Source organism: Bradyrhizobium sp. IC3195, assembly GCF_020193585.1.
GTDB lineage: Bacteria > Pseudomonadota > Alphaproteobacteria > Rhizobiales > Xanthobacteraceae > Bradyrhizobium > Bradyrhizobium yuanmingense.
This window is the reverse complement of sequence record NZ_JADYVG010000003.1, coordinates 7,501-62,960: the sequence shown is the minus strand read 5'-3', so window position 1 is coordinate 62,960 and position 55,460 is coordinate 7,501. Positions and strand designations below refer to the sequence as shown.

Sequence of the window (55,460 nt, the reverse complement as noted above, 5' to 3'; positions counted from 1 at the left end):
GCAAGGGCGGCCCGCTGCATGTCAACCGGCTGCGCTCGGACAATCCGATCCATGACGTCTTCCATCAGGCCGCGCGCGAGGCGCAGTTCCGCATCCGCGAGGACTTCAATGCCGAGGACCATGAAGGGCTCGGCAGCTACCAGGTGACCCAGCGGGGCGGCGAGCGCTGGAGCGCGGCGCGGGCTTATGTGGCTCCTCATCTCGGCAAGCGGCCGAATCTGCGGGTCGAGACGGGAGCGCAGGCAACGAAGATCCTGTTCGAAGCAGGGCGCGCCGTCGGCATCGAATATGTGCAGGGCGGGCAGACAAGGCAGCTGCGCGCCCGCGGCGAGGTGATCCTCGCCGCCGGCGCCTTCCAGTCGCCGCAGCTATTGATGCTGTCGGGCATTGGCGATGGCGATGCGCTTGCCGCCCACGGCATCGACGTCGTGCATCACCTGCCGGGCGTCGGGCGCAATCTGCAGGACCATCCGGACTTCGTGTTCGTCTACGCCTCCGACTATCCGCACTTCGTTCACGCCTCGATCAGTCGGTTGCCATCCCTGCTGCGCGGTATCCAGCGATATCGCCGCGAGCGGCGCGGCGTGATGACCACCAATTTCGCCGAATGCGGCGGCTTCCTGAAAACCCGGCCTGATCTCGACGTACCTGATATCCAGCTCCACTTCGTCATCGCGATGCTCGACGACCACGGCCGCAAGAAGCACAAGGAGGCGGGCTTCTCATGCCATTTCTGTCTGCTCAGGCCGAAGAGCCGCGGCAGCATTTGGCTGAAAAGCGCCGATCCGCTCGCAGCGCCGATGATCGACCCGAACTTTCTGGGCGAGGCGGAGGATCTCGAGGCGATGGTCGCCGGCTTCAAGACGACGCGGCGACTGATGGAGACGCCTGCGATGCGGGCGCTACAGAAGAAGGACATGTTCACATCCGACGTGAGAACGGATGACGACATCCGCGCCATTCTGCGCGCGCGTGTCGACACCGTCTATCACCCCGTCGGCACCTGCAAGATGGGCACGGACGCGATGGCCGTGGTCGATCCGGCGTTGACGGTGCATGGCGTCGGAGGATTGCGCGTGGTCGACGCCTCGATCATGCCGACGCTGATCGGCGGCAACACCAATGCGCCGACCATCATGATCGGGGAGAAGGCGGCGGATATGATCCGGGGGGAGATGCGGGCGAGTTAGGCGACGGTTTCGCGTCATATGCCGCTGTCGTCCCGGACAAGCGTAAGCGCCGATCCGGGACGACAGTTGGGCTCAACTCAGCAAGAACCCGCCGTCTACGGTCACGACGCTGCCCGTCATGTAGCGCGACGCATTCGACGCCAGCAGCAGAATCGCGCCGTCGAGATCGGACTCGGCGCCGACGCGGCGTTGCGGGATGCGCTTGGCGAGGCGCTCGCCTGCCGGCGTCGACCAGAAGGCGTGGTTCATCTCGGTATCGATATAGCCGGGCGCAAGCGCGTTGATGCGGATGTTCTGGCCAGCGAGCTCGAGCGCCATCGCTTTCGTCGCCTGGAAGATGCCGGCCTTGGAGATCGCGTAAGGCGAGAGCGCCTTCAAGACGCCAGTGCCGAGCACGGAGGCGATGTTGACGATGTTGCCCGGCTGCTTGCGCGCGATCATGCGCCGCGCCACTTCGGTTGCGAGGAAATAGGCGCCTTTGAGATTGGCACCAATGACGGCGTCCCAATCCGCCTCGGTCTGCTCGGTCGCGAGCTTCTCGATGGCGATGCCGGCATTGTTGATCAGCACGGTGACGGGGCCGAGCGCGGCCTCAGCGGCATCGACCGCCTTGGCGATCGAGGCAGTGTCGGTGACGTCGAGCGCGACCGCCGCGGCGCGGCCGCCCTTGCCGCGGATCTCCTCTTCCAGGCCCTTCAATTTGTCGGTCTGCCGCGCAGCGAGCGCCACGGCCGCACCATGCGCCGCCAGCACCCGGGCAAATTGCCGGCCGAGCCCCTGGCTCGCACCCGTGACGAGGATGGTTTCTTTACTGACGTCGAATAGGTCTGACATGACGCGTTCCTTGGACGGTTCCTTTAAGCTTTGGAGCCACCAATACAGACGATTTTAGCGATCTGAAACCGGAATGATCGGCTCGGCGTTCATTCGTTCCGTCGAGGCAGGGCTTTCGCGCATGAACAGTTTCGATCTCGCCGTCTATGCCGCGCTGGCAGTCGCGGTCGGCTTGGGGTTCAGGACCGGGCTGCTACGCAGCGCCATGACCATCCTCGCCTATCTGCTCGCCGCCCCGATCGCGGTGGCGCTGATGCCGCTGATCGCACCGCAGATCGCCGGCAATCCGAACTCGCCGCTGCTGCAGAACTGGATCTGGTTCTTCGCCATCTTCGTGGTCGTCGGCATGCTGTTCGGCCATATCGGCCGCATCGCGCTGAACGACACGATCGGCGAGGCCGGCATCGGCGACCGGCTCGGCGGCGCGACGCTCGGCGCCGTCAGGGTCGGCCTCGTCGCCACTACCTTGGTGCTGGTGTTTGATCAGATCGTGCCGACGAACCGCCAGCCGCCCTTCCTCGCCGGCTCGCATCTGCGGCCGCTGTTCTCGACCGCGGGCCAGATGGGCTTCAAGTCGCTGCCGCCGGAGGCTGCCGCCGCAATCGACCGCCTCAAGCAGGAGCGGCGGATCTAGTCCAGATCATGCCCGCGCATTTGCATCGCCGCAGCGCACGCCATGCATTTTGGTGCGGGCCGATCCCTTATCAGCGGCATCACAGTTGGCTAATGTAGCCGCCGTCCAAAACCTGCCTGACATTTACGGGAGTGAAACAGTGGATCTTGGGATCAAAGGTCGCCGCGCCATCGTCTGTGCATCCAGCAAGGGCCTCGGGCGCGCCTGCGCCTTCTCGCTGGCGGAGGCCGGCGTTGACGTCACGCTGACCGCGCGCGGCGCTGATGCGCTGAAGAAGACCGCCGACGAGATCCGCAAGGCCTATCCCGACGTGACAGTCACCGAGATCGTCGGCGACATCACGACGCCGGCGGGCCGCGAGGCGGTGCTGAAGGCCTGCCCCGAGCCCGACATCCTGATCAACAATGCCGGCGGCCCGCCGCCCGGCGATTTCCGCAACTGGACCCGCGACGACTGGATCAAGGCGATCGACGCCAACATGCTGACCCCGATCGAGCTGATCAAGGCGACGGTCGACGGCATGATGGCACGCAAGTTCGGCCGCATCGTCAACATCACTTCGGCCGCGGTGAAGGCGCCGATCGACATTCTCGGCCTCTCCAATGGCGCGCGCGCCGGCCTCACCGGCTTCATCGCCGGCCTGTCGCGCAAGACGGTGATCAACAACGTCACCATCAACGGCTTGCTGCCGGGCCCGTTCGAGACCGATCGCCTGACCAGCACCGCGAAGGGCGAAGCCGACAAGCGCGGTGTCACACCGCAGCAGATCCTGGCCGAGCGCGCCAAGCTCAACCCCGCGGGGCGCTTCGGTCAGCCCGACGAATTCGGCTATGCCTGCGCCTTCCTGTGCGGCGCCAAGGCCGGCTTCATCACCGGACAGAACATTCTGCTGGATGGTGGTGCGTTCCCGGGGACGCTGTAGTCGCGTTTGCAGATGTACTCCCTCGCCCCGTTCTTACGGGGAGAGGGTTGGGGTGAGGGGCTCTCTCCGCAAAGCACGGTGACAGTCGGACTCGCGGAGACTCCCCCTCACCCGGCGCTTCGCGCCCACCTCTCCCCGCAAGCGGGGCGAGGTAAAATCATCACCGCTGCTTGGTCGGCTCGTCCTCATCCTGCTGGCTCGGAGCGGAGGAATCGGCGGTGGTGCGCTCATCGGTCCAGTCGATGCCGAATTCGTCGAGCCCGTTCGCGAGCAGATCGCCCAGCATGGGCTCGCCGAGCAGATAGTGCACCGTTTCGCGGCGTGGGCTGCCATATTCACGGCGCGCCTCCGACGCGCGGGCGCGCAGATCGTCCCAGTCATCGATCGTGCCATCGCCGCGTCCGAGCCAGGTCAGCGCGACGAGATCGAGCTGCTCGTCCTCGTTCAAGGCGATCATGAAGCTTCCGAGCTCCTGGACGACAGGATCGGAGCCATCGTCGTCGAGGACGTCCATCATATCGTCGTCGGCCGCGTTCGAGCCGGAGTCCGGATCAGAAGCCCCCTCCTTGACGTCGAATTCGCGCGCCTTCTCGATGATAAAGGCGACCTTTTCCGCGGAAATCGCAAGCTCTGGCATGGCGTCCTCTTCGGCTAGCATCCAGTTCCCCGCGATAACGCCACATCACCTCAGATGATCCATTGCGCCCGATGGCAGAAAACGTGCATGTTCCAGCGCAAGAGCAAGAAAATGGGAGGCGGCGGATGCAGTGGAAGGTCGGCAAGGTCAGGATCACGAAATTCGTCGAAATGGAGACGGTCGGCTCGACCCGCTTCATCCTGCCGGCAGCCACCCATGACGAGATCCAGAAGCTGCCCTGGCTGATCCCGCATTTCGCCACCGACGAAGGCCGGCTGAAAATGTCGATCCACTCGCTGGTGGTGGAGACGCCGACGCGCCGGATCGTGGTGGACACCGGCCTCGGCAACGACAAGCAAGGCCGCGGCGTCCCCACCTGGAACAACCGCAGCACGCCGTTCTTGGAGACCATGACCGCGGCGGGGTTTCCGCCTGACAGCATCGACGCCGTGCTGTGCACGCATCTTCACGTCGACCATGTCGGCTGGAATACGCGGCTGGTTGACGGCCGATGGGTGCCGACGTTCCCGAAGGCGCGCTATGTTTTCGGCAGGACCGAATATGATCATTGGCGTGATTACACGGCCGAGCCGGACAAGGTCGCGGTGTTCAACGACTCCGTGAAGCCAGTGGTCGATGCCGGCCAGGCCGATCTGGTTCCGAGTGACCATCGGCTTTGCGAGGAGATCGAAATGATCCCAACTCCCGGTCACAGCCCGGGGCACATGAGCGTCCTGATCGAGTCCGACGGCGAGCAGGCGCTTCTGACCGGCGACGTTGCCCATCATCCCTGCCAGATGGCCCATCTCGACTGGTGCTCGACTGTGGATACTGATCCCGCGCGTTCGGCGGCAAGCCGGCATGCGGTGTTCTCGCGCTTTGCCGACACACCCACACTGGTGATCGGCGGTCATTATTCCGCCGGACATATCAAGCGAGACGGCGACGCATTCAGGTTCGTGGCGCTGGGGTGATGCCCGTTTTGGGCGGTTGAATTTCCCGCCGCCCTGTTCCATGAAGCAGTTAACCGATCGGTCCATTCCCAGGGAGAAACGAGAATGAAGCTTGTTCGTTATGGCGAGAAGGGTGCGGAAAAGCCCGGCCTGATCGACAGATCCGGCCAGTTGCGCGACCTGTCGGCGCATCTGAAGGACCTCACCGGCGAGGCCTATTCGCCTGAATCCCTGAAGAAGCTGGCCGCGCTCGATCCCGCCTCGCTGCCCGCCGTCTCCGGCAAGCCCCGGTTCGGCGCCCCCGTCACCGGTATCTCGAAATTCGTCGCGATCGGCCTCAACTATTCCGACCATGCCAAGGAGACCGGCGCCGAGATTCCGAGCGAGCCGATCATCTTCATGAAGGCCAATACCTCGCTGTCGGGCCCGAATGATCCCGTCGAGAAGCCGCGCGGCTCGACCAAGCTCGACTGGGAGGTCGAGATCGCCGCCATCATCGGCACCCGCGCCAAATACGTCTCGGAAGCCGACGCGCTGAACCACGTCGCCGGCTATTGCGTCTGCAACGACGTCTCCGAGCGCGCTTTCCAGATCGAGCGCCTGGGCCAGTGGACCAAGGGCAAGTCGCACGACACGTTCGGCCCGCTCGGGCCGTGGCTCGCCACCAAGGACGAGATCAAGGACGTGCAGAACCTGTCGATGTGGCTCGACGTCAACGGCCAGCGCCGCCAGACCGGCTCGACCAAGACCATGATCTTCTCGATGGCCAAGTGCATCTCCTATGTCTCGCAGTTCATGACGCTCCTGCCCGGCGACGTCATCACAACGGGCACCCCGCCCGGCGTTGGCCTCGGCATGAAGCCGCCGACCTTCCTCAATGTCGGCGACGTCGTCACGCTCGGCATCGAGGGCCTCGGCGAGCAGCGCCAGGAGATCGTGGCGGCGTAAGCCGCACGCATCATACACCGTCGTCATGCCCGGGCTTGACCCGGGCATCCACGTCTCACAGTCTGACTACGCGGCAAGGCGTGGATGGCCGGGTCAAGCCCGGCCATGACGAGGAGACACCGTTCGCACAAGATCGATTGCAGGGAATCCTCATGAAGCTCACCTTCTCCCCCGCCTCGCCCTTTGCCCGCAAGGTGCGCATCGCTGCGATCGAGCTCGGGCTGATCGACAAGATCGAGCTCGTGCCCGCGAGCGTCACGCCGGGCACCGCCAACGAGGATTATTCGAAGATCACGCCGCTGAAGAAGCTGCCGGTGCTGATCACCAATGACGACGACGTGATCCTGGATTCCTATGTCATCGTCGAATATCTCAACGAGATCGCCGGCGGCAGCCTGATCCCGGATTACGGCCCGCGGCGCTGGAAAGCCAAGACCAATCACTCGCTGATCAACGGCATGCTCGATTCCATGCTGCTGTGCCGCTACGAGAAGATGGTGCGGCCGCAGGGCCTGCAATGGCAGGCTTGGTCGGACGACCACTGGAACAGGGGCTGGACCGGCATGGCGCGCTTCGAGAACATGCCTGACGTGCTGAACGGCCCGTTCGACATCTCGCAGATCGGCCTCGTTTGCGTGCTCGGCTATGCCGACTTCCGCTTCGCCGATTGCGGCTGGCGCAAGGCCTATCCGAAGCTCGACGCCTTCCACCAGAAGATGCTGGAGCGGCCCTCGGTGAAGATCTCGGTGCCGCCACCTGCATAGAGTTCAGGAGTTCTCATGAGCCTCAGATTCTCGGTCGGCGATCTCACCATCCATCGCGTCATCGAGCAGGAGACCTCGTTCGTCCCGGCGCTTGAGATGCTGCCGGGGCTGACGGCCGAGGTGCTGGCCGAGAACCGGGCGTGGATGCGCGAGGCGAAGGCGCTGGACGAAGAGGACGTGCTGCTGCTGTGCTTCCAGTCCTACGTGGTGAAGACGCCGCACCACACCATCCTGGTCGACAGCTGCATCGGCAACGACAAGCCGCGGCCGCGGCCGAAATGGAACATGAAGACCGACGACACCTATTTGCGCGGCCTCGGCGCCGCGGGGTTTTCGGTCGACGACATCGACTTTGTGATGTGCACGCATCTGCATGTCGACCATGTCGGCTGGAATACGCGGTTGGAGAACGGCCGCTGGGTGCCGACCTTCCCCAAGGCGCGCTATTTGTTCGCCAAGCAGGAATTCGATCACTGGTCCGCGCAGAACGAGAAGACGGAGATCCCGCCCTTCGTCGACAGCGTGTTGCCGGTGGTCGAGGCCAACAGGCACGAGCTCGTCGGCAACGACCACGAGATCGGCGACCACGTCCGCATCCTGCCGACACCTGGCCATACGCCGGGCCATATCGCCATCACGATGGGCCGCGGCAAGGACGATGCGGTGTTCTCGGGCGATCTCATCCACTCACCGCTGCAGACGCTCTATCCGGAGCTGTCAATCAAGTTCGACGTCGATTCGGCCGAAGCCGCGAAAACGCGCCGCAGCTTCCTGGAACGCTATTGCGACACCGACACGCTGTGCTGCACCGCGCATTTCCCCTCGCCGTCGGTCGGGAAGATCAGGCGCAAGGGCAACGCGTTCGAATGTGTGGCGGTTTAGTCTGGCTGTCGTAGGGTGGGTTAGCTCTGCGGCTGCGCGAAGCGCAGACGCCGAGCGTAACCCACCACTTCTGCCTCCGCGGAGAATAAAGACGTGGGTTACGCCGCGCGGCTTGCGCTTCGCGCAATCCCCGGGGCTAACCCACCCTACGATACTGCCCGTGTGGAGAATACGATGACCGCGCTCCCCGACATCCCCCTGCCCGCCGGCATCCGCTCGCGTCACGTCGAGGGCATCAACGGCTTGCGGATGCATGTGCTGGAGGCCGGATTCGAGACCAAAGGACGGCCTTGCATCCTGCTGCTACACGGCTTTCCCGAGCTCGCCTTCTCCTGGCGCAAGGTGATGCCGGCGCTCAGCGCGGCCGGCTACCACGTGATCGCACCGGACCAGCGCGGCTACGGGCGCACCACGGGATGGACCGCGGAGTACGATGGCCCTCTCGCGCCGTTCTCGCTCCTCAATCTCGTGCGCGATGCGCTCGGCCTGGTGTCGGCGTTCGGCTACAGGCAGGTCGACGTGGTCGGGCATGATTTCGGAAGCCCGGTCGCGGCCTGGTGCGCCTTGATCCGGCCCGACGTGTTTCGTTCGGTGACGATGATGAGCGCGCCGTTCGGCGGTCCACCGGCGCTGCCGTTCGGCACGGTCGACAATCCGGCAAAGCCCGCGGTGGAAGACCCGGTGCATCGCGAGCTCGCCGCGCTGCCGCGGCCACGCAAGCACTATCAATGGTATTATTCGACACGGGAAGCCAATGCCCACATGCAGCAGGCACCGCAGGGCGTGCATGATTTCCTGCGCGCCTATTATCATCACAAGAGCGCGGACTGGATCGACAACAAGCCCTATCCGCTGCAAGCATGGTCGGCGCAGGAGCTGGCGAAGCTGCCGACCTATTACGTGATGGACTTGCATGAGACCATGGCCGAGACGGTCGCGAAGGAAATGCCCTCGCCGGCCGCGATCGCCGCGAACCAATGGCTGCCGGATAGCGACCTTGCCTATTACAGCGCCGAATACAGCCGCACCGGATTTCAGGGCGGGCTGCAATGGTACCGCTACGGCACGTCGGGCACACTCAACAACGAGATGCAGCTGTTTGCCGGCCGCAGCATCGATGTGCCCTCCTGCTTCATCTCGGGCAAGCAGGATTGGGGCACCTATCAACGGGCCGGCGCTTTCGAGACAATGCAGCGCAGCGCGTGCACGAAGATGCTCGGCTGCCATCTCGTCGACGGCGCAGGCCATTGGGTCCAGCAGGAGCAGCCGGCCGCGGTGAGCAGGTTGCTGCTCGACTTCCTCGCCAAGGCGGGCGTGGCCTGATTTGACCGGGAACCACAATCTCCATCAAACAGCCGTTGCGAGATTCGGCCAGACTGCGCATCATCTTCGAGCAATCAGAGCGGGAGAAGCGCCGTGGCCGGATCGGAATGGAGTTTCAGGAGTGCGGTCGAATTGTCGGCCGCGTTGCGCGCGAAGAAGGTCTCGGCGGTCGAGCTGACGCATGACGCGATGGCGCGTATCGAACGGCACGACGGCAGGATCAACGCGGTGTGCGTGCGCGATTTCGATCGCGCGCTCGTTGCGGCGCGCGAGGCGGATGCGGCGCTGGCGCGCGGCGAGCACAAGCCGCTGCTCGGCCTGCCCACGACGATCAAGGAATCCTTCAACATCGCAGGCCTGCCGACGACCTGGGGATTCGTGCCGCAGAAGGGCTTCAAGCCCGTGGAAGACGCGCTGGCGGTGACCCGCATCAAGCAGGCCGGCGGCGTGATCCTCGGCAAGACCAACGTGCCGGTCGGCCTCGGCGACTGGCAGAGCTACAACGACATCTACGGCACCACCAACAACCCCTACGATCTCGGCCGCACGCCGGGCGGTTCGTCCGGGGGATCGGCGGCAGCCCTCGCCGCAGGCTATTGCGCGCTCGCCACCGGCTCGGACATCGGTGGCTCCCTGCGTGTGCCGGCATTTCATTGCGGCGTGTTCGCGCACAAGCCGACCCTCAATCTCTGCGCGGCGCGCGGCGAGACCCCGCCGCCGTTTCCAGCCATTCCGCGCGAGGGCGACCTCGCCGTCATCGGGCCGATGGCGCGCAATGCGGCGGATCTGTCCTTGCTGCTCGACGTCATGGCGGGGCCCGATCCGCTCGATTCCGGTATCGCCTACAAGCTCGATTTGCCGGCCGCGCGGCATCAATCGCTGCGGGATTTTCGTGTGTTGGTGATCGACAGCCATCCCCTGCTGCCGAGCGACCGGGATGTCGGGGGCGCGATCGACAAGCTCGCAGCCGATCTTGCGAAGGCCGGCGTCACCGTCGCACGCGAGAGCGCGCTGCTCCCGGACTTCGCGGAGACGTCGCGGCTTTACATGCGCATGCTGCTGGGCTTCCTCGGCGCGTTCCTACCTCCCGACGAGCTGGCGGATGCGCAGGCGCGGGCAAGTCAGCTCTCGCCGGAGGACACGAGCCTCGGCGCGGAGCGGCTGCGCGGCATCACCGCGAGCCACCGCGCCTGGGTGCTCGATGCGGGTAGCCGCGCCGTCCTGCGCGCGCAATGGCGGGCGTTGTTCGGGAGCTTCGACGCGGTGATCTGCCCGATCATGCCGACGCCGGCCTTTCCGCACGATCATTCGCCGGAACAACGCCTGCGAACGATCAGCATCGACGGCAAGGATTACCCCTATTCCGACCAGCTCGCCTGGCCGGGCATCGCAACGCTTCCGGGCCTGCCGGCGACGGCCGTTCCGCTCGACCTGTCGAAGGACGGTCTGCCTGTCGGTGTGCAGATCGTCGGTCCCTTCCTCGAGGACAGGACGCCGCTCAAGCTCGCCGAGCTGATCGAGCGCGAGTTCGGCGGCTTCGTGCCGCCGAAGATGTTCGATGATTGATGGTTCGAAGTCCTGTAGCCCGGATGGAGCGAAGCGAAATCCGGGATAGCCGATCCGCGACAAAGATCCCGGATTGCGCTTCGCTCCATCCGGGCTACGAACTGTCATGCCCGGCTTGACCGGGCGATGACACCGTAACGGCCGCTAGCTATCGAACACAATCACGCTGCGCAGCGTCTTGCCCGCTTTCATGTTGGCAAAACCCTCGTTGATCTCGGAGAGCTTCAGCTTGGCCGAGATCCAGTCTTCCAGATGCAGCCGGCCGCGCAAATAGAAGTCGACCAGGCGCGGCATGTCGACCCGAAAGTGGTTCGAGCCCATCGAGGAGCCCTGGATCTTGCGCTCGCGCAGAAAGTCGAAGCCGTGCAGCTCGATCTTCTGCCCGAACGGGATCATGCCGACGATGGTGGCAGTGCCGCCGGAGGCGAGCATCGCAAAAGCCTGCTCGGCCGTCTCCTTGCGGCCGAGCACCTCGAAGGAATGATGCACGCCGCCATTGGTGAGGTCGCGGACCTGCTTCACGACATCGCTGTCGGCCGGGTTGATGATGTCGGTCGCGCCAAGCTTGGTCGCGAGCTGGAGTTTTGCGGGATTGGTATCGATGGCGATGATACGGCCGGCGCCGGCGATCTGCGCGCCGTTGATCGCGGCCATGCCGACGCCGCCGCAGCCGATCACCGCCACGGTCTCGCCGGCCGTCACCTTCGCCGTGTTCACCACCGCGCCATAGCCGGTGATGACACCGCAGCCGATCAGCGCGGCGAGATCGAGCGGCATGTCCTTGCGGATCTTCACAATGGCATTCTCGTGCACCAGCATCTGCTCGGCGAAGGAGGAGAGATTGAGGAACTGGTGCAGCTTCTCCGGCTTCGACCATTGCATCCGGTTGGAGACGCCCGGCAGCATCTTCACGGTCGCGTCGGTGCAGAGCACGGTGCGGCCGGTCGTGCAATTGTCGCAGGTGCCGCAGAAGACGGAGAGACATGTGACGACATGGTCGCCGGGCTTCACATAGGTGACATCGGAGCCGACCTGCTCGACCACGCCGGCGGATTCGTGTCCGAGCACTGCCGGCAGCGGATGCGGATAGAGCCCTTCCATGAAATGCAGGTCGGAGTGGCAGAGGCCGGCGACGGCGGTGCGGATCAGCACCTCGCGCGGTCCCGGCTTCGGCAGGCTGATGTCCTCGATGACGAGCGGCTGGTTGACTTCATAGAGGACGGCGGCCTTCATCGAACACTCCCTATCGCGTTTTTTGTTTGATCGCAGCGCGCAGCCTACGCTGCCAGAACCAGTTCGCCAACCTCGCTCATGCCGGCTCCGCGATCGCCGAGCAGCAGTTCGGCCATCTTCGCCTGCGCGGCATTTTCCGTGAGCCGGAACGGATCGCTCGGCGTCACGCGGTGGTCGATCACGAGGCGCGACAGCAGCAGCCGGCGTGCATCGCCGCGCATCTCGTGAATGCGGTGTGCTTCCCAGGCGAGCGCCACCGCGCTGGCGACGTGATAGAGCGCGCTGGTGGCGCGGCGCGCATCGGCTTCGTTCTCGGACTTGGCCGCAACTTCGCGTGCGAAGTCGACGGCGCGGTCGGTGAGGCCACGCAGATGATCGCGCCAAGCCTGCGGCACCGAGGCGCTGTCGCCGAGCCGGGCGTGCAGATCGGCTGCGAGCGCGGATTCCGCGCCGTGGCGGCCGACTGCCCGCCGCAGCGCATCGATCGCGACGATGTTACCGGTGCCTTCCCAGACCGAGCCGAGATGCGCATCGCGCAACAGGCGGGCGGTGGCGAATTCCTCGATATAGCCGATGCCGCCGCGCATCTCGAGCGCATCGCCGCAAACCTTGCGCGCATCGCGCGTGGCGCGGAACTTCAGCGTCGGCGTGAGAATGCGCAGCAGCGCCGCGGCATCCTGGCTGCCGGCCTCGGCACGGTCGAGGGCATCAGCAGTGAGGAAGCTCATCGACAGGCCCTGCTCCACCGGCAGCATGATCTTCAGCATTTGTCGCCGCCCCAGCGGCAGATCGATAATGCGCTGGCCGAACACCACGCGGTTGGTCGCCACCGTCATCGCGTCATGATAAGCGCGGCGCATCAGCGCGGTGGACTTGACGCCGTTGGAGAGCCGCGAGGAGTTCACCATCTCGGCCATCTGCACGAAACCGCGGTCGAGCTTGCCGACAGCGTAGGCGATCGCGCCTTCAAGCTTGATCTCGCCAGAGGCCATCGAGCGGGTGCCGAGCTTGTCCTTGAGGCGCACGATCCGGTAGTGGTTCTGCGAACCGTCGTCGAGGAAGCGCGGCATCAAAAACAGGCCGACGCCGCGCGTACCGGGGCCGGCGCCTTCAGGGCGCGCCAACAGCATCACGACCTTGGCGTCGGCATTCGAGCAGAACCATTTCTCGCCATAGAGGCGCCAATGGTCGCCTTCCTGCACGGCTCGCGTGGTCAGCGTGCCGACATCGGAGCCGCCTTCCTTCTCGGTCATGAACTGGCCGCCCTGGGTCAGCTTGCTCATGTCGGTCGAGGTCAGGCCATCCAGATATTTCGCCTTGAGCGCCTCGCTGCCGAAATTCGCCAAGAGCTTGGCGCAGCCATCGGTGACGTTGATCGGGCAGCCCATGCCGAATTCGGTCTGGTTGAACAGGAAGGTGAAGGCGTGCTTGGCCACAACAGGGTATTTGTCCGACCAGCCCATGATGCCTTTGCGGATTGAAAGCGCGTGGATGCCGAACTCGCCGAACGCGGCGTTCTCCAGCTCGCGATAGGCCGGATGATATTCGATCCATTGCACGTCGCGGCCGAACTTGTCGCGCTGGTGCAGGATGGGCGTGTGCCGGTCGGCGAGCCGCGCGCATTCGTCGAGATGGCCGCCGGCGAGCTCACCGAGCCGGTCGAGATGCGGCTCGATGTGTCGGAACAGATTCTCCGGCAGATGGATGCGGAGCAGGTCCGTGAGCGCGGGATCGGCGCGGTAGAAATTCATGCCCGACGTATCGGGCGCCAGCAGGCCGGAGGGTGCGGCCGCGATATCTTTTGGCTGCGCTTTAACCGGTCCGGGCATGATCGTCCTCTTCGTTTCCGTCCGACGGCAATTCTTTGCGCTTGCCGCTTTGGATGATGTCGATCATGCTCCAGTCGCGGACAGCGATAAAGCCGCAAAATGTCAGGGCGGCATGATCGCCGCGAGGGAGCAACTCGCCCTGCGGAATTGTGATCGCGCCGGCTGGTTGTCTGCGCGGACCATGCATAGATCAGCGGCTCCTACCTCCGAGAGATCACGCCATGGAACACCCGAAGTACAAGATCGCCCTCATCGTCGGTGCCGGCGAAGGCCTCAGCGCATCGCTGGCGCGCCTGCTAGCGGCGCAGGGCATCCGCATCGCGCTCGCCGCACGCAAGATCGAGAAGCTTGGCGCGCTCTGCACTGAGACCGGGGCCAAGGCCTATGCCTGCAACGCCACCGAGCCCGACGAGGTGGAGCGGCTGTTCGGTCTGGTCGAGCGCGAGATCGGCACGCCCGACCTCGTCGTCTACAACGCCTCCGGCCGCACGCGCGGGCCGTTCGTCGATCTCGTGCCCGCCGACGTCGCGCAGGCGATTGCGGTCAGCGCCTATGGCGGCTTCCTGGTGGCGCAGCAGGCCGCCAAGCGCATGCTGCCGAACCAGCACGGCGCAATCCTGTTCACCGGCGCCTCCGCCAGCGTCAAGGGCTATGCGCAGTCCGCTCCCTTCGCGATGGGCAAGTTCGCGCTGCGGGGCCTTGCCCAGAGCATGGCGCGCGAACTCTCGCCGCAGGGCATCCATGTCGCGCATTTCGTCATCGACGGCGGCATCAGGAGCGCCGCGCGGACGGATCCGGCGGACAAGCCGGACTCGATGCTCGATCCCGACGCAATCGCACAGAGCTATTGGAACGTGCTGCAGCAGCCGCGCAGCGCCTGGAGCTGGGAGCTGGAGCTGCGGCCCTGGGTGGAGAGGTTTTGAGCGCAAGCTAACAACAATACCCGTCATTGCGAAGAGCGAAGCGACGAAGCAATCCAGACTGTCTCCGCCGAAAGATTCTGGATTGCTTCGCTTCGCTCGCAATGACGAAGGAAGTGAGAAACCATGACCACGGAAACCACCATCGATACCGGCACCAATGAGCTCCTCTGCACGATCCGCGATCGCGTCGCTGTGATCACGCTGAACCGGCCGGAGGCGCGCAATTCGCTGTCGGACGCGCTGACGCCGGCGCTGCGCACGATGATCCGGAGCTGCGGCGAGAATCCCGATGTCGGCGCACTGCTGCTGACCGGCGCGGGCGAAGCCTTCTGCGCCGGCGGCAACGTCAAGGGCATGGGTGCGCATCGCGACAAGGCCAAGCTCGACATGTCCTTTGACGACAAGGTCGCCGACCTGCAGGAGCGGCAGCGGCTGCTCACCGGCGCGCTGGTGTCTGTGCGCAAGCCGACGATCGCTGCGCTGCCCGGCCCCGCGGTCGGCGCCGGGCTCGCCATCGCCATGGCCTGCGACATCCGCATCGCCGCGCAATCCGCCTTCGTCGCCACCGGCTATGCCCGCATCGCGCTGTCCGGCGACTACGGCATTGCCTGGCTGCTCACCCGCCTCGTCGGCACCGCGCGGGCGCGCGAATTGATGTTCACCGGCGACCGCGTCGATGCCGCGCGCGGCGAGGCGATCGGCCTCGTCAACCGCGTCGTGCCCGACGACAAACTGCAGACCGAGGCCTTCGCACTGGCCAAATCGCTCGCCGAAGGCCCGCGCCTCGCGCTGCGCTACATGAAGGACAATCTCGACGAGGCCCTGCTGTTCGACTTCGAAACCGCGCGCGACCACGAGGCCGAAAGGCTGGTCCGCCTCACCACGACCGCCGACCACAAGGAGGCCGTGCAGGCCTTCATCGACAAGCGCAAGGCGGTGTTCACGGGGAAGTAGCTCCGACACAAGCGCCGTCATTCCGGGGCGATGCGCAGCATCGAACCCGGAATCCATTGGGGCGCAAAACGCGCGGTGAAATGGATTCCGGGTTCGCGCTACGCGCGCCCCGGAATGACGAGGGGAGATAGAGCGCGAAAAAACGCCCGGCTCTGGCTTGGCCAGGCCGGGCTGCAGTCATGTCAGGCCGAGGCTGAGGGGCTGTCGGCCTGACGGGAAAGGGCGGCGAGCCGCCAGCTCGCACAGGGAATGTCTTTCGGAGCGAGGTTGATCTCCTTGTCGAAGCGCACCAGCTTCCAATCGTCCGGATGATTGACGAACGTGAAGCCGGATTTGCGCGCGAGCGAGACCATGGTCTCGTTCGAGCGCAGCGTGTCGCCGAAGATGTGCTCGGCGCCGAGCGCGGCCGCGCGGCATTCCAGGTTCTTCATGAGCGCGGTAGCGATGCCGTGGCCCTGCCAGCGGTCATCGACCGAGAGGCCGAACTCGAGGGTCGCGGTCTCGGCATGGAAGGCATAGCGCGCTTCGGCGACGATGGTCTCGAAGCCGTCGACCATCATGGTCGCCACGATTGTGAAGCGATCGCGCTCGCCGACCTCGAGGAAATCGTGCAGCAGGCCTTTCGGCAATTCGCTGATCGCGCCGAAGAAGCGGTTGTAGCGGGAGCGGGTCGAGAGCGAGCGGAAATAGTGCTGCAGCTCATCGGTGTCGCGCGGCTCGACGAAGCGGACATTGAGCCGCTCACCGTGCCTTGTGCGCAGCACGTCCGAATATTGCTTGAGGTCTTCGAGGCGAAGCGAGCTCATGACACATGCCCAGCGGAAAAGGGACCGCCGGCGCCCCTGTGCTCAGGCGGCGCCGGCCTGGCGGCCTGTCAGGCCCGCCAGAAGGGTTTGTCGGCCTCGTAGGCAATGTCGGACCAGGACAGCCCGACGTCCTGGAGATCGCGGGCGGTCCAGTGGGTCAGCTCGCGCCGGGTCCGGTAGCGCTCGTGCCAGACGTGGAGGACCTCGCCGATCTGGTAGAGGACGCCCTGTGCATGATGATTTGTCATCGAATTGTCGGTCAATGTAGACATTTTCAGCTCCTGGAGCTAAGTTGACCGCTAATATCTGCCTTCTGCTGCGCCGCGACAAACGACAATTTGTACCTTTTCGCATGAAATAACGTCATGCATCCTGCTGCCAAATGACTGCCAGATTGCCCTCCCTGAACGGATTGCGGGCGTTCGAGGCCGCCGCGCGCCATCTCAGCTTCACGCTCGCAGCCAGCGAGCTGAACGTGACCCAGACCGCGATCAGCCATCAGATCCGCAGGCTGGAGGAGGAGCTCGGCATCCGCCTGTTCATCCGGCAGAACCGCGCGCTGGCGCTGACGCCGGAGGCGCGCGACTATTTGCCGGGCGTCCGCGCCGCCTTCAACGATTTGCGCCTCGCCACGGACCGTCTCCTGCGCAAGGACGACGACAAGGTGCTGACCGTGTCGACGCTGGCCTCGCTCGCCGCCAAATGGCTGCTGCCGCGGCTGACCGATTTCCAGGAGCAGCACCCCGGCATCGATGTGCGCATCACCACCTCGACCAGCCTCGTCGACTTCCAGCGCGACAATGTCGATGCCGCGATCCGCTATGGTCGCGGCCAATGGCCGGGCCTGCGCGCCGACTGGCTGATGGCGGACGAGCTGTTTCCGGTGTGCAGCCCGTCGCTGCTGCGCGGCGACAAGCCGCTGCGCCGCCCCGAGGATCTGCGCAACCATCCGCTGCTGCACACGTCGAGCACCAACAGCGACGACTGGCGGCTGTGGCTGACCGCGGCGGGCCTGCCGGCCGATATCGCAAGACACCCCGGCATCACCTTCGACATGATCTTCATGACCATCCAGGCGGCGATCGACGGCATCGGCGTGGCGATGGGACGGACCTCCTACGTGCAGGACGACATCGCCAAAGGTCGGCTCGTGGTCCCCTTCAAGATCGCGCTGCCGGCGGACGCCGGCTTTTACCTGGTCGCGCCGGAGGGCCATCGCGAGGCCCCAAAGCTGGCTGCGTTCCGGCAATGGGTGCTCGCGGCGGCGCAGAATAAGGCGTGAAAATGCAGCGGCTTCCTCTTCGCGCGCTGCGGCGCCGGTTGCGGGGCATTGACCGCCTGTCTTCACCGCTCCCCGCTTGCGGGGAGAGGTCGAATTCGATCGCAGATCGAATTCGGGTGAGGGGGTACAGGTATCTCGACGACCGCTCGTGTTGAGAGAGGCCCCTCACCCCAACCCTCTCCCCGTAAGAACGGTGCGAGGGAGCGCACCGCCGGTGCGGCTTAGATTTCGACCACCACGTAGTCGCTCTCGACTTTCACCGGGATGGTCTCGGCGACATAGGGCCCCTTCACCACGCTGGCGCCCGGCTCGACATGGGCGGGATAGGCCTTCACGCGGAAACGGCGGGGGTCGCAATAGGATTGGCCGGTGCGGATGTCGAACTCCCAGCCGTGCCAGGGGCAGCGGATAATCTCACCTAACTTGGTGTATTCGATCTCGCCGGGATTGCTCGACTGTGCGAGACCGATCAGCGGGCCCTCACACAGCGCCGCACCCTGATGCGGGCAGCGGTTCATCAGGCCGAAATATTCGCCCTTGATGTTGAAGACTGCGATCGGCCGCCCGTCGATCTCCAGGAATTTTCGCGTGCCGGGCGGAAGCTCGTCGACCGCGGCAATCACATGCCGCGCCATGCTATGTTTTCCGCATGATCTGACCGAAAAACCGCTTCACGCTTTTTCGGATCATGCGGCTATCCCGTACAGCTTCTTTGCATTGCCGAGATAGAACGCCTCGCGATTGTCCTCGCTGACCCCCGCCGGCAGCACGCGCGACGGCTCGTCATAGTCCCAATGCGGATAATCGGTGGCGAACAAGAGACGGTCCCAGCCGATCCATTTGATGACATCGAACAGATCCTCGCGCCTTTCAGGATCTTCCATCGGCTGCGTCGTCCACCACACCTGCTCGCGGATATATTCCGACGGCGGCCGTTTTACATGCGGCACCTCGCTCCTGAGCCGCTGCCAGGCCTTGTCCAGCCGCCACGCCAGTGACGGCGCCCAGCCGAAGCCGGCCTCGATCATCACCATCTTCAATTTCGGGAAGCGCTCGAACACGCCCTCCAAAACCAGGCTCGCAAGCGCCGATTGCTGGCACTGCGAATGCCCGACCATCTCCTCGATGTAATAGGACGGCCAGCCTGAGGGTGTGATCGGATTGCCGCCGAAGCCGAAGGCGTGCACGCCGACGGGAAGGCCGGCTTCTTCCGCGGCCTGATAGATCGGCCAATAGCGACGCTGGCCGAGCGGCTCGACATTGCGGCTGAGCAGCAGCACCTGCACGAAATTCTTGTCCCCGGCGCGCTCGCGGATCTCGGCCGCAGCCGACAGCCCATCCTCATTGCCCACGACGATGGAGGCCTTCAGCCGCTTGTCCTTGCTGGTCCATTTGTCGATCTGCCAATCGTTGATCGCCGAGCACAGAGCGGCTGAGAGCTCGTGATTGCGGATGCCCTGCCCGGTGTTGAGTGGATTGAGCACGCCCAGCTGCACGTTGTTGGGATCGAGCAATTGCTTCTGCATGAAGGCGAGCGAGGAGCCCTGCGGGCCGCCTTCCGGCGGATAGGCATCGCGGCGCGAGGCGTTGGGCTGGGCCTTCGGATAGGGCGGGCCTTCCATCATGCCCTGATAGGCATGGACGCCGTAGACTTCGAGGTGATGCTGCCAGCGTTTGGCGAGGTAGGGGTAGAGCTCGGTGTGGGTCGTACGCGCCGGATGGATGTCGCAGTCCGCGATTGCGGTTTTGACGTTCAGTGGGGAAGCGGCTTCTTGGTTCTCGCGGAACTGGATATTCATCGCCTTGCCTCCTTTGGCAGCGGGCTCATTTCAGGCGGGGATAGGTTGCATGCGGATTGTCGATCATGATCTTGCGCACGAGATCGGGGGACAGACCTTCGGGCAGCGCGTCCTGGCCGTCGAACTGCCAGTGCGGATAGTCCGTGGAGAATAGGACCAATTCGTCGGACTGCATATGATCAAACAGGCGAATTAATGTCTGAGGTTCCGGCGGCGCATCAAATGGCTGTAACGAGAAACGGATGTTGCTGCGCACAATCTCCAGCGGCGCGCGATCGACCCACGGCGTCTCCATCCGTACCCCGCGCCAGAACTTGTGCAGGCGCCACAGATAGGGCGCGATCCAGGACACGCCGGACTCCAGCATCACCATTTTCAGCCGCGGATATTTGGCGAACACGCCCTCGACGATCAGGCTGGTGAGCTGGGTCTGGAACGCCTGGGCCTGCCCAACATAGTCCTCGATGTGATAGGACCCCCAACCCACGGCGGTCGGCGGATTGTGATAGGCGGACCCGGCGTGGATGCCGACCGGGAGTTCCAGACGTTCCGCGGCCTCGTAGATCGGCCACAGCGCGCGCTTGCCGAGCGGCGTATCGCCCATGACCAGCATCAGCACCTGCACGAAGCGCTCGTCCGGTGCACAGCGCTCGATCTCGGCAACGGCTTTCTCGACGCTTTGCGTGGGGATCACGATCGAGCCGCGCAGCCGCGAGTCGCGATCGAGCCATTCCTTTGCCAGCCAATCGTTCAGCGCGCGGCAGAAGGCGGCCTGCATGTCTTCCGAAAACACCATCTGAACGCCGTAGAGCGGGTTGCAGATCGCATGCTTGAGCTGGAAGGGATCGAGCACGTGACGCTGCATGTCCGCCAGACTCTCGCCGGGCTTGCCGGTCTCGGGGCGCCAGTCCGGCCGCGCGGTAATCGGCGAGTTCTGCGGATAGGATTGCGAGATAAGGTCGACCATGCCGCGCGTCGTGACCTGATCGCGCCAATAATCGTTCAGGTACGGCAGCAGGCTGGTCAGATGCGGCACGGCCGGATGCACGTCGCAGTCGATGCCGCCGGCGATCAGGGACGCCATCACGTCTCCCTTCTCACGTTTCCTCGCATGTCTCTTCTTGTCCCCGCCATTCAAGCAGGCCTGCCCGCCGCCCGCAACTCGGCCAAGCGTCCTGTCATATGCTAGGAAGGCTGAGCTCGGTTGCGAAGGAATGAGGGGTTACGACATGAAAGAGCTCGTCGGCATTGCGGAACAGGTCGCCGCCAAACTGATCGCGCGCAAACAGACCATTGCGGTTGCCGAATCCTCCGCCGGCGGCCTGATCGCGGCCAGCCTGCTCGCGGTGCCCGGCGCATCCGCCTATTTCCTCGGCGGCGCGGTGGTCTATACGCGCGATGGCAGGCGAGTGCTGATGGATATTTCGGACGAAGGAATGAAGGGCTTTCGGTCCTCGTCAGAGCCCTACGCGCAATTGCTGGCCGAGCAGATGCGAACGCGCTTCGACAGCGACTGGGGCCTGTCCGAGACCGGCGCCGCCGGCCCCACCGGCAACCGCTACGGCGATTCGGCGGGCCATAGCTGCATGGCGGTTGCAGGGCCCGCGTCAGGGGTGATGACGCTGGAGACGGGGAGCAATGACCGGTTCGGCAACATGCAGATGTTCGCAGCGGCGGCGCTGCGGTTGCTGCTGAGGAAGCTGGAGGGGTGAGAAAGAGGAGCGACAGCTACCGTCCTAAATGCCGCATGAAAATCCGCACCACATAGCCCGGGAATCGCGGTGCCTCGTCGTAGAGATCCGACGCGATCCGCTCGATGGTCTCGCGCAGCGACAGGAATTGCGCCTGACGTGCGCTGCTTTCGGTGCCCTGCATGCCCGCGAGCTCGTCCATCGCGGCGTCGCTGATCTGGCACTGCACGACCTCGCCGTCGTTCAACATGGTGAAGCGAAAGGCCAGCCGTTCCAGATCATGGCCAATGATCTTGTGGCGCATGAGCGGCATCAAGTCGTCCCGGTCGAGCCCCGCGTCGGACAATGCTGAAAATCGCTGCGCTTGTCAGCAGCAAAGTGCGGCTTCGGCCCTACTGGAACGCCACTTCGGCAAAGCTGCGGAGCTTGCGCGAATGCAGCCGTTCCGATTCCTGCTGCTTGAGCCGCTCCAGCGCCTTCAGGCCGATCTCGAGGTGCTGGCCGACGCGGCGGCGGTAGAATTCGCTGGCCATGCCCGCGAGCTTGATCTCGCCATGCAGCGGCTTGTCGGAGACACACAGCAGCGTGCCGTAGGGAACGCGGAAGCGGTAGCCATTGGCGGCGATGGCGGCCGATTCCATGTCGAGCGCGACCGCGCGCGATTGCGACAGCCGGCGGATCACCTCAGGCCCGGAAATTTCCCAATTGCGGTTGTCGACGCTCGCGACCGTGCCGGTGCGCATCAGGCGCTTGAGCTCGAAGCCTTCAAGCCCGGTGACGTCCTCGACCGCCTCCTCGAGCGCGACCTGCATCTCGGCCAGCGCCGGGATCGGCACCCACAGCGGCAGCTCGCGATCGAGCACGTGATCCTCGCGCACATAGCCGTGCGCGAGCACGTAATCGCCGAGCCGCTGCGTGTTGCGCAGGCCGGCGCAATGGCCGAGCATCAGCCAGGCATGCGGCCGCAGCACCGCGACGTGGTCGGTGACGTTGCGTGCATTGGACGGACCGGTGCCGATGTTGATCAACGTGATGCCGCGATAGCCAGGTGCGACCAGATGGAAGGCCGGCATCTGCGGTGCGCGAGCCGGCGCGGTGCCGCTGATCGCGCCGCCGCTGTTCGTGATCACGTTGCCGGGCGCGACGAAAGCTTCGAGCCCGGCTTCGCCGGACTGCAGCCGCTGCTGGCACGCTTGCGCGAAGGCATCGACATAGAACTGGTAGTTGGTGAAGATCACGAAGTTCTGGAAATATTCGGGATCGGTGCCGGTGTAGTGATAAAGCCGGCGCAACGAGTAATCCACGCGGGCGGCGCGGAACAGGGACAGCGGCTCCGGCGTATCAGGCTGGAGCTCGAAAGTGCCGTCGGCGATCGAATCGTCCATGGTCGCGAGAACGGGCACGTCGAACGCATCGCGCAGCGAGCGTGTCACGGGCGAATTCTCGCTGGTGGTGATCGCGGCTTCGATATTGATGTCGCGCCGATAGGCGAAGTGGATCGGGATCGGCTCGGCGGACTCGCCGATCTCGACGGGCACGCCGTGGTTCTGGATCAAGAGGCCGATCTGCTCGGTGAAATAGCTGCGGAACAGATCCGGCCGCGTCACGCTGGTTTCATGCACGCCGGGTCCGGCGACGAAGCCGTAAGCAAGGCGCGAATCCAGCCGCGCATGCGTCGCGGTGGTGAGACGGACGAAGGGATAGTAGGCGCGAACCCGCGTCGTGATCGCTTCCCCGCCGACATAGGCTTCGAACCGGTCGCGCAGGAATTTCGTGTTGCGCTCGTAGATTTCCTCGAGGCGGGCAACGGCGAGGGACGCGTCGGAGAAGGATGCGGTGGGGATGGAGGGTGGAGATTGCATGGTTCGACCGCCGGGTGATTGGGCCTGAGTCGAACTATAGCAAAGAAGGCGGTGTTGTAGGGTGGGTTAGCGCAGCGTAACCCACCACTTCCGCATCCTCGGTTAGAGAAGCGGTGGGTTACGGCTTCGCCTAACCCACCCTACGAGACCACGACGCGCTGTCGTGCGTCACTTCTCGCGGAAGGCGCGCATCAGCTGGTCGTGAAGCGGCTTCATCAAATAGGACAGCATCGTGCGGTCGCCGGTCTGGACGAAGGCTTCCACCGGCATGCCGGGGATCATCTTGACGTCGCCGAGCCTGGCGATCTCTTCCGGCGGCATCGAGACGCGGATGGTGTAGTAGCCTTGGCCGGTGCGCTGGTCGGTGGTGACGTCGGGCGAGACGCGGCTGACGACGCCGTTGAGCTCGGGCGTGGTGCGCTGGTTGAACGCGGACAGGCGCAGCAGCGTCTTCTGGCCGATCTGGAGCTTGTCGATGTCGACCGGATTGACCTTGGCCTCGACCTGGAGATCATCGGTCTGCGGAACGATCAGCATCAAGGTATCGCCGGCCGTGACGACGCCGCCGATCGTGTGCACCGTCGATTGCAGCACCATGCCATCCTGCGGCGCGCGGATGTCGACGCGGCGGAGCTGGTCTTCGGCCGCGACCTTGCGCTCGATCAGCTCGCCGATCTTGTCGTTGGTTTCGCGCAGGTCCTTGGAGACCTCGCTGACCACGTCCTTGTCGATCTGGATGATCTGGAGCTCGGTCTCGGTGATCTTGCCCTTGGCCTGGGCGCGCGCGGCGATGTACTGCGCGCGCTCGCCGTTGAGGCGGGCCGAGTCGCGCTCGAGCTGGGTCAGGCGCGAGATCTGCACAAGACGCTTCTCGTAGAGCTCACGCACGCCGGTGAGCTCGTTCAGCACCAGCGCGATCTCCTGGTCCTTGGCTTTTTCCTGGGCGCTGAGACCGGCGATCTCCTCGTTGAGCTGCGTGATGCGTTCGCGGAGCTGCGCCTTCTGCCCGGTGCGGCCATTGACGCGGACCTCGAACAGCTTGGTCTCGGCCGCAAGCAGCGCCTTGACGTCGGGATCGCCCGCCCGCTCGATGAGGCCTTGCGGGAACTCGATTCGGTCGAGGCCGCGCTGCTCGGCCTGCAATCGCGCCGCACGCACCTGCGCCGCATCGAGGTTCTTGGTGACGATGGCAAGATTGGCCTTGGTGACGGTGTCATCGAGCCGCACCACGATGTCGCCGGACTTGACCAGGTCGCCGTCGCGGGCGCGCACCTCGCCGACCACGCCGCCGGTCGGATGCTGCACCTTCTTGACGTTGGATTCGACCACGATCTGGCCCGGCGCAATCAGCGCGCCCGAGATCAGGACGGTCGAGGCCCAGCCACCGAGGCCGACGACCAGGACCACCACGATGGCGAGGCCGAGCATCAGGTGGAACCTGATGGAGTCGCGTACGGTCTTCGCGGCCGCCTTGGGGCCGCCGATGGCCATCGTGCTCATGGCTTCGTGCTCATGGTTTGGCCACTCCGCCCTCGCTGACGATCTTGATCGGCGCTGGCGGCGTCACGCGCGGCTGCAGCACCTGGGCGAGCACCTGCTCCTTCGGTCCAAAGGCCTGCATGCGACCGTCGCGCAGCACCAGGATCTGGTCGACCGCCTCGACGCCGATCGGGCGGTGCGCCACCACGACGACGATGGCACCGCGCTCGCGCGCCGACCGGACGGCGCGGGTCAGCGCCTCGTCGCCTTCGGTGTCGAGATTGGAATTGGGCTCGTCGAGCACGATCAGGAAGGGGTTGCCGTAGAGCGCGCGCGCCAGCGCCACGCGCTGGGCCTGACCTGCGGAAAGCGCGGCGCCCTGCTCGCCGACTTGGGTGTTGTAGCCCTCGCGCATCTTGATGATCATCTCGTGCACGCCGGCCTCCTTGGCCGCGGCGATGATCGCCTCGGAGGTGGCCTCGGGATCGAACCGGCTGATGTTCTGCGCGATGGTGCCGCCGAACAATTCGACGTCCTGCGGCAGATAGCCGATATGGCGGCCGAGCGCGTCGCTCGTCCATTGATCGAGCGCCGCGCCGTCGAGCCGCACCTTGCCGCGCACCGGCTGCCAGACCCCGACCAGCGCGCGGATCAGCGACGACTTGCCGGAACCGCTCGGGCCGATCACGCCAAGGCCGTTGCCGGCGGCGAGCGCGAAGGTGACATCCTGCACCACGAGACGCTGATCGCCGGGCGGCACCATGGCGACGCCTTCGACCGAGAGCCGGCTGGTCGGCGCCTGCAGCTGGGTCGGCATCGCCTGCGCCGGCATCTGCTCCAACAGGCGCGTCAGACGCTGCCAGCTCTGGCGCGCCGCGACGAAGGATTTCCAATGCGCGATGGCGAGATCGACCGGCGCGAGCGCGCGGGCGGACAGGATCGAGCCGGCGATGATGATGCCGGCCGTCGCCTCCTGGTGGATGACGAGATAGGCGCCGACCGCGAGCACGGCCGATTGCAGCATCATCCGCAGCACCTTTGCGACCGCGCCGAGACCACCGGCGACGTCGCTCGCCCGCTGATTGCCGGCGAGGTATTTTTCGTTGGCCTCGCTCCAGCGCTGGTTCATCCGGCCGGCCATCCCCATCGACACCATCACTTCGGCGTTGCGGCGGCTGGCCTGGGCGAGATCGTTGCGCTGGGCGGCGAGGCCCATCGCCTCCTTCGCCGGCTGGCGGGACATGAACTCGGTCACCAGCGTCAGCCCGACCAGGATGATGGCGCCGACCAGCGCGGTGACGCCGATCAGGACATGGAAGGCGAAGCAGATGGCGAGATAGAGCGGCAGCCAGGGCAGGTCGAAGAATGCGCTCGGGCCCATGCTGCCGAGGAAGGAGCGGACATTGTCGAGATCGCGCAGCGGCTGCAGGCCCTCGTTGCGGCTGCCGACCAGCAGCGGCAGGCGCACGATGGTATCGAACACGCGCTTGTTGAGGGCCTCGTCGAGCGCGGTGCCGATCCGCCCCAGGATGCGGTTGCGGATCATGTCCAGCACGCCCTGCGCCATGTAGAGGAAGCTGGCGAGGATGATCAGGCCGACCAGGGTGGGGATGCTGCGGCTCGGCAGCACCCGGTCATAGACCTCCAGCATGAAGATCGACCCGGTCAGATAGAGCAGGTTGATCATGCAGCTCATCAGGCCGACGCCGATGAAGGCCGTGCGACAAGCGCGCAAGGCGTCACCGAGCTCCGAACGGCGGACGCCAGGGATGGCTGCCATCAGTCTGATCTCTTTCGGCTAACGGGCAAAGCCCTGATTTCAAAGGCGATTCAAGGAGTACTCGCCTTGGATTAACATCTGTTTTCCGGCCGTCCAACGCGGTCGAATTTAATCCGAGGCCTCATGGGCCACATCTACCCCCGACAGCCTTCCGCGCAAGTCCGGAATTCCACAGGCTTGCGGCTTTTTCTTGCAGGCTTTCAGCCGCTTCCGCGAAAAGTGCGGCTCAAGTTCCGCTCAGCCGAATGCGGGGGCTAGAGCCGGCCCCCGCCGCGCACCAGGCGCACCACCAGCAGCAGGATGACCGCGCCGATGGCGGAATAAACGATCTGGGAGATCAAGCCGGTGCCGAGGCGGATGCCGAGCTTTGGAAACAGCAGGCTCGCCACCAGCGCACCGCAGATGCCGATCACGATGTCGCCGATCAGGCCGAACCCGGCGCCCCGCACGATCTTGCCGGCGAGCCAGCCGGCGACGAGACCGACGAACAGGATGACGAGCAGGCCTTCGTTGGAAATGTACATCCGTGAGGTCCCTCTCCGTGAAAGGCGCCATGGAACGGGAACCGGAATGAACGGGGTGTGAATGCTGGAAAGGCTCGCACAGCCCGGTTCAACTCATCCGAACTATGACAGCACGGTGGCCGGCTCCGCCAGGACGCATCTGGCGGCCCGACCCGGCCCGACCGCGACATTCCCGGGCAATTGCTCCAGGCAGCGCGGCTCGGCGAGCTTGCAGCGGGGAGCGAAGGAGCAATTGTGCGGCTTCTCGGCCAGCGACGGCGGCGTGCCGGGGATGGTCTCCAGCCGCTGGCCCCGCTTGGCACCGTGGATGGTGGAGGCGAGCAGGCCCTTGGCATAGGGATGCACCGGCGAGCGGACGATGTCGCGCAAGGTCCCCTGCTCCACGATCTGACCGGCATACATCACCGCGACGCGGTCGCAGATCTCGATCGCAACGCCGATGTCGTGGGTGACGAAGATGACGGACATGCCGAACTCGCGCTGCAGCTCCCGCAGCAAGAGCAGAATCTGGATCTGCACGGTGGCATCGAGCGCCGTCGTCGGTTCGTCCGCCAGCAGGATTTTTGGCCGGCAGGCCAGCGCCAGCGCAATCATCGCGCGCTGGCGCATGCCGCCGGACATTTCGTGCGGATAGGCATCCAGCCGGCGCTTGGCCGAGGGAATGCGCACGACCTCGAGCATCTCCAGCGCCCGTGCGCGCCCTTCCGCAAAGCTCTTGCCTTCGTGGCGCACCACGCTTTCGGCGATCTGCGCGCCGATCGTGTAGACCGGATCGAGCGCAAGCGCCGGCTCCTGGAAGATCATCGAGACGGTCTGGCCGCGGAACGACGACAGCTGCTCGTCGTTCATGGCCAGCACGTCCTGTCCCATGACGTTGACCGTGCCCGAAATTTGCGTGCGCTTCTTCGGCAACAGCCGCATCAAGGCACGCAGCGTCACGCTCTTGCCCGAACCGGATTCGCCGAGCAGGCCCAGCACCTCGCTATTGCCGAGCGAGAGACTGAGATCGTTCACGGCATAGACCGTGCGCTCGCCGGTGAAGCGGATGTTGAGGCCTGAGATCTCGACGAGGTTTGTCATGACGGCAGCTTCGGCAATCGGTCGTGATAGTCGGTGACGCGCTGGTACGCGGCGCCAATGGTCAGCAGGGTGGCTTCGTCGAAGGAGCGGCCGATCAGCTGCATGCCGACCGGCAGGCCGGTCGTGGTGAAGCCCGAAGGAATGGTCAGTGACGGCAAGCCCAGGAAATTCACCGGGCGGGTGAACAGCGTCAGCCGCTGCAACAGCGCCGGCGCGTTCGGGCCGCCGCCGACGTCGCTCTCCTCGATCGTCGGCGCCGGCACCGGGGACGCCGGCGCGATCACCGCATCGACGCCTGCCGTCGCGGCATTGTGGGCCGCGAGCGCCGGCCCGCGCCAACGCATCGCTTCGAGATAGGTGATGGCAGGAACGGCGAGGCCGTTCTGAAGCCGCATCAAGACCTGCGGGCCATAGTCCTGCGGACGCTCGATCATCCAGCGCTTGTGGAAGGCGGCAGCTTCCGCGGCGAGCACGAGTTGGCTGGCCGAGGACAATTGCCGCTGGTCCGGCAGCTCGACCTTGACGATGTCGGCGCCGTCGCGCTTGAGCACCGCGATGGTCTCGTCCAGCACGCGCGCGACCTCGCTGTCGAGATCGTCGACATAGAACGAGGCGGGCACGCCGATCTTGAGACCCCTCAGCGAAGCCTTGGTGGCTGCGACGTAGTCCGCGAGCGGCTCGTGGCTGCAGGTCGAATCGGCGGGATCGGGCCCGGCCATCAGCGCCAGCAAGAGCGCGCAATCCTCGGCGGTGCGGGCCAGCGGGCCGACGGTATCGAGCGATTGCGACAGCGGCATTGCGCCGGCGCGGCTGACGCGGCCCACCGTGGTCTTGAGTCCCGTGACGCCGCAGAAATGCGCGGGCATGCGGATCGAGCCGCCGGTGTCGGAGCCGAGCGCCGCATAGGTCAGGCGCGCGGCCACCGCCGAGCCGGAGCCGGACGAGGAGCCGCCGGTGATATGGGCGACGTTCCAGGGATTGCGCACCGGACCGTAATGAGCGTTGTGCCCGGTCGGGCCATAGGCGAATTCGGCGAGATGCAGCGTGCCGAGCCGGACCTGGCCGGCGTCCTTGAGCCGCTGCAAGGCGGTGGACGTCGTGGTCGCGACGAAATCGCGGCGGATCAGCGAGCCGCAGGTCGTGACGTGGCCGGCATCGTAATACATGTCCTTGTGCGCAAGCGGCACGCCATGCAGGGGACCGCGGACATTGCCCTTGGCGAGCTCGGCATCGGCGGCATCCGCCGCTTTCAATGCAGCCTCGGCCTCGATCGACATGAAGGCATTGAGGTGGGGCTGCCACTGCGCGATGCGCTGCAGCAGCGCCCGCGTCGCCTCGTGCGAGGACACCTGCTTCATCGCGATCGCGCGCGCGACCTCGGTGAGCGTCATCAAGGCGGGCTCGCGGCTCATTTCGACACCTTCTGCGTCTGCGCGAGCCCGTAAGTTGCGGGCTCCAGATCGAACGGCAGCGTACCCGCGATGGCAGCGAAGCCCTCGAAGGCGGGGCCGATGGCGCTGGAGATGCGGGTTGCGATCTCGTCGTCCACGGGCACGCCGGCGATATGCGCGATCGGCTTGATCTCTTTCGGTGTCGGTCTCGTCATGCGGTTTCTCCCCTGGGGGCGCGGCTGTGGCCTGAACCCGGTATCGCCATGTAGCACGCGGCCTCGTGGCCCATATTATCCAGCGCGGTGAGCTTTGGTGTCGCATTTGCGCAGAGCGGCTCCGCAAACGGGCAGCGGGTGTGGAAACGGCAGCCGGAGGGCGGATCGATCGGATTGGGCGGGTCGCCCGTGATCGGCGGCGTCTCGGTGCGCCTGTCGGGATCGGAGGACGGCATCGCGGCGAGCAGCGCACGGGTGTAGGGATGCGCCGGGCTGTCCCAGACCTGGTCGACCGGGCCGAGCTCGACGACTTCGCCAAGATACATCACCAGCACGCGGTCCGAGATGTAGCGCACCACGTTGAGGTCGTGGCTGATGAAGAGATAGGTGAGGCCGAATTCGCGCTTGAGATCGGCGAGCAGGTTGAGCACCTGCGCCTCGACGGATTTGTCGAGCGCCGAGACGGCTTCGTCCAGGATCACCAGCCGCGGCGACAGCGCCAGCGCACGGGCGATGTTGACGCGCTGGCGCTGGCCGCCGGAGATCTCGTGCGGATAGCGGTTGGCGAAGTTTTCCGGGCGCAGGCCGACCTTGCCGAGCAGCTCTCGCGCCAGGTTGCGCGCCGCGCCATCGGCCATGCCATGGACCTTTGGACCGAAGGCGACGGATTCCTCGATCGTCAGGCGCGGGTTGAGCGAGGCGTAGGAATCCTGGAACACCATCTGCATGCCGCGGCGCAGCTCGCGCAAGCTCAGCGACTGGCCGACAGTCATGCCGTCATAGATGATGTCGCCGTCATCGCGCGGCATCAGGTGCATCAGGAGCCGCGCGGTGGTGGACTTGCCGCAGCCGGACTCGCCGACGATGCCGACCGTCTCGCCCTTGGCGACAGAGAAGGAGACATTGTCGACGGCACGCACCGTGCGCTTGGCGGCGAACAGGCCGCCGCGCACCGGGAAATGCTTGGTCAGGCCGTTGACCTGCAGCAGCGGCTGCGCGAGCCCACCGCGGTCCTCGACCGGCTCCAGCATTTCGACGGAGGTGTTGATTTCGCTCATGGCCTAGTTCCTGATGTCCATGGCGCTACGCAGGCCGTCCGAGAGCAGATTGAAGCAGATCGAGACCGCGAAGATCATCGCGCCCGGCAAGGCTGCGACCCAGGGATTGACGTAGATCGCGGTGCGCAGCGTGTTCAGCATCAGGCCCCATTCCGGCTCCGGCGGCTTGGTGCCGAGGCCGAGGAAGGACAGACCGGCCGCCAGGATCATCGAGACCGAGATCAGACTGGTGGCATAGACGAAGATCGCGCCGAGCACGTTGCCGAGGATGTGGACGCGCATGATGGTGAAAGCGCCCGCGCCGGAGGCACGGGCGGCCTCGACGAAGTCCATGTTGCGCACGCCGGTGGTGACGCTCTCGGCGACGCGGGTGATCTGCGGCACGAACACGATGGTCAGCGCCACGATGGAGTTGAGGATGCCGGCGCCGAGCGCGCCGGAGATCGCGATCGCCAGCAGCACCGACGGGAAGGCGTAGAACACGTCCACCGTGCGCATGATCGCGGTGTTGAGCTTGCCGCCGACATAGCCGGCAATGATGCCGAGCGAGGTACCGATGCAGAAGGCCAGGATCACGGGCAGGATGCCGATGACCAGCGACAGGCGCCCGCCATAGATCAGCCGGGCCAGCATGTCGCGGCCGAGCTCGTCGGTGCCGAGCGGATAGCCTGTGGTGCCGATGTGGCGGAGGCGGCGGATCATCGAACCCTTGTAGGGGTCTTCGAGACCGAGCCACGGCGCGAGGATCGCGGACAGGAAGATCAGCAGCAGCACCAGAGCGCAGGCCATGCTGACCTTGTCGCGCATGATGCGGCGGCCGACGGTCGCCCAATAACCGCGCGCCTTGGTGGCGGGCGCGGCCTGCAGCGCGGCATCGCTGGCGGTGGCGGACAACGGAAGCTCGCTCATCGGCTAGCCCCGCTTGATGCGCGGGTCGATCGCGGCTTGGGCGATGTCGACCAGGAGATTGAGGAAGACGAAGAACAGCGCCAGGATCAGGATCGTGCCCTGCAGCAGCGGCAGGTCACGCTGGAAGATCGCCGAGTTGAGCAGGAAGCCCGAGCCAGGCCAGGAGAACACGGTCTCGATCAGGATCGAGCCGCCGAGCATGTAGCCGAGCTGAAGCCCCATCACCGCGAGCGCGGTGGGCGCGGCATTCTTGATGACGTGGCGGAACACGCCGGTTTCGCGCAGGCCCTTTGCACGCAAAGCCTCGACGAAGTCCTGCGAGAGAATGTCGCCAGTGAGCGCGCGGACCGTGCGGGTGACGATGCCCATCGGGATCACCGACGTCGTGATCGCGGGCAGCACGAGATATTTGAGGTGCGCCCAATCCCAGGCCCAGGAGTTGGAGCCGCTGGGGCCGGCGCCGACCGCCGGCAGCCAGTTCAGCTGGACCGAGAAAATGATGACGAGCAGCATGCCGAGCCAGTAATGCGGCACCGAGACGCCGGCGATGGCAAAGGAGGTCGCGACCTTGTCGATCCAGGTCTCGCGGAAATAGCCGGCGATCAGGCCAAGCAGGACGCCCATGGTGAAGCCGATGATGGCGGCGGCAATCGCGAGCGTGACGGTGTTGCCGACCGCGCGCATGACCTCGGCCAGCACCGGACGCCCCGTCGCGATGGAATTGCCGAGATCGCCATGAAGGGCACGCAGCAGCCACAGGCCGAACTGCACCGGCAGCGGCCGGTCGAAGCCATAGGCGGCGCGCAGCTGCGCGGCGAGCTCCTGCGACGCATCGGCCGGCAGCACGGCGACCAGCGGATCGCCCGGCGTGATGTGCACGAGCAGGAAGCACACCAGCGCCACGCTGATGACGATCGGGACGACGTAGACAATGCGTCTGGCGGTATAGGCGAGCACTGGTCTTCTTTCTTCCTTCTCCCCTTGCGGGAGAAGGTGGCGCGCAAGCGCCGGATGAGGGGTTCGGTCCGCGGTTACAGCATTATCAAATTGGAGGAAGGATCACTCGCGGAGAGAGACCCCTCACCCGGCTTCGCTATCCGCGAAGCCACCCTCTCCCGCAAGGGGAGAGGGTGCACTGTGCGTGTGGCGCGAATTACTGCGCGATCGACACCGGCGAGAAGTCGATGAACCAGCTCTTCGGTTGCACGACGCCTGTCACCTTCGGGCTCATGGCGCGCGGGCCGACGTCGTGGGCGACGTAGAGGAAGGCGGCGTCATCGACGGAGGCTGCGTGCAATTCGGCGAGTGCGGCGTCGCGCGCGGCGGGATCGAAGGTCTGGCGCGCCTTCTTCACCAGCTCGTCGAATTTGGGGTTGTTGATGAAGCCCCAATTGTTCGAGACCGGCGGCGCCATGCCCGACTGCAGGAAGCGCACCAGCGCGAAGAACGGGTCCATCGCCGCGTAGGTGACGTTGGTCGCGTGCGAGCCGTTGGCGCTGGGATCCTTGGCGCCGCGGCGCCAGTTGGTGAACAGCGTATTCCATTCGATGACGTCGAGCTGGACGTCGAAATAGCATTCGGCCAGCGCCTGCTGGAGATACTCGTTCATCGGCAAGGGCTGCATCTGGCCCGAGCCGGACGCGGACGTCTGCGTCTTCACGGTCAGTTTCTTGTTGGGACCGTAGCCGGCCTCCTGCATCAACTTTTGCGCAGCCGCCTTGTCGTACTTGATCTGGAAGGTGGGATTGCCGCGCCAGGGATGGCCGGGCTCGAAGGTGCCGGACGCCGGCACCATCAGCCCCGCGAGCAGACCGTCCCTGAGGCCTTCGCGGTCGACGCAGAGGTTCGCGGCCTTGCGCACCCGGATGTCGTTCCAGGGCGAGCCCTCGACGCGGGAGAACTGCCACGGCCAGACGTGCGGCTGCTCGTTGGAGTAGAGCTTGAAGCCGCGCTGCTTCAGCTCGGGCAGCGCGTCCGGTGCCGGCGCCTCGACCCAATCGACCTGCCCGGACAGCAGCGCCGCTGTGCGTGCGTTCGCCTCCGGCATCGGCAGCAGCACCATCTTGTCGATCTTGGGCACGCGATCCTTGTTCCAGTAGCTCGCATTCTTGACCAGCTCGAGCCGCTCGCGCGGGGTGAAGCTCGCCATCTTCCACGGGCCGGTGCCCGAGGCGCTCCTGGCGAAGGCGGTCCATGCGGCCTGCGACTTCGCCTTGGCGTCGGCGCCTTCGGCCTTGTCGTAGAAGGACTGCCACTTCGCAGGGCTTGCCATGAACAGGTTGGTGAGGTTGATCGGCAGGAAGCTGTCGGGCTCCTTGGTGGTGAGCTCGACGGTCATGTCGTCGATCTTCTTCGCGGAGGCCAGCGTGGGCATGCGCGAGGCCGTGACGCCGACCTGGCTGGCGTCGAATTGCGGCGCATCCTGCTTCAGCACCTTCTCGACATTCCACACCACCGCATCGGCATTGAACGGCGAGCCGTCATGGAAGGTGACGCCTGGGCGCAGCTTGAAGACCCATTTGGTCTTGTCGGCATCGTCGACCTTCCACTCGGTGGCAAGGCCGGGGATCACCACGCTCGCCTTGTCGGCAGAGGACAGGTCCCAGCTGGTCAGCGCATCGTACATGGTGAGGCCGGTGAAGCGGTTGCCCTCGAAACCTTGATCGGGCTGGCCGAGCGTGCGCGGAATATCGGCAGCAGTCATGCCGATGCGCAGCACAGTTTCGGCAGCCGCCACCCGCGGCCATGCAGCTGCGCTGCCAAGCGCCAACAGCGCGATCAGCGCCGCCCGTGTGTTGTTGTTCTTGATAAACATCGCCTCAGTCCCTTTCCGGCTTCCGATGATTAATTTTGATGCAATCGTATGCAATGGCTATGCCAAGGGAAAACTTTTTCTGCGAATTGCCCCTGCGACGACAAGTCCTTGTGATGACGCACGGGCGAAATCGGCCCCCTGCCTATTCTGGCATCAAGATTGCAGGTTTGGTCCCAGATCCCCCTGGAGCTTTGGGCCATGCGTATTCGTCTATCGACCTGTCTCGCCGTGCTTGCATTGGCGGTGTCCGTAATCACGGCGCACGCCGAAACGGTGGTGCGTTACGGCATCTCGATGGCGGATATTCCACTCACCACTGGCCAGCCAGATCGTGGCGCCGGCGCCTATCAGTTCACGGCCTATACGATCTACGATCCGCTGGTGGCCTGGGAAATGGAGGTCGCCGACCGCCCCGGCAAGCTGGTGCCGGGCCTCGCCACCGAATGGAAGGTGGACGACGCCGACAAGACGAAGTGGCGCTTCGCCCTGCGCAAGGGCGTGAAGTTTCACGACGGCAGCGATTTCAACGCCGATGCGGTGATCTGGAATCTCGACAAGGTGCTCAACGACAAGGCGCCGCAATTCGACAAGCGGCAGAGCGCGCAGGTCAAGACCCGCCTTCCCTCCGTCGCCAGCTACGCCAAGATCGACGACTTCACCGTGGAGATCACCACCAAGACGGTGGATTCCTTCTTCCCCTATCAGATGCTGTGGTTCCTGGTCTCGAGCCCGGCGCAATATGAGAAGCTCGGGAAGGATTGGGACAAGTTCGCCAGCCAGCCCTCCGGAACCGGCCCGTTCAAGCTGACGAAGCTGGTGCCGCGCGAGCTCGCCGAGCTCAGCAAAAATCCGGACTACTGGAACAAGAAGCGCATTCCCAAGGCCGACAAGATCGTGCTGGTGCCGATGCCGGAAGCGCTGACGCGCACCAATGCGCTTCTCGCCGGCCAGGTCGACCTGATCGAGACGCCGGCCCCGGATGCCGTGCCGCAGCTGAAGGCGGCGGGCATGAAGCTGGTCGACAACGTCACGCCGCATGTGTGGAATTATCACCTCAGCGTGCTGCCGGGCTCGCCCTGGACCGACATCCGCCTGCGCAAGGCGCTGAATCTTGCGATCAACCGCGACGAAGTCGTCGGGCTGATGAACGGCCTCGCCAAGCCCGCCAAGGGCCAGGTCGACCCGTCGAGCCCGTGGTTCGGCAAGCCCAGCTTCGAGCTGAAATATGATCTCGCCGCCGCCAAGAAGCTGGTGGAGGAAGCGGGCTATTCCAAAGCAAAGCCGCTGAAGACCACCTTCATCATCGCGCAAGGCGGCACCGGCCAGATGCTGTCGTTGCCGATGAACGAATTCCTGCAGCAGAGCTTCAAGGAGATCGGCATCGAGATCGACTTCAAGGTGGTCGAGCTGGAGACGCTCTATACGCATTGGCGCAAGGGCGCCGCCGACGAGATGAACGCCGGCATCACCTCCAACAACATCGCCTATGTCACCTCGGATCCGCTCTACGCCATCGTCCGCTTCTTCCATTCGGGCCAGATCGCGCCGGTTGGCGTCAATTGGGGCGGCTACAAGAACCCGAAGGTCGACGCGCTGATCGACGAGGCCAAGCAGACTTTCGATAGTACCAAGCAGGACCAATTGCTGGCGCAGGCGCATGCGCAGATCGTGGACGATGCCACGCTGGTGTGGGTCGTCCACGACACCAACCCGCACGCGCTGTCACCGAAGATCAAGCAGTTCGTGCAGGCGCAGCACTGGTTCCAGGACCTGACGACGATCGGGGTGGAGTGAGCAACACGCAAGGGTGGGCACGGCGCTTTGCGCCTTTGCCCACCCTTGGTGCATGCTCAGCGCGCGCGATCACCGCCCCTTGGTCGGGATCTTGTTGTACGGCACGTCCTTGTCGACGCGGATGTCGCCCGGCAGGCCGAGCACGCGCTCGGCGATGATGTTGCGCAGGATCTCGTCGGTGCCGCCGGCGATGCGCATCGAGGGCGAGGACAGCAGCATCTGCTGGAATTGGCCCTGGGCCGTTTCCTCGTCATTTCCGGTGAGAACACCGGCCGCGCCCTGCAGGTCCATGGCGTAAGTCGCGATGTCCTGCAGCATCATGCCCGAGACCAGCTTTCCGATCGAATTCTCCGGGCCCGGCCGCTCGCCTTTCGACAGCGCCGAGATGGTGCGGTAGCTGGTGTACTTCAGTCCGTTGGATTTTGCTGCCCAGGTCGCCAGCTTGGAGCGCACGGCGGGATCGTCAATGGCGAGGCCATCCTCCAGCATCAGGTTCGAGCAGAACTCGAACATCTCGGGCACGCCGGTCGCGAGCCGCGCGCCGATCGACATGCGCTCGTTCATCAGCGTGGTCAGCGAGACGTTCCAGCCGTCGCCGACGGCGCCCAGCCGCTGGCTGTCGGAGATCACCACATCGGTGAAATAGACCTCGTTGAACTCCTGCATGCCGTTGGCCTGCTTGATCGGCCGCACCTCGACGCCGGGACTCTTCATGTCCAGGAAGAACATGGTGAGGCCCTTGTGCTTGGGCACGTTCGGATCGGTGCGCGCGATCAAGAGACCATAGTCGGAATAATGCGCGCCCGAGGTCCAGATCTTCTGGCCGTTGACGACCCAATTGTCACCCTTCTTTTCGGCGCGGGTACGAAGCCCTGCGACGTCGGAGCCGGCAGACGGCTCGGAGAACAGCTGGCACCAGATCTCCTCGCCCGATGCGAGCTTCGGCAAGTACCGCCGCTTGGCCTCCTCGCTGCCGAACGCCATTACGGTCGGGCCGCACATGCCCTCGCCGATCTGGAACGGCTGCGTCAGCTTGCCGTAGACGCCCTCCTCCTGCTGCCAGATCACCTTCTCGATCGGCGTCGCGCCGCGGCCGCCATACTCCTTCGGCCAGTGCAGGCAGGCCCAATTGCCCTCGAACTTCTTCTTCTGCCAGGCCTTGCCGACATCGACGATGTCGCGATTGGCAAGGCGGATGCGGCCGAGCGAGGACTTTGACAGCTCGGCCTGCAATTCCTTCGGCGCATTGGCCTCGATCCATTTGCGCGCGGTCTCGCGGAATGCGGCTTCCTGCGGGGTGTCGTCGAAATTCATGGCGGACCTCTACCCTCTTCCCTTCGTCGGGATCTTGTTGAACGGCACGTCCTTGTCGACGCGGATGTCGCCGGGCAGGCCCAGCACCCGTTCGGCGATGATGTTGCGCATGATCTCGTCGGTGCCGCCCTCGACGCGTGTACCCGGCGCACGCAGCAGCATGGCCTGGAAACGGCCGGCCAGCTCGCCATCCTCGCCGCTGACGATTCCGGACGCGCCCTGCAGATCGAGCGCATAGGTCGCGACGTCCTGGATCATGGAGCCGGCCACCAGCTTGCCGATGGAGTTCTCCGGTCCCGGGCGTTCGCCCCTCGACAGCGCCGAGATCGCGCGCATGCTGGTGTATTTCAGTCCGCTTGCCTTCACCGCCCAGTTCGCCAGCTTGGATCGCACCGCGCGATCCTCGATCGCCGGGCCGTCGTCGAGCATCAAGCTGGAGCAGTACTCGAACAATTCGGGGAAGCCGGTCGATACGGCCGCGCCGATCGCACTGCGCTCGTTCATCAGCGTGGTCAGCGACACGTTCCAGCCGTCACCGACCTCGCCGAGGCGCTGATGGTCGGGGATGCGGACATTGGTGAAATAGACCTCGTTGAAATCCGAGGCACCGCTCGCCTGCTTGATCGGCCGCACCTCGACGCCGGGGCTCTTCATGTCCAGGAAGAACATGGTGAGGCCCTTGTGCTTGGGCACGGTCGGATCAGTGCGCGTGAGCAGGATGCCGTAGTCTGAATAATGTGCACCCGAGGTCCAGATCTTCTGGCCGTTGATGATCCAGTCGTCGCCGTCCTTCTCGGCGCGCGTGCGCAGGCCCGCGACGTCCGAGCCGCCGGCGGGCTCGGAGAACAGCTGGCACCAGACCTTCTCGCCGGAGGCGAGCGGCGGCAGATAGGTACGCTTATGCTCCTCGCGCGCGAACGCCATCATGGTCGGCCCGCACATGCCGTGACCGATGATGAACATGCGGGACAGCTGGCCGAACGGCCCCTCCTCCTGCTGCCAGATCACGCGCTCGATCGGCGAGGCGCCACGCCCGCCATATTCCTTCGGCCAGTGCAGGCAGGCCCAGCCGGCGTCGGCCTTTTTCTTCTGCCACGCCTTCGCCACTTCGAGAATGTTGGCGTTCTTGAGCACGGTGCGGCCGAGCGAGGATTTGCGCAGCTCCTCCTCGTATTGCTTGGGTGCGTTGGCGTTGATCCAGGCGCGGGCGGTGGCGCGGAATTCGGCTTCCTGCGGGGTGTCGTCGAAGTTCATCTTGCTTCTCTGTTTGTCCGTAGGGTGGATTAGCCGGAGGCGTAATCCACCAATTTTGTCGAGCACTGCCGGTCGGTGGTGGGTTACGCCTTCGGCTAACCCACCCTACGCACCTGTCGTTACGCTGCGTTCTTCTTCCGCATCCGATCGATCAGCTGATCTTCCCAATAAGTGAGGCTGCCGAGCCCGAGCGCCATCGCGTTGGCGCGGCGATAGTACATGTGGCAGTCGAATTCCCAGGTGAAGCCCATGCCGCCATGGACCTGGATGTTGTTCTTGGCGCAGTGCTGGAACGCTTGCGTCGCGCTGATGCGCGCGGCGGCGGCGGCTTCCGGCAGTTCGGCCGCATTGGTCGAGAGCGCCCAGGCGCCGTAATAGCTGTTGGAGCGCGCCAGCGTCGCCGAGACGTACATGTCGGCGAGCATGTGCTTGACCGCCTGGAATGAGCCGATCTGCCGGCCGAAGGCGATGCGGTCCAGCGCGTAGTCGCGGCCCATCTCCAGCGCGCGATCGGCGCCGCCGACCTGCTCGAACGCGCACAGCACCGCGGCGCGGTCGAGCACCTGGGTGAGGATGCTCCAGCCGTCGCCCGCAGCTCCGAGCGGCTCGGCTTTGGCGTCCTTGAAGGTGATCTCGGCCTGTCCGCGGGTCGGATCGAGGTTGGTGAGGCTCTTCACATCGACGCCGCCGGCCTTGAGATCGACCAGGAACAGCGAGATGTCATCGTCGCGCCCACTCGATCCCGTGCGCGCGGCGACCACCGCAAAATCGGCAATCGCACCGTCGGCGACCGGCTTCTTGACGCCGTTGAGCACGCCGTTCGCAGCCGTCAGCTTGACGTTCTTCGGCGACGGGTTGCCCTTGCCCTCGAACAGCGCCAGCGTGCCGATGGCCTCGCCGGAAGCAATCGCCGGCAGCCATTTCTTCTTCTGCGCGTCACTGCCGGCGATCAGCAGCGCTTCGGCGGCGAGGTACACGGTCGAGGAAAACGGCACCGGCGCGTTGGCCCGGCCCATTTCTTCCGCGATTACGCACAGCTCGAGATGACCGGCGCCGGCGCCGCCGAACTCCTCGGGAATCGCGACGCCGAGGAAGCCCATCTCGGCGAGGCCTTTCCACAGCTCCTTGTCGTAAGGCGCCTTGCCGTCGAGCACGACACGCACCGCCTTGGGCGAGCATTTCTCGGCGAGGAACTTGCGCGCCTGGTCGCGGAGCTGTTTTTGGTCGTCGGAGAAATCGAAGTTCATGGCGGGCTTACCTCTTATTCGTTGTCATTTATTGCCGTCATTCCGGGGCGCCGCGCAGCGGCGAACCCGGAATCCATTTCGCCACGCATATGCGGCCCGATGGATTCCGGGCTCGCGCTGCGCGCGCCCCGGAATGACGAATGGAGCGAGTGTCGTCTTCATTTCAGCACGATCACATCCTGATCCGGCTTGTCCGCATAGAGCCGCTCCACCAGCGCCGCGCGGCGTTCCAGGCCGGCGCGCTGGTTGATGTAGCCCTTGTCGGTGAGCTCGTTGCCGTCGATCGAGGGCGGCTCGACCATCAGCATCGCGCGCGCGATGATACGGCTGCTGGCCCCTTCGCATTCACGGTTGTGGGCTTCCAGGCCGCGCCTGAAGCAAGCGATCACCTCGGGATGCTTCACAGCATCCGCAAAGCTGAGATCGGGATTGCCGACCAGCTGGCGGCAGGCGTGCAGGTTCGGCCAGGCCAGGAGGCCGATGAAGGGACGGTCCTGCCCCGCGACCAGCGCGTCGTGCACCACGGGCGTGGCGGCCGCGATCGCATCGGTCCGCAGCGAGCCGACATGTACGAATGTGCCCGTGGTGAGCTTGAAGTCCTCCACCACGCGGCCGGCAAAGATGATGCCTTGCACCGGATCGGAATCGTCGACGAAGACGCCGGCATCGCCGATGCAATAAAAACCTTCCTCGTCGAACATCTTCTTCGTCAGCTCAGGCTGGCCGAAATAGCCGGGCGTGACATTGACGCCGCGCAGGCGCAATTCGTATTTCGAGCCGCACGGCACCATCTTCAACTCGACGCCGGGGAACGGCAGGCCGATCAGGCCGACGCGCTCGGTGTCCCAATAGGTGCCGGTCGAGGTCGGCGCGGTCTCGGTCGAACCCCAGCCGGTGTAGAACACGATGCGCTCGCCTGTCGTCTTCACCGCCAGCGCCTGCATGCGGTTGTAGAGATCGTCGGGCAGACGCGCGCCGCCATAGGCCATGATCGAGAGATTCTTGAAGAAGGAACGGCAGAGCGCGTCGTCCTTCTCCATGGCCGCTGCCAGCGCGGCATAGCCGGCCGGCACGTTGGCATAATAGGTCGGCGAGATCTCGCGCAGATTGCGCAGCGTCTCCTCGAACTGGCCCGGCATCGGCCTTCCGTCGTCGATATAGAGCGTGCCGCCGTCGACCAGGATCGGGTGGAACGCGGCATTGCCGCCCATGGTGTGGTTCCAGGGCATCCAGTCCAGCATGGTCGAGATCGGCCCGTTCGGATCGCGCGGCCGCACTTGCATCATCATCGCTGCATTGGCGCACATCATCTCCTGCGTGTTGATGACGGCTTTGGGCATGCCGGTCGAGCCTGATGTGAACAGCAGCTTGCCGATGGTCTGCGGCGTGATCTTCGCGATCGACGCGTCGACGTCGGCTGTGACAGGCGTTGCCGCGAACTCGGCGAAGCTGACGCTCTTGATGCCCTGGCAGGGCCGCGCGACGTGAACCACGGTGACGCCGCTGAGGTCGAGCGCCTTCAGCGCCTTCTCGAAGGTCGGTCCGTCCTGCACCATCAGTACGGCCGGCTTGATCAGGTCGAACAGGTACTTGAGCTTGACGTGGTCGTGGCTCATCAACGAGTAGGCCGGCGATACCGGCGCTGCCGGAACGCGCGCCTGCATCGCGGCCTGCGTCATCAGCGCATGCTCGATCGAATTGCCGGAGAGGATCATGACGGGCCGGCCCTTGAGCTCGAGATTGAGCAGGCCTTGCGTCAGCGCGTCCACGATACGCTTGGCTTCGCCATAGGACACCTTGCGCCATTCGCGGTTCGGGCCGCCGCGCTGCGCCAGCCAGATGCGCTCGGGTGCTTCCTTGGCCCATTTCGCCAGCGAGGCCGGGATGTGCTTCTCATGAGGCTGCAGCGGAATGCGCGACTTCAGCACCACCGTGCCGTCGCCGCGACGCTCGACGTCGATGTCGCGCGCGAGCCACTGGACCTTGCGAAAGGCGGGCTTCGTCATCACTGCCGCCGCGCTTCCACTCATTTTGCGTCTCCCGGAATTACTGTCCTTTGCGGATCTTCATCGTTCAGCGCCTGATATAGACAGGCTTTCGCTTCTCAAGGAAGGCCCTGATGCCTTCCGAAAACTCTTCCGAGCGGCTGCACAGGACCTGGTTGCGATCCTCCATCGCGATCACAGCTTCCAGCGAGCCGGCATCGACGCTCATGTTGAGGCATTCCTTGGATAGCCGCAGGCCCACGGGCGAGGCCGTCATCATCGCCTCGACATAAGGCGCGGCCGCGTCATCGAGCTTGTCCTCGTCCACGACCTCCGAGACGAGGCCGACCGCGAGCGCGCGCTCCGCTCCGATGAAGCGCCCGGTGAGGATCAGCTCGGATGCGACGGAGACGCCGACGAGGCGCGGCAGAAAATAGCTGGTGCCGATATCGCAGCCGCCGAGCCCGAGCTTGATGAAAGCGCAATTCATCCGCGCCGATCTCGTCGCGATGCGGATGTCGGAGGCCAGCGCCAGCGCGAAGCCGCCGCCGGCAGCCGCGCCCTGCACCAGCGCCAGGATCGGCTGCGGACAGCGCCGCATCAGCATCACGATGTCGGCGATGCGCCGCTGCGAATCCAGCGACTCCGTGACACCGGGTGGCTCCTGCTGCCCGGCCCGGCGCGCCATCGCAGCTTTGAGATCGAGGCCGGCGCAGAAATTCTTGCCGGCGCCCTTGAGCACGACGACGCGGGTGTCGCGATTGCGCTGCAGGCCCTGGAAATAATCGTTGAGCGCATCGATCAGCGCGGGATCGAGCGCGTTGAGGTGCTCGGGCCGATTGAGCGTCACCCGGTCGACGCCATCGTCATGCTCGATCAGCAGCGGTTGGGACATGGGGGCCTCGCACTTGCCGCGAGTCGCGGCGCCGATTGCTGCGCCCTCCCCTTGCGGGAGAGGGCATGTAAATCGCTAGCCGCACAATCGCTTGTGTGAGGGGTCTGCCTCCACAGATGAGATTGTGGAGACAACCCCTCATCCGGCGCCGTAGCCGAAGCTTCGCTTCGGCGTTCTTAAGAACGGCGGCCTAAGGCCGCCTATGCCACCTTCTCCCACAAGGGGAGAAGGAAGAACGAACCGCCTATCGCGGCGCCATGCGGATCGCACCGTCGAGGCGGATGGTCTCGCCGTTCAGCATCGGGTTTTCGACGATGTGCACCGCGAGCATGCCGTATTCGTTGGCATCGCCGAGACGCGAGGGATGCGGCACCTGGGCGCCCAGGCTCTTGCGGGCCTCTTCGTTCAGGCCCATCAGCAGCGGCGTGAAGAACAGGCCGGGCGCAATGGTGTTGACGCGGATCTTCTGGCTGGCGAGATCGCGCGCGGCCGGCAGCGTCAGGCCGACGACGCCACCCTTCGAGGCCGAATAAGCGATCTGGCCGATCTGGCCTTCGTAGGCGGCAACCGAGGCCGTGTTGATGATGACGCCGCGCTCTTCGCCGATCGGCTCCGCAGTAACGAGGCGCTCGGCGAACAGCCGCAGGCAGTTGAAGGTGCCGATCAGATTGACGTTGATGATGCGTGCGAACTTTTCGAGCGGATAGACACCGTCGCGGCCGACGATGCGCTGCGAGCCGCCGATGCCGGCGCAGTTCATCAGCACGCGGGCGACGCCGTGTGCGGCTTCCGCCTTCGCAATCGCAGCCTTGATCTGCTCCTCGCTGGTGACGTCGGCATGCAGCGCGACGCCCTTCACCTCAGCGGCGACCTTCTCGGCGTTTTCCTTGCTCTGATCGATCACGCCGATCTTGGCGCCCTTGGCCGCCATGGCGCGGGCGGTCGCGGCACCAAGGCCCGAGCCACCGCCGGTGATGAGAACGGCTACGTCTTTTAATTGCATCGCTTGTACCTTTCCTTGAGCGTTTCTTCTCTAGACTTGTCACGTGTCGGCCGGACTATCCGGCCGCAGCGGCTTCCCCGGCTTGCGTGAGGATGCCGCCGCAGATCAGCGTTTCCATGTGCTTGATGTATTGCCGGCAGACATCGTCAGTGACCGGGCCGACGCCGGTGGCGCGGGACATCGCGTGCCGGCCGAAGAACAGGTGATCGCAGGCACCGATCAGGCTGGTGTAGAACAGTACCGGATCAGTCGGGCGGAATTCGCCGCGGCTGACGCCTTCCGCCAGCAGGCGGCGATGGAAGTCCAGCAGCGGGGCAACGAAGAATTTCGAGACTTCGTCGGCAGAGCTCGCGCTGGTTTCGTGCAAGAGATAGTGGATCAGCCGGTTCATGTAGGGGAACCGGTGATAGGCACGGATGATGCCGGCGATGTGCAGCTTCAGCTTCGCTGTCGACGTGATCGGCTGTGCCAGCAGATATTCGAGATTGGTCATCTCGGTCGCGGCATCCCGCGCCAGCAGCGCCAGCAGCAGGCCGTCCTTGTTTCCGAAGTGATATTTGACCAGGGCCGCGTTGGCGCCCGACTTCTGCGCAATATCGGACAGCGAGATCTCGATCGAGGAGCGTTCGATCATCAGCTCGCTCGCGGCCACCAGCAATTTCTCTGCCGTGGAATTTTTCCCGCTGGGGAGCCTGTTCGGTACGCTGGTCGCCACGGAGATCCCTGTTTGGCCGCTGGAAGCGGGGCGCAGATAAGCGCAAGCAGCGCCTCATCACAAGAGTTAATTGATCGATTGACTAAACGATGATCCGACCCTTAAATCCGCCCGACAACCCACCCAATAAAGAATTCAGGGAGAGACCGACATGGCCGAGGCTTACATCGTCGCCGCTGCGCGCACCGCCGGCGGGCGCAAGGGGGGCCGTCTCGCCGGCTGGCATCCGGCCGATCTCGCCGCGAAGGTGCTGGACGAGCTGGTCGACCGCACCAAGGTCGACCCGGCCCAGGTCGAGGACGTGATCATGGGCTGCGTGATGCAGGTCGGCGAACAGTCCAACAATGTCGCGCGCAACGCGATCATGGCCTCGAAGCTTCCGGAGAGTGTGCCAGGCACCTCGATTGATCGTCAGTGCGGCTCCTCGCAGCAGGCGCTGCACTTCGCCGCGCAGGCGGTGATGTCGGGTGCGATGGACGTCGTGATCGCGGCCGGGGTGGAGTCGATGACGCGGGTGCCGATGGGCCTGTCGTCGCAGCTTCCGGCCAAGAATGGCTTTGGCAATTACAAGAGCCCGGGCATCGAGAAGAAGTATCCGAATATCGTGTTCAGCCAGTTCACCGGCGCCGAGATGATGGCCGAGAAGTACGGCCTCTCCAAGGATGAGCTCGACGAATATTCTTACCAGAGCCATCAGCGCGCGATCGCGGCGACGCAAGGAGGTCACTTCAAGAAGGAGATCGTGCCGCTCGAGATCACCCGTGCCGACGGCAGCAAGGACACCCACCACATCGACGAAGGCATCCGCTTCGACGTCACGCTCGACGGCATCAAGGGCGTCAAGCTGATCGCCGAGAACGGCAAGCTGACCGCGGCCAGCGCCAGCCAGATCTGCGACGGCGCCTCCGGCGTCATGGTGGTGAACGAGAAGGGCCTGAAGCAGCTCGGCGTCAAGCCGCTCGCCCGCATCCATCACATGACCATGACGGGCGGCGATCCCGTAATCATGCTCGATGCTCCCCTGCACGCCACCAAGCGCGCGCTGGAGAAGGCCGGCATGAAGATCAGCGACATCGACCTGTTCGAGGTCAACGAGGCCTTCGCCTCGGTTCCGACCGCCTGGCTGAAGACCACCGGCGCCGACCCGGAGCGTCTCAACGTCAACGGCGGCGCCATCGCGCTCGGCCATCCGCTCGGCGGCTCCGGCACCAAGCTGATGACGACGCTGGTCCACGCGCTGCACCAGCGCGGCAAGCGCTATGGCCTGCAGACCATGTGCGAAGGCGGCGGCATGGCGAATGTGACGATCGTGGAGCGGCTGTAAGAAGAACAAAAGCGAGTAGCGAGTGGCGAGTAGCGAATGGTGAGTAGGCGAAGAGCGGTTTGCCCTTCTTCCCTATTCGCCACTCGCTACTCGCCATTTCACGTTTTGAGGAAACGCCATGACCCACCCCTGTATCCACGCCAAGACGACGCCCGACAAGATCGCCTACCAGATGGCCGGGACCGGTAAGGCGATCACCTATCGCGAGCTCGACGAGCTCTCGAACCAGGGCGCGCATCTGTTCCGCTCGCTTGGCCTCAAGGCCGGCGACCACATTGCGCTGTTGATGGAGAACCGCCTCGCCTTCATGGAGCTGTGCTGGGCGGCACAGCGCAGCGGGCTCTATTACACCGCGATCAGCCGCTACCTGAAGCAGGACGAGATCGATTACATCATCGCCGATTGCGGCGCCAAGGTCGTGATCACGACGCCGAAATGCGCCGACCAGATCAAGGGCCTGATCAAGGGCGCGCCCGGCGAGCCGATCTTCTACATGATGGACGAGCCGCTGCCCGGCTTCCGCTCCTACGACAAGGAAGCCGCCGCGCAGCCGACGACGCCGATCGCCGACGAGGTCGCCGGCTACGACATGCTGTATTCGTCGGGCACCACCGGGCGCCCTAAGGGAATCAAGAAGGCTTTCGAAGGCAACAGGATCGACGTGCCGAACGCCTTCCTCCGCGTGCTCTGCGCCGACATGTGCGGCATGAATGCGGAGAGCACCTATCTGTCGCCGGCGCCGCTCTATCATGCGGCACCCCTGCGCTTCAACATGATGGCGATCGTGCTCGGCGGCACCTCCATCATCATGGAGCATTTCGACGCCGAAGAGTTCCTGAAGCTGGTCGAGAAGTACAAGGTGACACAATCGCAGCTGGTGCCGACCATGTTCGTGCGCATGCTGAAGCTGCCGGACGAGGTGCGCACGAGGTACGACGTCTCCACCCTGAAGGGCGCGATCCACGCCGCCGCGCCCTGCCCCATCGACGTCAAGGCCAAGATGATCGAATGGTGGGGGCCGATCCTGATCGAGTATTACGCCGGGTCTGAAGGCAATGGCGTCACCGTCTGCAACTCGCAGCAATGGCTGGAGCATCGCGGCAGCGTCGGCCGCGCCGTGGTCGGCAAGATCAAGATTCTCGACGAGAACGACGAGGAGCAGCCGGTCGGTGAGATCGGCACGGTCTATTTCGCCGACGCGCCCGCCTTCACCTATCACAACGACCCCGAGAAGACGAAGAAGGCCTACAACGCCAAGGGATGGTCGACGCTCGGCGATGTCGGCTATCTCGACAAGGACGGCTTCCTCTATCTCACCGACCGCAAGTCCTACATGATCATCTCCGGCGGCGTGAACATCTATCCGCAGGAGACTGAGGACGTGCTGATCACCCACCCTGAGGTCGCCGACGTCGCGGTGTTCGGCGTGCCGAACGAGGAGATGGGCGAAGAGGTCAAGGCGGTGGTGCAGCCGCACGACATGAGCCGCGCCGGCAAGGCGCTGGAGGCCGATTTGATCGCCTATTGCAAGAGCCGCCTCTCCGCCATCAAGTGCCCGCGCTCGGTCGATTTCGAAGCCGAGCTGCCGCGCACGCCGACCGGCAAGCTGGTGAAACGGCATTTGCGTGATCGGTATTGGCCGAAGACGGCGACGAAGATTTAGGGCGAGCGGCCGCTCTCAACACCGTCATGCCCGGGCTTGTCCCGGGCATCCACGTTCTTTGTACCGCAAAGGAACACGTGGATGCCCGGGTCAAGCCCGGCCATGACGCCGAGCAAGCTTTGGTATCTTCAATCGAACAAGCTCGGCGTGTGGTTCACCAGCGCGCCTTCGATCTCCAGCATCTTCAGCTTCGTGACCACGCCGCCATTCGCCGAGAAGCCGCCGGGCTTGTTGCCCGCGGCGAGCACGCGATGGCAGGGCACGACGATCGGGCACGGGTTGCGGCCGAGCGCCTGACCGACGTCGCGCGACAGCTGGACGCCACCGAGCTGCTTGGCGATGTCGCCATAGGTGACGGTCTTGCCGGGCGGAATCGCGCGGGCGATGTCGTAGACGCCGCGGTTGAATTCGGGCACGCCGTCGAGATCGAGCGGGATGTCGGTGAGATCATCCGGCTCGCCGGCGAGCAGTTTCGTCATGCGGTCGATCGCCTGTTGCACCTCGGCGGTCGGCTCGGTCTCAACGGCGTCGGCATGACGCTGGCTGATGCGGGTGCGGATCTTCTGCTCGCCGCCCATCGGCAATTGCGTGCCGTTGATGCCCCGCGGGCCCCAGGCGATGGCGCACAGGCCGATCCTTGTGTCGAACAGGGCAAAATGCTGGTCGGTCATGTCTAGGTTCCTGGCTCGCTTCCGTTGCAGGCCCCCACTTTGATGTCGTGCCAAATCTAGGCTTGGAAATAGTTGCGATCCACCCGGTTTCCGGGAATCTTGCACAGGCGTTCCAATCCTCTCCCGAGTCCATCATGCAGAGCCTCCACGTCAACGGTTACGACATGCCCTATCTCGACGTGGGCGAAGACAGGGGCCGTCCGCCTCTGGTCTGCGTGCATGGATCGCTGAATGACTTCCGCGTCTGGGGCTGCGTGCTGGGGCCGCTGACGCAGCGGCACCGGGTGATCGCCGTCAGCCTGCGGCACTTCTTCCCGGAGCGCTGGGACGGCGTCGGTGACACCTATTCGATCGCCCAGCATGTCGAGGACGTCATCGCCTTCATCGACAAGCTCGATGTGGGACCGGTCGATTTGATGGGCCATTCCCGCGGCGGGCATATCTGCTTCCGCGTGGCGCAGCAGCGGCCCGATCTCTTGCGACGGCTGATCCTGGCCGAGCCCGGGGGCGAGCTCGATGCGAGCCTTGATCCGGACTACGTCGGCGGCCCCTCGCCGCTGCTGGCGCGCTTCACGGCCTCGGCCGAGAAGATCGCGGCCGGCGATGTCGACGGCGGGCTCGCCGTCTTCGTTGACACGCTGGAAGGCCCAGGCACCTGGCCGCGATTGCCCGCGATGGTGAAGCAGAACCTGCGCGACAATGCCTATACCCTGATCGGCCAGGTCCGCGACAGCCGCCCGCCGTTCTCGAAGGCGGATGCGGAGGCGATCAAGATGCCGACGCTGTTCATCCTGGGCGCGCGGACCAAGGGCCTCTTGCCGAAAGTGCTGCATGCGCTGGCCGCGCATGTGCCTTATTCCAAGACGGCGATCATCCCGAACGCGACGCATCCGATGTTCGAGCAGGCGCCGCAGAAATTCTCCGAAGTGGTTTTGGATTTTCTGGCGAGCTGACCATGCAAAGCTTCCGCGTCAACGGTTACGACATGGCCTATCTCGAAGTCGGTGAGGGTCCGCCGCTGGTCTGCGTGCACGGCACACTCGGCGACTTCCGCACCTGGTATTCCGTGCTCGGTCCGCTGTCGAAATCCCATCGCGTGATCGCGGTCAGCCTGCGGCACTTCTTTCCCGAGCATTGGGACGCCGTCGGCGAGGACTACAAGATGGCGCAGCATGTCGCCGACACGATTGCCTTCATCGCGCAGGTCAGGCCCGGCCCCGTCGACCTGATGGGCCATTCGCGCGGCGGACACATCGCCTTTCGCGTGGCGCAGGCGCGGCCTGATCTGTTGCACAAGCTGGTGCTGGCCGAGCCCGGCGGCGATCTCGACCCATCCCTGCCTGTGCCCGAAGGCACGCCCGCGCATCCGTCGCTGGCGGCCCGCACGGCGCGATCGGTCGAGATGATCCGCGGCGGCGACCTCGAGGGCGCGGTGCGGAATTTCTACGAAGGCATCGAGGGCGACGGTTCCTGGCGGCGCGTGCCGGCTGCGGCCAAGCAACAACTCCGCGACAACGCGCTCACCTTCCTTGGCCAGATCAACGAGCAGCGCCGGCCCTACACCCTCAGCGATGCGCAGGCGATCAGGACGCCGACGCTGCTGATCGGCGGCGGCGCCACCACCGGCAGCCTGTCGGTGATGTGGCGCGTGCTGGCCGCGCACATCGCGGGCGCCGAGACGGCAGTGATCGCGAACGCCGGCCACTGGATGTTCGAGCAGGCGCCGCTCGAGTTCGGCGAGGTGGTGAGCAGATTCCTGACGGAGTAGCTCACACCTTCCACACGCCGACCGGCATCTTGATCGTCGCGTTCAGGCGGTTCCAGACGTTGATCGTCGCGATCGCAACGATCAGCGTGGCGAGCTCGCGCTCGTCGAAGTGCTTGGCGGCTTCGTTCCAGATCGCATCGGGCACCGGATCCTCGCGATCGGCGAGGCGCGTGACGGCTTCGGTCAGGGCCAGCGCGGCGCGCTCGGCGTCGGTGAAGTAGGGTGCCTCGCGCCAGGCGGATACGGCGAACAAGCGCTCGTCGGTCTCACCCAGTCTGCGGGCGACCTTCGGGTGCATATCGACGCACACGCTGCAACCATTGATCTGGCTGGCGCGCAGGTGCACCAGTTCGAGGAGCCTTTCCGGCAGACCCTGCTTTGTCAGGTTGCCGAGGGACTGAAGGACATTCATGGCCTCCGGCAGGACCATGACAGGGTGTTTCATGCGGGCGTGCATCATGTTGCGTCTCCATCTGTCGAATTTCGAAGGTTCCGGTCACATCGGCCGGATTGGCTTCGTCATGGGCATGACGGATCGCGACGAGGGAATGTGACCGATGACTGGAGAAAATTTTCTGACTGAACAGTTCGAGGCGAGCAGGGACCATTTGCGTGCGGTCGCCTACCGCATGCTGGGCTCGCGCGCCGAGGTCGACGATGCCGTGCAGGAGGCTTGGCTGCGGGTCAGCCGCTACGACCTGTCCGACATCGCGAATTTGCGCGGCTGGCTGACCACGGTCGTGGCGCGCATCTGCCTCGACATGCTGCGCGCCCGGAAGTCGCGTCGCGAGGATCCGATGGGTCCGCACGTACCCGAGCCGGTCGACGACACCCGCGAGCGAGAGGCGGAGATGGCCGATTCCGTCGGCGCGGCACTGCTGGTCGTGCTGGAAACGCTGCAGCCCGCGGAGCGGCTCGCCTTCGTGCTGCACGACATGTTCGCCGTTCCGTTCGAGGAGATCGCGCCGATCGTCGGCCGTTCGGTCGATGCCTCGCGGCAGCTGGCGAGCCGCGCCCGGCGGCGCGTGCAGGGCGCGCCGGTGCCAGAGACGGATCGGACGCAGCAGCGAAGGATCGTCGATGCATTTCTTAAAGCGTCGCGCGAGGGCAATTTCGAAGGGCTACTCGCGGTGCTGGATCCCGACGTGGTATTCCGCGCCGATCGGGCGGCGGTGCGGCTCGGCTCGCTGGCGGAGGTGCGCGGCGCCGAGGCTGTCGCGCAGCTCTACAAGGGCCGCGCCCGGACGGCGCGCACGGCGCTGGTCGATGGTGAGTTGGGTGCTGCCGTCATCCTCGGCGGACAGCTGCGCATTGCCCTGCGCGTGACGTTCGTGGGCGAGCGGATCGGGGCGATCGAGGCGGTGGCCGATGCGGACGACATCGCCACGATGGAGGTGGAGGTGCTGGATGGGTCAGATCCGGACCCGTTGTCGCGAAAACAACCCCATGCACAGTAGACGGACTCAGGAAATTCAACAGCTTACCCGGGTGACGTGAAGCCCTTGGGATCGCCCGAGATACGGCTTGACGCTCCACCTCGCCGAGCGTAAGTTCGAATACGGAATTCCGTATTCTGAGATGGCTTGGAGCTGCCGGCGTGATCCCTCTCGACCCGCTCCCGAACTTGATCGACCAGGTCTATGCGCGGATCCTGGAGGCGATCTCCGACCGCACGCTTCGGCCCGGCCAGCGCATCCGGCAGAACGAGCTCGCCGATCGGCTCGGCGTGTCGCGCCAGCCGGTGTCGCATGCGCTGCATCTGTTGCATCGGCAGGGCCTGGTCGCCGAGAGCGGCCGCCGCGGCTTTGAAGTGACACAGCTCGATCCCGCGCGCATCCGTCAGCTCTACGAGGTGCGCGGCGCCATCGATGCGCTGGCGGCCGGGCTGGCCGCTCAGCGCGCGGCCAGCGACGCAGCGGGACGCGCGCGACTGGAGGCAGCGCTCGCCGCCGGGCGCCGCAGCGACCGCGACACCACGCTATCCGAGCTCATCACCCTCGATGTCGATTTTCACCGCGCGATCTATCAGCTCGCCGGCAATCCCGTGATCGAGGAGACCACGGCGCCGCAATGGCCGCACATGCGTCGCTCGATGGCGACGGTGCTCTCCGAGCTCGATTATCGCGCCAGCGCCTGGGCGGAGCATGCCGATATTGCCGCGCACATTTTCAGCGGCAACGCGAAAGCGGCCGAACGCGCCGCGCTCGCGCACGCGCAGACGGCGGGACGGATGACCGAGGAGAGATTGCGGGCGACGGAAGAGGCGGCGGCGTAGCGATTGCCACCGTCATTCCGGGGCGATGCGTAAGCATCGAGCCCGGAATCCATCGGGCGGCAGAGACTGCGGGGAAAATGGATTCCGGGCTCGCGACTTCGTCGCGCCCCGGAATGACAAAAACAAACAAAACCAAGGAGGACGACCCATGAAACTGTCTCAGGAGCAATTGGAGTTCTTCCACCGCGAGGGCTGGCTGTTCCTGCCCGAGCTGTTCGCCCAAGAGGAGGTCGACCTGCTCGCGCGCGAGGCGGTCGCCATCTATGAGGCCAACCGGCCGGAGGTCTGGCGCGAGAAGAGCGGAGCGCCGCGCACGGCCTTTGCCGCGCATCTCTACAACGAGGCGTTCGCGATCCTCGGCGCGCATCCGCGCATGATCGAGCCGGTCGAGCAATTGTTCGGCGAGCCCGTCTACATGCACCAGTTCAAGATCAACGCCAAGTCGGCCTTCACCGGCGACGTCTGGCAATGGCACCAGGATTACGGCACCTGGAAGCGCGATGACGGCATGCCGGAGCCGCGGGCGATGAACATCGCGATCTTCCTCGACGAGGTGATGCCGATCAACGGCCCCCTGATGCTGGTGCCGCGCAGCCAGAACGCCGGCGATCTCGAGGCTTCGCACGATCTTGCCACCACCTCTTATCCGCTATGGACGCTGGACGAGGATACGGTGACGCGCCTCGTCAAGCAGGGCGGCATCGTCGCGCCCACCGGCAAGCCCGGCGGCATGCTGATGTTCCACGGCAATCTCGTGCACGGCTCCAGCGGCAACATCACGCCCTATCCGCGCAAGATCGTGTACCTAACGCTGAATGCGGTCTCGAACCATATCCGCACACCGACACGACCGGATTACATCGCCCATCGCGATTTCACGCCGATCAAGACGGTGGACGACGATGCGCTGCTGCGGTTGGCGCGGGCACCACGGCAGGCGGCGGAGTAACCTGTCATTCCGGGGCGACGCGGAGCGTCGAGCCCGGAATCCATCGGGCCGCAGTGCTTGTGGAGAAATGGATTCCGGGCTCGCGCTTCGCGCGCCCCGGAATGACGAAGTTTGACAGTGTCACCTGACAGCCATAGCGATCTCGGACCCCCCATGAACCTCTTCCGCCTCCTGCAAGCCCGCGCATCCGCCGGCAAGCCCGTCCGTGTCGCGCTGATCGGCGCCGGCAAGTTCGGCTCGATGTTCCTCGCACAGGTGCCGCACACGCCGGGGCTGGAGGTGCCCATCATCGTCGACATCGACCGCGACCGGGCCCGCGAGGCCTGCCGGACCGTCGGCTGGGATGCCGAACGCATCGCCGCGACCGTGTTCACCGATGACGGCGCGCGCGCCATTGCCGGCGACGCCATGGACGTGGTGGTAGAGGCGACCGGCAATCCCGCCGTCGGCATTGCCCACGCGCGCGCCGCGATCGTGGCGGGCAAGCATATCGTGATGGTCAATGTCGAAGCCGACGTGCTGGCGGGCCCGCTGCTCGCCGACGAAGCGCGCAAAGCCGGCGTGGTCTATTCGCTCGCCTATGGCGACCAGCCGGCGCTGACGGCGGAGATGGTCGATTGGGCCCGCGCCACCGGATTTCACGTCATTGCCGCCGGCAAGGGCACGAAGTACCTGCCGGCCTATCACGACGTGACGCCCGACGGTGTCTGGCAGCATTACGGCCTGACCGCGAGCGAAGCGCAGTCGGCCGGCATGAATCCGCAGATGTTCAACTCGTTCCTCGACGGCACCAAATCGGCGATCGAGATGGCCGCGATCGCCAATGCCTGCGGCCTCGACGTGCCCGCGGACGGCCTGGCGTTTCCGCCGTGCGGCGTCGATGATCTGCCGCACATCATGCGGCCGCGCTCGCGCGGCGGTGTGCTGGAGCGATCCGGTGTCGTCGAAGTCGTCTCCTCGCTCGAGCGCGACGGCCGGCCGGTGTTTCGCGACCTGCGCTGGGGCGTCTATGTGGTACTGGAGGCGCCCAACGACTATGCCGCCGATTGCTTCAGGCAATACGGCCTCAAGACCGATGGGAGCGGACGCTATGCCGCGATGTACAAGCCCTACCATCTGATCGGGCTCGAGCTGAACATCTCGGTGCTGTCGGCCGCGCTGCGGGGCGAGCCCACCGGGCAGCCTTACGGCTTTCGCGGCGACGTCGCCGCCGTGGCCAAACGTAACTTGCGTGCCGGGGAGATGCTCGACGGCGAAGGCGGCTACACGGTATGGGGCAAGCTGATACCGGCGGCCGCGAGCCTCAGGGCTGGGGCCCTGCCGATCGGGCTCGCACATCGCCTCAAGCTTAAGCACGACGTCGCCCATGGCACGTTGGTACGCTGGAGCGATGTCGAATTCGACCCGGGCAACGAAACGGTGAAGGCGCGCAAGGCCATGGAAGCCGCATTCGCGCCGCAGCATTGATCGGCTTGGCAGGCGCACAACCAAAGCGAGCTTGATTTGCTGTTCCCCTTTGGTCATGCTGCCTGCGATCCGGGAACATTGAATTTCGGACACCAAGAAACGTCGGCCACCGGCGAAAGATGAAGCGGCGTCAAGACCGCGATCCCTCGTCGAGGACACGACACCGCAGGAGGGAAACGCATGGAACGTCGTAAATTTCTGAAGGCAGGCGGACTGGGCCTTGCCGCAAGCGCAATTGCAGCGCCGGCTGTCGCACAATCAATGCCCGAGGTGAAATGGCGGCTGGCGGCGAGCTGGCCGAAATCACTGGATACGCTCTACGGCGGCTGCGAGTATTTCTGCAAGCGGGTCGCGGAGATCACCGACAACAGATTCCAGATCCAACCCTTCGCGGCCGGCGAAATCGTCGGGGGCCTGCAAGTGCTCGATGCCGTGTCCAACGGCACCGTCGAAATGGGCAACACCGCGCTCTACTATTATTGGGGCAAGAATCCGGCATTCACCTTCGGCACCTCGCTGCCGTTCGGCCTCAATACGCGTCAGCACATTTCCTGGCTGATATGGGGCGGCGGTCAGGACATGCTCAATGATCTCTTGAAAGAGCACAACGCGATCGGCGTGCCGACCGGCTCGACCGGGGCTCAGATGGGCGGCTGGTTCCGCAAGGAGATCAAGACCGTCGATGATCTCAAGGGCCTGAAATTCCGGGTTGGCGGCTTCGCCGGCACCATTGTCGCAAAGGTCGGGGGCGTGCCGCAACAGATCGCGGCCGGCGACATCTATCCCGCGCTGGAGAAAGGGACGATCGACGCTGCCGAGTGGGTCGGTCCGTATGACGACGAGAAGCTCGGCT

The 55,460-nt window shown here is 65.0% G+C and carries 54 protein-coding genes (2 of these 54 only partly in view); 23 read left to right on the top strand and 31 right to left on the bottom strand.

Annotation, left to right across the window (positions count from 1 at the left end; translation table 11 throughout):
• Positions 1-1,190: the 3' portion of a choline dehydrogenase gene (locus I6F09_RS07630; protein WP_225187795.1), read on the top strand. 409 nt of this gene lie to the left of the window's left edge; only the last 1,190 of its 1,599 coding nucleotides appear in the window; its start codon lies off the left edge, out of view; it ends in the stop codon at positions 1,188-1,190.
• 72 nt (positions 1,191-1,262) lie between these two features.
• On the opposite strand, the gene I6F09_RS07625 is transcribed toward I6F09_RS07630, so the two are convergent.
• The gene (locus I6F09_RS07625) at positions 1,263-2,024 is read right to left on the bottom strand and encodes an SDR family oxidoreductase (RefSeq protein WP_225187794.1); all 762 of its coding nucleotides are present in this window, start codon (positions 2,022-2,024) and stop codon (positions 1,263-1,265) included.
• Positions 2,025-2,145: 121 nt separating this feature from the next.
• Here I6F09_RS07625 and I6F09_RS07620 point away from each other — a divergent pair, with 121 nt between their 5' ends.
• Together I6F09_RS07620 and I6F09_RS07615 are read left to right on the top strand one after the other, a co-directional pair.
• Positions 2,146-2,658, top strand: coding sequence for a CvpA family protein (locus I6F09_RS07620; RefSeq protein ID WP_225187793.1), 513 nt, complete (start codon positions 2,146-2,148; stop codon positions 2,656-2,658).
• A 139-nt stretch (positions 2,659-2,797) separates the two neighbouring features.
• Complete coding sequence (locus I6F09_RS07615; protein WP_035997153.1) at positions 2,798-3,580, top strand: SDR family oxidoreductase; 783 nt, start codon at positions 2,798-2,800, stop codon at positions 3,578-3,580.
• 160 nt (positions 3,581-3,740) lie between these two features.
• Here I6F09_RS07615 and I6F09_RS07610 read toward each other — a convergent pair whose 3' ends face one another.
• Positions 3,741-4,217 (bottom strand): DUF3775 domain-containing protein, encoded by a 477-nt coding sequence (locus I6F09_RS07610; RefSeq protein ID WP_035997316.1) that lies wholly within the window; start codon positions 4,215-4,217, stop codon positions 3,741-3,743.
• Between the two features lie 125 nt (positions 4,218-4,342).
• On the opposite strand from I6F09_RS07610, the gene I6F09_RS07605 reads away from it, so the two are divergent.
• From I6F09_RS07605 to I6F09_RS07580, 6 genes are all read left to right on the top strand, one after another.
• Entirely contained in the window at positions 4,343-5,191 is an 849-nt protein-coding gene (locus tag I6F09_RS07605; RefSeq protein WP_225187792.1) for an MBL fold metallo-hydrolase, read from the top strand.
• An 84-nt stretch (positions 5,192-5,275) separates the two neighbouring features.
• Positions 5,276-6,118, top strand: coding sequence for a fumarylacetoacetate hydrolase family protein (locus I6F09_RS07600; protein WP_035997147.1), 843 nt, complete (start codon positions 5,276-5,278; stop codon positions 6,116-6,118).
• A 152-nt stretch (positions 6,119-6,270) separates the two neighbouring features.
• A complete protein-coding gene (locus I6F09_RS07595) occupies positions 6,271-6,882 on the top strand; it encodes a glutathione S-transferase family protein (RefSeq protein WP_225187791.1) in 612 nt (203 codons plus the stop codon).
• Between the two features lie 15 nt (positions 6,883-6,897).
• Complete coding sequence (locus I6F09_RS07590; protein ID WP_225140832.1) at positions 6,898-7,764, top strand: MBL fold metallo-hydrolase; 867 nt, start codon at positions 6,898-6,900, stop codon at positions 7,762-7,764.
• 174 nt (positions 7,765-7,938) lie between these two features.
• Positions 7,939-9,087: an alpha/beta hydrolase gene (locus I6F09_RS07585; protein ID WP_035997313.1), complete on the top strand. Its 1,149-nt coding sequence runs from the start codon at positions 7,939-7,941 to the stop codon at positions 9,085-9,087.
• Positions 9,088-9,180: 93 nt separating this feature from the next.
• Positions 9,181-10,653 carry an amidase gene (locus I6F09_RS07580; protein WP_225187790.1) on the top strand — a complete coding sequence of 491 codons (1,473 nt, stop codon included), beginning with the start codon at positions 9,181-9,183 and terminating at the stop codon, positions 10,651-10,653.
• Between the two features lie 144 nt (positions 10,654-10,797).
• Here I6F09_RS07580 and I6F09_RS07575 read toward each other — a convergent pair whose 3' ends face one another.
• From I6F09_RS07575 to I6F09_RS07565, 3 genes are read right to left on the bottom strand one after another with little or no spacing between them, the layout of a single operon-like run.
• Positions 10,798-11,886: a Zn-dependent alcohol dehydrogenase gene (locus I6F09_RS07575; protein ID WP_225187789.1), complete on the bottom strand. Its 1,089-nt coding sequence runs from the start codon at positions 11,884-11,886 to the stop codon at positions 10,798-10,800.
• Positions 11,887-11,930: 44 nt separating this feature from the next.
• Entirely contained in the window at positions 11,931-13,715 is a 1,785-nt protein-coding gene (locus I6F09_RS07570) for an acyl-CoA dehydrogenase family protein (protein WP_225187788.1), read from the bottom strand.
• Positions 13,699-13,902 (bottom strand): hypothetical protein, encoded by a 204-nt coding sequence (locus tag I6F09_RS07565; RefSeq protein ID WP_035997131.1) that lies wholly within the window; start codon positions 13,900-13,902, stop codon positions 13,699-13,701. Before I6F09_RS07565 ends, I6F09_RS07570 begins: the two co-directional genes overlap by 17 nt.
• 34 nt (positions 13,903-13,936) lie before the next feature.
• On the opposite strand from I6F09_RS07565, the gene I6F09_RS07560 reads away from it, so the two are divergent.
• Together I6F09_RS07560 and I6F09_RS07555 are read left to right on the top strand one after the other, a co-directional pair.
• Complete coding sequence (locus I6F09_RS07560; RefSeq protein WP_225140827.1) at positions 13,937-14,638, top strand: SDR family oxidoreductase; 702 nt, start codon at positions 13,937-13,939, stop codon at positions 14,636-14,638.
• Between the two features lie 123 nt (positions 14,639-14,761).
• Positions 14,762-15,592, top strand: coding sequence for an enoyl-CoA hydratase (locus I6F09_RS07555; RefSeq protein WP_225187787.1), 831 nt, complete (start codon positions 14,762-14,764; stop codon positions 15,590-15,592).
• A 182-nt stretch (positions 15,593-15,774) separates the two neighbouring features.
• Here the strand turns inward: I6F09_RS07555 and I6F09_RS07550 are convergent, their stop codons facing one another.
• Positions 15,775-16,398: a GNAT family N-acetyltransferase gene (locus tag I6F09_RS07550; protein WP_035997122.1), complete on the bottom strand. Its 624-nt coding sequence runs from the start codon at positions 16,396-16,398 to the stop codon at positions 15,775-15,777.
• 68 nt (positions 16,399-16,466) lie between these two features.
• Positions 16,467-16,670 (bottom strand): DUF1127 domain-containing protein, encoded by a 204-nt coding sequence (locus I6F09_RS07545; RefSeq protein ID WP_035997119.1) that lies wholly within the window; start codon positions 16,668-16,670, stop codon positions 16,467-16,469.
• Positions 16,671-16,780: 110 nt separating this feature from the next.
• Between I6F09_RS07545 and I6F09_RS07540 the strand changes: the two genes are divergently transcribed.
• Entirely contained in the window at positions 16,781-17,680 is a 900-nt protein-coding gene (locus I6F09_RS07540) for a transcriptional regulator GcvA (protein WP_225171628.1), read from the top strand.
• 221 nt (positions 17,681-17,901) lie between these two features.
• On the opposite strand, the gene I6F09_RS07535 is transcribed toward I6F09_RS07540, so the two are convergent.
• Genes I6F09_RS07535 through I6F09_RS07525 form a run of 3 tightly spaced genes read right to left on the bottom strand, consistent with a single transcriptional unit; the run spans position 17,902 to position 20,563 of the window.
• On the bottom strand, positions 17,902-18,315 hold the full coding sequence (locus I6F09_RS07535) for a Rieske (2Fe-2S) protein (protein WP_035997113.1): 414 nt from the start codon (positions 18,313-18,315) through the stop codon (positions 17,902-17,904).
• 51 nt (positions 18,316-18,366) lie between these two features.
• Complete coding sequence (locus tag I6F09_RS07530; protein ID WP_225111516.1) at positions 18,367-19,479, bottom strand: amidohydrolase family protein; 1,113 nt, start codon at positions 19,477-19,479, stop codon at positions 18,367-18,369.
• A gap of 25 nt (positions 19,480-19,504) precedes the next feature.
• Positions 19,505-20,563: an amidohydrolase family protein gene (locus I6F09_RS07525; protein ID WP_225187786.1), complete on the bottom strand. Its 1,059-nt coding sequence runs from the start codon at positions 20,561-20,563 to the stop codon at positions 19,505-19,507.
• A 145-nt stretch (positions 20,564-20,708) separates the two neighbouring features.
• Between I6F09_RS07525 and I6F09_RS07520 the strand changes: the two genes are divergently transcribed.
• Complete coding sequence (locus I6F09_RS07520) at positions 20,709-21,191, top strand: CinA family protein (RefSeq protein WP_225187785.1); 483 nt, start codon at positions 20,709-20,711, stop codon at positions 21,189-21,191.
• 16 nt (positions 21,192-21,207) lie between these two features.
• Here I6F09_RS07520 and I6F09_RS07515 read toward each other — a convergent pair whose 3' ends face one another.
• The 12 genes from I6F09_RS07515 to I6F09_RS07460 form a co-directional block, all read right to left on the bottom strand.
• Positions 21,208-21,516 (bottom strand): DUF1488 family protein, encoded by a 309-nt coding sequence (locus tag I6F09_RS07515; RefSeq protein ID WP_225137591.1) that lies wholly within the window; start codon positions 21,514-21,516, stop codon positions 21,208-21,210.
• 46 nt (positions 21,517-21,562) lie between these two features.
• Positions 21,563-23,032 carry an AMP nucleosidase gene (locus I6F09_RS07510; RefSeq protein WP_225187784.1) on the bottom strand — a complete coding sequence of 490 codons (1,470 nt, stop codon included), beginning with the start codon at positions 23,030-23,032 and terminating at the stop codon, positions 21,563-21,565.
• Between the two features lie 168 nt (positions 23,033-23,200).
• A complete protein-coding gene (locus I6F09_RS07505; protein ID WP_225149373.1) occupies positions 23,201-24,532 on the bottom strand; it encodes an HlyD family type I secretion periplasmic adaptor subunit in 1,332 nt (443 codons plus the stop codon).
• A 10-nt stretch (positions 24,533-24,542) separates the two neighbouring features.
• Positions 24,543-26,291, bottom strand: a complete 1,749-nt coding sequence (locus I6F09_RS07500) for a type I secretion system permease/ATPase (RefSeq protein ID WP_035997082.1) — start codon at positions 26,289-26,291, stop codon at positions 24,543-24,545.
• A 254-nt stretch (positions 26,292-26,545) separates the two neighbouring features.
• Positions 26,546-26,815 (bottom strand): GlsB/YeaQ/YmgE family stress response membrane protein, encoded by a 270-nt coding sequence (locus I6F09_RS07495; protein WP_035997080.1) that lies wholly within the window; start codon positions 26,813-26,815, stop codon positions 26,546-26,548.
• 102 nt (positions 26,816-26,917) lie between these two features.
• Positions 26,918-27,895 carry an ABC transporter ATP-binding protein gene (locus I6F09_RS07490; protein ID WP_036020911.1) on the bottom strand — a complete coding sequence of 326 codons (978 nt, stop codon included), beginning with the start codon at positions 27,893-27,895 and terminating at the stop codon, positions 26,918-26,920.
• Entirely contained in the window at positions 27,892-29,307 is a 1,416-nt protein-coding gene (locus I6F09_RS07485) for an amidase (RefSeq protein WP_225187783.1), read from the bottom strand. The genes I6F09_RS07490 and I6F09_RS07485 overlap by 4 nt, the downstream gene beginning before the upstream one ends.
• Positions 29,304-29,501, bottom strand: a complete 198-nt coding sequence (locus I6F09_RS07480) for a hypothetical protein (protein WP_225129039.1) — start codon at positions 29,499-29,501, stop codon at positions 29,304-29,306. Before I6F09_RS07480 ends, I6F09_RS07485 begins: the two co-directional genes overlap by 4 nt.
• Positions 29,498-30,559 carry an ABC transporter ATP-binding protein gene (locus I6F09_RS07475; RefSeq protein WP_225187782.1) on the bottom strand — a complete coding sequence of 354 codons (1,062 nt, stop codon included), beginning with the start codon at positions 30,557-30,559 and terminating at the stop codon, positions 29,498-29,500. The genes I6F09_RS07480 and I6F09_RS07475 overlap by 4 nt, the downstream gene beginning before the upstream one ends.
• Positions 30,560-30,562: 3 nt before the next feature.
• Positions 30,563-31,468 (bottom strand): ABC transporter permease, encoded by a 906-nt coding sequence (locus tag I6F09_RS07470; protein WP_035997066.1) that lies wholly within the window; start codon positions 31,466-31,468, stop codon positions 30,563-30,565.
• A 3-nt stretch (positions 31,469-31,471) separates the two neighbouring features.
• Positions 31,472-32,425, bottom strand: a complete 954-nt coding sequence (locus tag I6F09_RS07465) for an ABC transporter permease (protein WP_057028344.1) — start codon at positions 32,423-32,425, stop codon at positions 31,472-31,474.
• A 196-nt stretch (positions 32,426-32,621) separates the two neighbouring features.
• Positions 32,622-34,283 (bottom strand): ABC transporter substrate-binding protein, encoded by a 1,662-nt coding sequence (locus I6F09_RS07460; protein WP_225187781.1) that lies wholly within the window; start codon positions 34,281-34,283, stop codon positions 32,622-32,624.
• Positions 34,284-34,481: 198 nt separating this feature from the next.
• On the opposite strand from I6F09_RS07460, the gene I6F09_RS07455 reads away from it, so the two are divergent.
• Positions 34,482-36,077 carry an ABC transporter substrate-binding protein gene (locus I6F09_RS07455; protein ID WP_225187780.1) on the top strand — a complete coding sequence of 532 codons (1,596 nt, stop codon included), beginning with the start codon at positions 34,482-34,484 and terminating at the stop codon, positions 36,075-36,077.
• Positions 36,078-36,146: 69 nt separating this feature from the next.
• On the opposite strand, the gene I6F09_RS07450 is transcribed toward I6F09_RS07455, so the two are convergent.
• The 7 genes from I6F09_RS07450 to I6F09_RS07420 form a co-directional block, all read right to left on the bottom strand.
• On the bottom strand, positions 36,147-37,391 hold the full coding sequence (locus I6F09_RS07450) for an acyl-CoA dehydrogenase (RefSeq protein WP_225187779.1): 1,245 nt from the start codon (positions 37,389-37,391) through the stop codon (positions 36,147-36,149).
• Between the two features lie 9 nt (positions 37,392-37,400).
• Positions 37,401-38,645 (bottom strand): acyl-CoA dehydrogenase, encoded by a 1,245-nt coding sequence (locus I6F09_RS07445; protein ID WP_225187778.1) that lies wholly within the window; start codon positions 38,643-38,645, stop codon positions 37,401-37,403.
• Positions 38,646-38,764: 119 nt separating this feature from the next.
• Positions 38,765-39,892 carry an acyl-CoA dehydrogenase family protein gene (locus I6F09_RS07440; RefSeq protein WP_225129034.1) on the bottom strand — a complete coding sequence of 376 codons (1,128 nt, stop codon included), beginning with the start codon at positions 39,890-39,892 and terminating at the stop codon, positions 38,765-38,767.
• A gap of 158 nt (positions 39,893-40,050) precedes the next feature.
• Complete coding sequence (locus tag I6F09_RS07435) at positions 40,051-41,922, bottom strand: AMP-binding protein (protein WP_225187777.1); 1,872 nt, start codon at positions 41,920-41,922, stop codon at positions 40,051-40,053.
• A gap of 43 nt (positions 41,923-41,965) precedes the next feature.
• Entirely contained in the window at positions 41,966-42,772 is an 807-nt protein-coding gene (locus I6F09_RS07430; protein WP_225187776.1) for an enoyl-CoA hydratase-related protein, read from the bottom strand.
• A gap of 244 nt (positions 42,773-43,016) precedes the next feature.
• Positions 43,017-43,775 (bottom strand): SDR family NAD(P)-dependent oxidoreductase, encoded by a 759-nt coding sequence (locus I6F09_RS07425; protein ID WP_024337318.1) that lies wholly within the window; start codon positions 43,773-43,775, stop codon positions 43,017-43,019.
• A 55-nt stretch (positions 43,776-43,830) separates the two neighbouring features.
• On the bottom strand, positions 43,831-44,409 hold the full coding sequence (locus I6F09_RS07420; protein WP_244608878.1) for a TetR family transcriptional regulator: 579 nt from the start codon (positions 44,407-44,409) through the stop codon (positions 43,831-43,833).
• Between the two features lie 232 nt (positions 44,410-44,641).
• Here I6F09_RS07420 and I6F09_RS07415 point away from each other — a divergent pair, with 232 nt between their 5' ends.
• Positions 44,642-45,814, top strand: a complete 1,173-nt coding sequence (locus tag I6F09_RS07415; protein WP_225187775.1) for an acetyl-CoA C-acetyltransferase — start codon at positions 44,642-44,644, stop codon at positions 45,812-45,814.
• A 118-nt stretch (positions 45,815-45,932) separates the two neighbouring features.
• Positions 45,933-47,477 carry an acyl-CoA synthetase gene (locus I6F09_RS07410; protein ID WP_225187774.1) on the top strand — a complete coding sequence of 515 codons (1,545 nt, stop codon included), beginning with the start codon at positions 45,933-45,935 and terminating at the stop codon, positions 47,475-47,477.
• A gap of 128 nt (positions 47,478-47,605) precedes the next feature.
• Here the strand turns inward: I6F09_RS07410 and I6F09_RS07405 are convergent, their stop codons facing one another.
• A complete protein-coding gene (locus I6F09_RS07405; protein ID WP_036020854.1) occupies positions 47,606-48,148 on the bottom strand; it encodes a methylated-DNA--[protein]-cysteine S-methyltransferase in 543 nt (180 codons plus the stop codon).
• 134 nt (positions 48,149-48,282) lie between these two features.
• On the opposite strand from I6F09_RS07405, the gene I6F09_RS07400 reads away from it, so the two are divergent.
• Together I6F09_RS07400 and I6F09_RS07395 are read left to right on the top strand one after the other, a co-directional pair.
• A complete protein-coding gene (locus tag I6F09_RS07400) occupies positions 48,283-49,101 on the top strand; it encodes an alpha/beta hydrolase (RefSeq protein ID WP_225187773.1) in 819 nt (272 codons plus the stop codon).
• Positions 49,102-49,103: 2 nt separating this feature from the next.
• Positions 49,104-49,916 carry an alpha/beta hydrolase gene (locus I6F09_RS07395; protein ID WP_225187772.1) on the top strand — a complete coding sequence of 271 codons (813 nt, stop codon included), beginning with the start codon at positions 49,104-49,106 and terminating at the stop codon, positions 49,914-49,916.
• A 1-nt stretch (position 49,917) separates the two neighbouring features.
• On the opposite strand, the gene I6F09_RS07390 is transcribed toward I6F09_RS07395, so the two are convergent.
• A complete protein-coding gene (locus I6F09_RS07390; RefSeq protein ID WP_109145603.1) occupies positions 49,918-50,373 on the bottom strand; it encodes a carboxymuconolactone decarboxylase family protein in 456 nt (151 codons plus the stop codon).
• A gap of 100 nt (positions 50,374-50,473) precedes the next feature.
• Between I6F09_RS07390 and I6F09_RS07385 the strand changes: the two genes are divergently transcribed.
• The 5 genes from I6F09_RS07385 to dctP all read left to right on the top strand — a co-directional run.
• Positions 50,474-51,373 carry a sigma-70 family RNA polymerase sigma factor gene (locus I6F09_RS07385; RefSeq protein ID WP_225137620.1) on the top strand — a complete coding sequence of 300 codons (900 nt, stop codon included), beginning with the start codon at positions 50,474-50,476 and terminating at the stop codon, positions 51,371-51,373.
• A 140-nt stretch (positions 51,374-51,513) separates the two neighbouring features.
• The gene (locus tag I6F09_RS07380) at positions 51,514-52,191 is read left to right on the top strand and encodes a GntR family transcriptional regulator (protein WP_225187771.1); all 678 of its coding nucleotides are present in this window, start codon (positions 51,514-51,516) and stop codon (positions 52,189-52,191) included.
• 148 nt (positions 52,192-52,339) lie between these two features.
• Positions 52,340-53,140: a phytanoyl-CoA dioxygenase family protein gene (locus I6F09_RS07375; RefSeq protein WP_225137625.1), complete on the top strand. Its 801-nt coding sequence runs from the start codon at positions 52,340-52,342 to the stop codon at positions 53,138-53,140.
• A 153-nt stretch (positions 53,141-53,293) separates the two neighbouring features.
• Positions 53,294-54,607, top strand: coding sequence for a Gfo/Idh/MocA family oxidoreductase (locus tag I6F09_RS07370; protein WP_225187770.1), 1,314 nt, complete (start codon positions 53,294-53,296; stop codon positions 54,605-54,607).
• A 180-nt stretch (positions 54,608-54,787) separates the two neighbouring features.
• Positions 54,788-55,460, top strand: partial view of a TRAP transporter substrate-binding protein DctP gene (dctP, locus tag I6F09_RS07365; RefSeq protein ID WP_035996972.1) — the 5' portion only. The gene runs 416 nt beyond the window's last position; the window shows 673 of its 1,089 coding nt (coding positions 1-673); its start codon is at positions 54,788-54,790; the stop codon falls past the right edge of the window.

What these genes read in the sequence shown, in the direction of transcription:
- I6F09_RS07430 (WP_225187776.1), bottom strand. Translation starts at nt 42,772, where the DNA reads ATGTCCCAACCGCTGCTGATCGAGCATGACGATGGCGTCGACCGGGTG.
- I6F09_RS07570 (WP_225187788.1), bottom strand. Translation starts at nt 13,715, where the DNA reads ATGCCCGGACCGGTTAAAGCGCAGCCAAAAGATATCGCGGCCGCACCC.
- I6F09_RS07375 (WP_225137625.1), top strand. Translation starts at nt 52,340, where the DNA reads ATGAAACTGTCTCAGGAGCAATTGGAGTTCTTCCACCGCGAGGGCTGG.
- I6F09_RS07370 (WP_225187770.1), top strand. Translation starts at nt 53,294, where the DNA reads ATGAACCTCTTCCGCCTCCTGCAAGCCCGCGCATCCGCCGGCAAGCCC.
- I6F09_RS07490 (WP_036020911.1), bottom strand. Translation starts at nt 27,895, where the DNA reads ATGACAAACCTCGTCGAGATCTCAGGCCTCAACATCCGCTTCACCGGC.
- I6F09_RS07610 (WP_035997316.1), bottom strand. Translation starts at nt 4,217, where the DNA reads ATGCCAGAGCTTGCGATTTCCGCGGAAAAGGTCGCCTTTATCATCGAG.
- I6F09_RS07470 (WP_035997066.1), bottom strand. Translation starts at nt 31,468, where the DNA reads ATGAGCGAGCTTCCGTTGTCCGCCACCGCCAGCGATGCCGCGCTGCAG.
- I6F09_RS07460 (WP_225187781.1), bottom strand. Translation starts at nt 34,283, where the DNA reads ATGTTTATCAAGAACAACAACACACGGGCGGCGCTGATCGCGCTGTTG.
- I6F09_RS07550 (WP_035997122.1), bottom strand. Translation starts at nt 16,398, where the DNA reads ATGAGCTCGCTTCGCCTCGAAGACCTCAAGCAATATTCGGACGTGCTG.
- I6F09_RS07415 (WP_225187775.1), top strand. Translation starts at nt 44,642, where the DNA reads ATGGCCGAGGCTTACATCGTCGCCGCTGCGCGCACCGCCGGCGGGCGC.
- I6F09_RS07400 (WP_225187773.1), top strand. Translation starts at nt 48,283, where the DNA reads ATGCAGAGCCTCCACGTCAACGGTTACGACATGCCCTATCTCGACGTG.
- I6F09_RS07510 (WP_225187784.1), bottom strand. Translation starts at nt 23,032, where the DNA reads ATGCAATCTCCACCCTCCATCCCCACCGCATCCTTCTCCGACGCGTCC.
- I6F09_RS07410 (WP_225187774.1), top strand. Translation starts at nt 45,933, where the DNA reads ATGACCCACCCCTGTATCCACGCCAAGACGACGCCCGACAAGATCGCC.
- I6F09_RS07440 (WP_225129034.1), bottom strand. Translation starts at nt 39,892, where the DNA reads ATGAACTTCGATTTCTCCGACGACCAAAAACAGCTCCGCGACCAGGCG.
- I6F09_RS07395 (WP_225187772.1), top strand. Translation starts at nt 49,104, where the DNA reads ATGCAAAGCTTCCGCGTCAACGGTTACGACATGGCCTATCTCGAAGTC.
- I6F09_RS07475 (WP_225187782.1), bottom strand. Translation starts at nt 30,559, where the DNA reads ATGAGCGAAATCAACACCTCCGTCGAAATGCTGGAGCCGGTCGAGGAC.
- I6F09_RS07420 (WP_244608878.1), bottom strand. Translation starts at nt 44,409, where the DNA reads ATGATCGAACGCTCCTCGATCGAGATCTCGCTGTCCGATATTGCGCAG.
- I6F09_RS07590 (WP_225140832.1), top strand. Translation starts at nt 6,898, where the DNA reads ATGAGCCTCAGATTCTCGGTCGGCGATCTCACCATCCATCGCGTCATC.
- I6F09_RS07540 (WP_225171628.1), top strand. Translation starts at nt 16,781, where the DNA reads ATGACTGCCAGATTGCCCTCCCTGAACGGATTGCGGGCGTTCGAGGCC.
- I6F09_RS07425 (WP_024337318.1), bottom strand. Translation starts at nt 43,775, where the DNA reads ATGCAATTAAAAGACGTAGCCGTTCTCATCACCGGCGGTGGCTCGGGC.
- I6F09_RS07390 (WP_109145603.1), bottom strand. Translation starts at nt 50,373, where the DNA reads ATGCACGCCCGCATGAAACACCCTGTCATGGTCCTGCCGGAGGCCATG.
- I6F09_RS07525 (WP_225187786.1), bottom strand. Translation starts at nt 20,563, where the DNA reads ATGGCGTCCCTGATCGCCGGCGGCATCGACTGCGACGTGCATCCGGCC.
- I6F09_RS07545 (WP_035997119.1), bottom strand. Translation starts at nt 16,670, where the DNA reads ATGTCTACATTGACCGACAATTCGATGACAAATCATCATGCACAGGGC.
- I6F09_RS07385 (WP_225137620.1), top strand. Translation starts at nt 50,474, where the DNA reads ATGACTGGAGAAAATTTTCTGACTGAACAGTTCGAGGCGAGCAGGGAC.
- I6F09_RS07435 (WP_225187777.1), bottom strand. Translation starts at nt 41,922, where the DNA reads ATGAGTGGAAGCGCGGCGGCAGTGATGACGAAGCCCGCCTTTCGCAAG.
- I6F09_RS07555 (WP_225187787.1), top strand. Translation starts at nt 14,762, where the DNA reads ATGACCACGGAAACCACCATCGATACCGGCACCAATGAGCTCCTCTGC.
- I6F09_RS07605 (WP_225187792.1), top strand. Translation starts at nt 4,343, where the DNA reads ATGCAGTGGAAGGTCGGCAAGGTCAGGATCACGAAATTCGTCGAAATG.
- I6F09_RS07500 (WP_035997082.1), bottom strand. Translation starts at nt 26,291, where the DNA reads ATGGCAGCCATCCCTGGCGTCCGCCGTTCGGAGCTCGGTGACGCCTTG.
- I6F09_RS07560 (WP_225140827.1), top strand. Translation starts at nt 13,937, where the DNA reads ATGGAACACCCGAAGTACAAGATCGCCCTCATCGTCGGTGCCGGCGAA.
- I6F09_RS07585 (WP_035997313.1), top strand. Translation starts at nt 7,939, where the DNA reads ATGACCGCGCTCCCCGACATCCCCCTGCCCGCCGGCATCCGCTCGCGT.
- I6F09_RS07625 (WP_225187794.1), bottom strand. Translation starts at nt 2,024, where the DNA reads ATGTCAGACCTATTCGACGTCAGTAAAGAAACCATCCTCGTCACGGGT.
- I6F09_RS07405 (WP_036020854.1), bottom strand. Translation starts at nt 48,148, where the DNA reads ATGACCGACCAGCATTTTGCCCTGTTCGACACAAGGATCGGCCTGTGC.
- I6F09_RS07595 (WP_225187791.1), top strand. Translation starts at nt 6,271, where the DNA reads ATGAAGCTCACCTTCTCCCCCGCCTCGCCCTTTGCCCGCAAGGTGCGC.
- I6F09_RS07455 (WP_225187780.1), top strand. Translation starts at nt 34,482, where the DNA reads ATGCGTATTCGTCTATCGACCTGTCTCGCCGTGCTTGCATTGGCGGTG.
- I6F09_RS07535 (WP_035997113.1), bottom strand. Translation starts at nt 18,315, where the DNA reads ATGGCGCGGCATGTGATTGCCGCGGTCGACGAGCTTCCGCCCGGCACG.
- I6F09_RS07530 (WP_225111516.1), bottom strand. Translation starts at nt 19,479, where the DNA reads ATGAATATCCAGTTCCGCGAGAACCAAGAAGCCGCTTCCCCACTGAAC.
- I6F09_RS07565 (WP_035997131.1), bottom strand. Translation starts at nt 13,902, where the DNA reads ATGCATGGTCCGCGCAGACAACCAGCCGGCGCGATCACAATTCCGCAG.
- I6F09_RS07575 (WP_225187789.1), bottom strand. Translation starts at nt 11,886, where the DNA reads ATGAAGGCCGCCGTCCTCTATGAAGTCAACCAGCCGCTCGTCATCGAG.
- I6F09_RS07485 (WP_225187783.1), bottom strand. Translation starts at nt 29,307, where the DNA reads ATGAGCCGCGAGCCCGCCTTGATGACGCTCACCGAGGTCGCGCGCGCG.
- I6F09_RS07600 (WP_035997147.1), top strand. Translation starts at nt 5,276, where the DNA reads ATGAAGCTTGTTCGTTATGGCGAGAAGGGTGCGGAAAAGCCCGGCCTG.
- I6F09_RS07495 (WP_035997080.1), bottom strand. Translation starts at nt 26,815, where the DNA reads ATGTACATTTCCAACGAAGGCCTGCTCGTCATCCTGTTCGTCGGTCTC.
- I6F09_RS07520 (WP_225187785.1), top strand. Translation starts at nt 20,709, where the DNA reads ATGAAAGAGCTCGTCGGCATTGCGGAACAGGTCGCCGCCAAACTGATC.
- I6F09_RS07450 (WP_225187779.1), bottom strand. Translation starts at nt 37,391, where the DNA reads ATGAATTTCGACGACACCCCGCAGGAAGCCGCATTCCGCGAGACCGCG.
- I6F09_RS07445 (WP_225187778.1), bottom strand. Translation starts at nt 38,645, where the DNA reads ATGAACTTCGACGACACCCCGCAGGAAGCCGAATTCCGCGCCACCGCC.
- I6F09_RS07620 (WP_225187793.1), top strand. Translation starts at nt 2,146, where the DNA reads ATGAACAGTTTCGATCTCGCCGTCTATGCCGCGCTGGCAGTCGCGGTC.
- I6F09_RS07505 (WP_225149373.1), bottom strand. Translation starts at nt 24,532, where the DNA reads ATGAGCACGATGGCCATCGGCGGCCCCAAGGCGGCCGCGAAGACCGTA.
- I6F09_RS07480 (WP_225129039.1), bottom strand. Translation starts at nt 29,501, where the DNA reads ATGACGAGACCGACACCGAAAGAGATCAAGCCGATCGCGCATATCGCC.